This is a genomic window from Mesorhizobium sp. M5C.F.Cr.IN.023.01.1.1, from assembly GCF_003997585.1.
Lineage (GTDB): Bacteria > Pseudomonadota > Alphaproteobacteria > Rhizobiales > Rhizobiaceae > Mesorhizobium > Mesorhizobium wenxiniae.
The window spans coordinates 1-54,829 of sequence record NZ_RZSU01000034.1 but is presented as its reverse complement, the minus strand read 5'-3'; the positions used below and the strand labels follow the sequence as shown (position 1 = coordinate 54,829).

Genomic DNA, 54,829 nt, shown 5'->3' with positions numbered 1-54,829 from the left:
GTGTCAACATCGATCCCGCCAGCTTGAAGGCGGCAGAGGCAATGAGCGGAGAATCCAATGCGGTTCAGTAGTTCGACACGGCTCATGGCCGCAGCTTCGGCGTTGCCGGCCCTTGGGTTGGCCTTGGGGCTGGTCCTGGGTTTGGGGACGGCGCCGGCTCTGGCGCAGTCCAAGGCCACCAGCCAGCTGTCGGGCCTCAAACTGTCCGGCGACAAGCCCATCCAGATCGAAAGCGATAAGCTCGAGGTCCGCCAGGCGGATAGCGTCGCGGTGTTCACAGGCAATGTAAGCGTCGTCCAGGGTCCGACCTTGCTCAAGGCCGGCAAGATGACGGTCTATTACGTCAAGGACGCCGACGCTGACGCCAAGGATGCGCAGGCCGCAGGTGCCGCGATGACCGGCTCGGCCAACATCGACCGCCTGGAGGTCGCCAACAAGGTCTATATCAAATCGGACGACCAGGTCGCCACCGGCGACAGCGGCACCTTCGACATGAAGACGGAAGTGCTGGTGCTTTCAGGCAGCAAGGTCGTGCTTTCGCAAGGTGACAATGTGCTGGTCGGCTGTAAGCTCACCGTGCAGATGAAGAGTGGCCTGGCTCAGGTCGACGCCTGCGGGGGCCGCGTGATGATGTCGATCACGCCGCCGGCGAAGTCGGGAGCGGCGAACCCCTGATGGTCGACGTAGCATCGCTGATGGCGCTTCTTCCAGGACGCGTCGCCAGCAAACTTGCGGCACCGGCCACGGTCAGCGTCGACCAGGTAAAGTTCAAGGGAACCTTGATCGCCAAGGGCCTGACCAAGAGCTACAAGGGCCGCAAAGTTGTCAGCGGCGTGACGATCGGCGTGCGCGCCGGTGAGGCGGTCGGACTGCTCGGTCCCAACGGCGCCGGCAAGACGACCTGTTTCTACATGGTCACCGGCCTTGTGCCGGTCGACGAAGGCACAATCGAAATCGATGGCTTCGATGTCACCTCGATGCCGATGTACCGCCGCGCCCGCCTCGGCATCGGCTATCTTCCTCAGGAAGCGTCGATCTTTCGCGGCTTGAGCGTCGAGCAAAACATCCGTGCCGTGCTCGAAGTGGTCGAAAAGAACCGCGAAAAGCGCGAACACAGTCTCGACGAACTGCTCGATGAGTTTCACATCAGCCATCTGCGCAAAGCCCCGTCGCTGTCGCTTTCCGGCGGCGAGCGGCGGCGCCTTGAAATCGCGCGCGCACTGGCGACCCGCCCCGCATACATGCTGCTCGACGAACCTTTCGCTGGCATAGATCCGATCGCCGTCGCCGATATCCAGCAACTCGTGCGCCATCTGACGGCGCGGGGCATCGGCGTGCTCATCACCGATCACAATGTCCGCGAGACGCTCGGCCTGATCGATCGCGCCTACATTATCCATGCCGGCCAGGTGCTGACCCATGGCCGGGCCGATGAAGTGGTCGCAAACCCGGATGTGCGGCGGCTTTATCTCGGTGAGGGATTTACACTCTAAGCGGGAAAGTTCCCCTCCAAACGCAATTTTTCGCGCGAGACGAGCCTTTTTCTCCGATTTCTCGTCCAGATAAAGCACCGACAGGCGAGTTTTGATCGCCGTCGCCTTGACAAGCAAAAGCCGGGCCAGTTTCTATGCCCGACTCCTTCCGGCAGTCCGGATGCGCAGACAGGGCGTTAGAAACCGAACCATGGCGTTGGCGGCAAAACTACAACTACGACAGTCCCAGTCGCTGGTGATGACGCCGCAACTCATGCAGTCGATACGGCTGCTGCAGTTCACCCACATCGAACTGGAACGCTTCATTGACGACGAGATCGAGCGCAATCCTCTGCTCGATCGCGCCGAGCCGCAGGACGATGCCGTCAACGACCAGGCGATCCAGAAGATCGATGCCGCGCCGGAAACGGCTACCGACGGCGACTGGTTCGAGAAGGAAACGGCGTGGAGCGCCGAGGCGATCTCGGAAAAGCTCGATACTTCGCTGGAAAACCTGTTTCCCGACGACCCCGGCGCCAGCGAGCGGCTCGGTCCCGACCTGACGGCTCAATGGAAGTCGGCCTCCGGCAACGGTTCCGCGTCCTCTTCCGACGGCTTCGACGTCGGAGACATGGCGGCCGCCGCCATCACGCTGCGCGAGCATGTCGGCGAACAGGTTGCGCTTGCCTTCGCCGACCCGGCAGCACGCCTGATCGCCAGCGAACTGGCCGATGGTCTCGACGAGGCCGGCTATATGCGCGCCGACATGGCCGAGATCGCCGCCCGTCTCGGCACCGACCGGGCGGCGGTGGCGAATGCGCTCGCGGTCTGTCAGACATTCGAGCCCGCCGGCATCTTTGCCCGCGACCTCGCCGAATGCCTGTCGCTGCAGCTTGCCGTCCGCGACCGGCTAGACCCGGCGATGAAGGCTTTGATCGCCAATCTCGAACTCTTGGCGCGGCGCGATTTCCAGACCCTGAAACGGATTTGTGGGGTCGACGAGGAGGATCTGCTCGACATGCTGGCCGAGATACGTGCGCTCGATCCGCGCCCGGGCATGGCGTTTTCGGGGGGCGCCAGCGACGCGATCATCGCCGATGTCGAAGTGCGGGCGGCTAATGACGGAAGCTGGGTAATCGAACTCAACCCCGAAACGCTGCCGCGCGTGCTGGTCGACCATATCTATTTCGCCCAGGTTTCACCGCATGCGAAAAACCAGACGGAAAAGGATTTCCTGGCGGAATGCCTGCAAAACGCCAACTGGTTGACGCGCAGCCTCGACCAGCGGGCAAAGACCATTCTTAGGGTTGCCTCAGAAATCGTGCGCCAGCAGGACGCCTTCCTCGTCCATGGCGTGCGTCACCTGAAGCCGCTCAACCTGCGCACGGTGGCCGACGCCATCGGCATGCACGAATCGACCGTCAGCCGGGTCACCGCCAACAAATACATGCTGACCCCGCGCGGCGTGTTCGAACTGCGCTATTTCTTCACCGCCTCGATCGCTTCGTCGGGTGGCGGCGATGCGCATTCGTCTGAAGCGGTGCGCGACCGCATCAAGCAGTTGATCGATGAGGAGAAACCTGCCGACGTGCTTTCCGACGACGCGATTGTGGATATGTTGCGGGAAAGTGGCGTCGATATCGCCAGGCGCACGGTCGCCAAGTATCGGGAGGGCATGAATATTCCCTCGTCGGTGCAGCGGCGGCGTGAAAAACGCGCTTTGGCCAGCGCCGGACGTTGATCTCCGACGGAATTTCCACAACTTTCGCGCTTCATTGACAAGCCGCAATGAAGTGGCTAGAAGCCCGCCCGCATGGGACGGGCTACTGCCCGCATGCGGATGGTCCGTCACGACTTTGGCCACGGGACGGTCAAGAAGGCGGCTTGTGATCAACCGGAAAGTTCGGATTTAAAATCGGCGCAAGTGACGCCGCAAAGCTTGTGCGCACAGACCACGGGTATAAACTCGGGACAGTTTGAAGCCTGAGCAAGGAAGGTCAGTTTTCAGATGACACTGCGCATATCAGGAAAACACATGGACATCGGCGATGCGTTCCGTACGCGCATCAACGACCGTGTCGGAGAAGTGATCGGGAAATATTTCGATCGGGGCTTTTCAGGGCAAATTGTAGTCGTCAAATCGGGGTCGCGCTACACGGCCGATTGCATGATCCGGCTGGATTCCGGCGCTTCGCTGCAGGCGACCGGTGAAGCCCAGGACCCGACGCTCGCTTTCGAGGCGGCGGCGGATCGCCTCGAAACCCGCCTTCGGCGCTACAAGCGTCGGCTGAAGTCACATAATTCAGGCAATGCCAACGGCGAGCTCACCGACATCGCCTATACGGTGATGGCGCCGCTTGCCGACGACGACGAGGAAATACCGGAGAATTTCGCGCCAGCCATCGTCGCCGAATCAACCATGACGCTGCGGACCATGTCGGTGGCGTCAGCGGTGATCGAGCTCGACACCAAGGACAGCCCGGTTCTCGTCTTCCGCAATGCCGGAACCGAGCATCTCAATATCGTCTATCGCCGGCCGGACGGAAATATCGGCTGGATCGACCCGTCTACGACCAAGGTCGCGCAGGGATGACGGCCAAGGCCGCACTGGGATAAGGCACCGAGCCGCACGCGAGAGTGAGGGCTGGCGACGGTAGGCGAACAAGGGATTTCAAGTATGGATCTGAGCGATCTCATCAACGTTCCGGCAATCTTGCCGGCGTTGAAGGCGAACTCCAAGAAGCAATTGCTGCAAATGCTGTCCGAAAGGGCCGCGGCGATTGCCGGCATTCCGGAACGGGAGGTGTTCGACACCATCCTGCAGCGTGAACGGCTGGGCTCGACCGGTGTCGGCAACGGCATTGCCATTCCGCATGGCAAGCTGGCGGGGGTGAAGCGGATCGCCGGGGTTTTCGCCCGGCTGGAGACGCCGGTTGATTTCGAGGCGCTGGACGACCAGCCAGTCGATCTGGTGTTCCTGCTTTTGGCGCCCGAAGGCGCCGGCGCCGACCACCTCAAGGCGCTGTCGCGCATCGCGCGGGTGCTGCGCGACGCCGACACGGTGGCCAAGATAAGGGGCACCCGCGACGCCGCAGCGATCCACGCGCTTTTGTCGGACACGCAGGCCTCGCATGCAGCCTGAGCTTTTTTGATCAGATCCGTTGAAGGGCCGCCGTGAGCGGCCCTGTCCGTTTCCAACCAGATCGCTGCGCCGTTAGTGGATGGCGACGGGGGTCAGGTCGTTTTCCAGGGCGCCAGCCAGCGCTCTTTCACGAGCGTCTGAAAGCAGGATCGGCTGGCCATTGGCGGCAAACAGGGCCCACAGTTCCAGGCCGGGCGCGATTTCGCCGAGGCCCGGGAAACGGCCACGGAGATCGTCGCTCGACACTTTCCTGAGATAGGCGACCGAGCCCTCGCCGAGATGGGCGAATTCACCGCTGGTCATGATAAGGTTTTCGTCAGTTCTGGTCATTTAAGCCTCCTTGCCGCGAGGACGCCGTTCAAGGCCGCCTCGCATGAGAGCCATTAGAGCGCCGTGTGTCCAACTGGACGCTCTAACACTTCAATTTGCTGCATCGTGCTTTGGGAAAATCGACTCCGATTTTCCGGCCGATGCAGTGGTAAAGATCAGTCTTTCACCGATATGTTTATTTTTCGTACCAGCCGTTCGGACTCAGGCCGATCGAGATCGATCGACAAAAGGCCGTTCTTCAGTTCCGCCGCGATCACCCGCATGCCGTCGGCCAGCACGAAACAGCGCTGGAACTGGCGCGCGGCAATGCCGCGATGAAGAAATTCGCGCTCGGTATCGTCGTTCTGACGGCCGCGCACCACCAACTGGTTCTCCTCCGTGGTCACATCGAGATCGATTTCCGCGAAACCGGCGACAGCGAGCGTGATACGCAGCCTTTCTGCCTTGCCGTCGGCACCGCTGAGGCGCTCGATGTTATAGGGAGGGTAGCTGTCACCCGACTTCGCCAGGCGTTCCAGAGTCTTTTCCATGGCGTCGAAACCCAGGAGCAGCGGGCTGGAAAAAGGCGTCATTCGGCTCATGTTACACTGTCCTCTCAAGAGCGACATAAAGTGGAAAAACCCAGATGGCATTTTTCCCGATGGTCTTGATATGGTCCGCCCCGCGGTCAAGTTCAAGCCGTCAAAAGCCCCGCCCAAAAAGACTCCCCAAACAAGGAATTGAAATGCCCCAATCCCGCAAGATCATCATCGACACGGATCCCGGCCAGGATGATGCCGTCGCCATATTGCTGGCACTCGGCAGCGCCGAGCTGGAGATCGTCGGTATGACCGCCGTTGCCGGCAACGTGCCGCTGAGGCTCACCGAAAAGAACGCACGCAAGATCTGCGAACTGGCCGGCAGGCCAGACATCAAAGTCTATGCCGGCGCCATCCGCCCGCTGGCACGTGAACTGGTCACCGCCGAGGAGGTGCATGGCGAGACCGGCCTCAATGGACCGCAATTGCCCGAACCGACAATGAAGCTGCAGGACCAGTACGCCGTCGATTTCATAGTCGAGACACTGATGAACGAAGAGAGCGGCACGATCACGCTCTGCGCGCTCGGACCGCTCACCAACATAGCGCTGGCGCTGATCCGCGAGCCGAAGATCGCGCCGCGCATCAAGGAAATCGTGCTGATGGGCGGCGGCTTCTTCGAAGGCGGCAATGTCACCCCGACCGCCGAATTCAACATCTATGTCGACCCGCATGCCGCCGATGTCGTGTTCAAATCCGGCATTCCGATCGTCATGATGCCGCTCGACGTCACCCACAAGGCGCTGACCACGGCCAAGCGTACCCAGGCCTTCCGCAAGCTCGGCACCAGGGTTGGCACGGCCACTACAGAGATGCTGGAATTCTTCGAGCGCTTCGACGAGGAGAAATACGGCACCGATGGCGGACCGCTGCACGACCCTTGCGTCATCGCCTATCTGTTGAAACCGGAGCTGTTCAGCGGCCGCAACTGCAACGTCACCGTGGAAATCGCCTCGGAGCTCACCATGGGCATGACCGTGATCGACTGGTGGGGCGTGACCAAGCGACCGAACAACGCCATGGTGATGCGCGACATCGACCACGATGCGTTTTTCGCGCTGCTGCTGGAAAGGCTGGGGCGGCTGTGAAAGCTCCCTTCTCCCCGTTCACGGGAAAAGGTCCCGGCAGGGGGATGAGGGGCGGGTCATCCGCAGACATTGGCTTGCAACCCCAGAGCCGCCCCTCACCCGGCGCGCTGCGCGACCACCCTCTCCCCGTAAACGGAGCGAGGGAAAAGGTGCCAGCCGCCGCTCATTCTGGAAACCGGTAAAAGATCGAGCCATTGTCGCGCGTGACGCGCTCTATGGTTGCACGCGCGCCTATCAGATGCGGGCGTTTGTCCTTGATGAGAACAGACGGACCGTTCTCGATAGAGACCAGGTAGATGGCGACGCGGTCCCACTGGACACTTCTGACCGTTGCGTCGACCGTCTCGACCGATCGGACAGGGCTTGCGTCATTCGCCCACTCGTTCTGAGCCAAGCCAACCATTACCGCCAACGAAGAGCCGGCGACGATCGCGCCAAGCGCCTTCCTTTTCAAATCAGCGTAAGTCCATGACATAGACATGGATCCCCAGCCCGGATTCAGGTGGTGGCCACAAGGCTGACTTTCAATCAGCCATCATGTTCGAAGCGAGGGTGCTTCGTATCTCGCTGATGCTCGGGGCTGCAGCCTCACTTCGCCTTTGAGAACGCCAGCCACAGGCCGCCGCCGATCAGGAAACTGCCGCTGATTCTGGACATGAGCTTGATGTGGCCGGCCGAGAGCAGGCGTCCGGCGCGGCCGGCGGCCAGCGCGAAGGTCGAATCCGACACGGCGGCGAAGATCAGTGCGGTGAGACCCATGACGACGATCTGCAACGCGTAGTTACCTTCAGGGGCGACGAACTGCGGAAAGAAGGCGCCGAAGAACACCAGCGTCTTGGGATTGCTGATCGCCACCAGCAGGCCTTGCAGGAAGAAGCCGCCGCGCGGTGTCTTCGCCGATCCGTCGGCGTTCAGCTTGCCCTTGGAGCGGAACATCTGCACACCCATCCAGATCAGATAGGCAGCGCCGATCAGCCTGACCCATTCGAACCAATGGCCCATGCCCGCGATCAGCGAAGTCAATCCGATGCCGACAATGGCAATCATGATGGCCAGCCCGGCCTGCGTGCCGGCGACGTTGGCGAGGCCGGCGCGGGAGCCATGGCGGATGCTGTTGGCGATGATCAGCGTGACCGTCGGTCCAGGCACCAGGACAATGACGAGGCAGGCGACGAGATAGGTGGCGTAGAGTTCCAGCGACATGGGTCTTCCTCGGCTGCTCGATTGGCTGAACAACTATCATTGAATTGTCGTCTAGCTCGCATATTGACGCTGTCGGTCGCAATGTCCACCGGCTTCAGCGACCAGGCGCATCTGACCCGGATCTTCAAGGCGCGCGTCGGTGTGCCTCCGGGCGCCTATCGCGCGGTCTTCGCCGCCTGACAACCACTGCGGCGCTTCAGGCCGCAACGAAGGAGCACGTCATGACCAAACGCATCCCTGAACCCTTCCGTATCAAAATGGTCGAGCCGATCCGCATGACCGACCGCTTCTTCCGGGAGAAGGCGCTGGCCGAGGCAGGGCTCAATCCGTTCCTGCTCAGGAGCGAGGATGTGTATATCGACCTCTTGAGCGACAGTGGCACCGGCGCGATGAGCGACCGACAATGGGCGGGCCTGCTGCTCGGCGATGAGGCCTATGCGGGTAGCCGCAACTTCTATCGTCTGGCCGAAACGGTCGAGCGGCTGTTTGGCTATCCCTATACGATCCCTACTCATCAGGGGCGTGGTGCGGAACAGATCGTTTTCCCCGAACTGGTGAAGCGATGCGGCTCCAGTGCGCCGGTATTTCTGTCCAACTATCATTTCGACACGACCAAGGCGCATGTCGAGATTGCCGGCGCCAAGGCAATCAACGTGCTCACAAAAGCTGCTCAAGACACCGCCCGCCATGACGATTGGAAGGGCAATTTCGATCTCGATGCGCTGGCCGCCGCGATCGAGACGCACGGTCCGGCCAATGTCGCGGGCATCGTGGCGACGGTGACTTGCAACAGCGCCGGCGGCCAGCCGGTATCCATGGCCAATCTCAGAGCCGCTTCCGAACTGGCGCGCGACAATGGCATCCCGGTGGTGATCGATGCCGCGCGTTTTGCAGAGAATGCGTGGTTCGTGCAGCAGCGCGAGGACGGTTACGCCGAACGGTCCATTCGCGACATCGTTCGCGAGATGATGTGCTACGGTGATCTGCTGACGCTTTCGGCCAATAAAGACGGGCTGGTCAACATTGGCGGGTTGTGCGCCTTCCGCCAGGATGCCGACCTGTTCAGGGCGGTGCAGGTGCGCTGCGTGCCGATGGAAGGGTTCATCACTTATGGCGGGCTTACCGGACGCGACATGGAGGCAATCGCCATCGGCCTCGAGGAGGTGGTTGAAACCGACCACCTTGCATACCGCATCGGCCAGGTCGCTTATCTCGGCGAAAGGTTGCGGCACGCCGGCGTGCCGATCCAGTATCCGACCGGCGGCCATGCCGTGTTCGTCGACGCCGCGGCCATGCTGCCCGATATTCCTGCCGACCGCTTTCCGGCCCACGCGCTGGCCTGCGAGCTTTATCTCGAGGCCGGCGTTCGCGCGGTGGAGATCGGATCGTTGATGCTGGGCCGGGATCCCGCCACTGGAAAGCAAGAGAAATCGCCACTTGAACTCTTGCGGCTTACCATTCCGCGCCGGGTCTATATCAACGACCACATGGACTATATCGCCGACGCGCTGATAGCCGTGGCGAAGCGGGCAACCAGCATCCGGGGTCTTGACTTCGTCTATGAGCCGCCGATCCTCAGGCACTTCACGGCGCGGTTCCGCTGGGCCGAAAAAGCGACGACGGTGCATTTGGCGGAGATGGCGGACGCATGAGCCCTTCGGTCAAGCGGTTCCTGGAGGAACGCGGTGCACGATACATGGTCGAGACGCATGCGCCGCTCATCTCCTTCGAGGATGCCAAGAGCATCCTGTCGCAGGACCCCGCAAAAATGGTCAAGGGCCTGACATTCGCGAGGCCGGGCGGCTTCGCGATTGTCGCGCTGCGCGCCGCGGATCGGGCAGACTACAAGAAGATCGCCGACGCGCTTGGTCTGCGCAGGGCCGACCTGCGACTTGCCGATGCGGATCATGTGCGCGGCGAACTGGACATGGAACAAGGCGGCATCGTGCCGTTGCCCATCGGCAGCGCCCGCGTCCTGATCGATCGCGCGGTGCTGGAGCTTGACGAGATTGTCTGCGGGACGGGCCGCAACACGGCGACGCTCATAATCGATCGGGACGTCTGGCTCGGCATCGCCGATAGCGAAGTCGGAGAGTTCGCCAAGGCCGCCCCAGTCGCCGAGTGATGCCGCCGAGTGATGCCTCAGCTTGCTCCGGCCTGCCATGGCAGCGTCGCCTCATAGGCCGCCGCCGCCCTCAGCACGGCCATGTCGCCGCGCGGCCGTCCGATCAATTGCATGCCCATCGGCCTGCCTCCGGCATCGAAGCCCGCCGGTACGTTGACCGCAGGGCAGCCGCCCAGCGTGGCGAACGCTGAAACCTGCATCCAGCGGTGATAGCTGTCCATGGCACGCCCGGCCACTTGCGTCGGCCAGTGGGTGGAGACCTCGAAGGGGAAGATCTGCGCAGTCGGCAATGCGACGAGGTCGAAGCGGTCGAAGAGCGATAGTAGGGTTTTGTGCCAGGACGAGCGCCTCACCGTGGCGGCGTGGATCTGCGGCGCCGTGAGCTGAAGCGCGTGTTCCACCTCCCACACGGCCTCCGGCTTCAGAAGACTGCGTTTGAAGGGATCGTCGTAATGCGCCTTGAGCGCACAACCGCTGCTCGCCTGGCGCAGCGTCACAAAGGCCTGCCACAGCGCTTCGTAGTCGAAATCCGGTACCAGCGCTTCGGTCTGAAAGGATACGTCGGCGAACCGGCCGAGAGCGGCCTCGCAAAGATCAAGGATGCCGGGTTCGACCGGCAGATGACCACCGAGATCGCCGAACCAGGCGATGCGGCCGCCGGGCGCTGCCGTTTGCAGGCCTTCGAGGAACGAACCGTGCTTGTGATGTGAGAGCGGCGCGCGAGGGTCGTAGCCAGCCTGCTCGTCGAGCAGCAGCGCCATGTCGCGCACGCTGCGGCCCATTGGCCCTTCGACGCCCATCTGTGCGTGAAAGACGTCGAGGTCAGGGCCGGCAGGGACAAGTCCCTGGGAGGGACGGAAGCCATAGACATTGTTGTAGGCGGCCGGATTGCGCAGCGAGCCGCCAAAGTCGCTGCCGTCGGCCAGGGGAAGCATGTCGAGCGCAAGTGCGACCGCCGCGCCGCCGCTCGAACCGCCGGCGGTCAGGGCCGGATCGAAAGCGTTGAGCGTCGGACCGAACACGGTGTTGTAGGTGTTGGAGCCAAGCCCGAATTCGGGAACGTTGGTCTTGCCGATGATGATGGCGCCGGCCTTGCGGATGCGCTCGACGAAGAAGTCGTCCTCCTCAGGCACGAAATCGGCGAAGATCGGCGAGCCGAAGCTGGTTCTGAGGCCCTTCGTCTGCGCGAGATCCTTGATGGCGATCGGCAGGCCGAACAGGGACCCGGCATGTTCTGCACGCGCCAGATGGGTGTCTGCCTTGTCGGCCTCTTGCAGGGTGTCGGCACGGTCGCGCAGCGAGACGATGGCGTTGACCAGCGGGTTCACTGCGTCGATCCGGTCGAGGAATGCCGTCATCACCTCGCGCACCGACAACTGCCGGCGCCTGATCGCGTCGGCAAGATCCACGGCGGACAGGCGGCAGATATCGCCGGCGGGCGGCACGGCATGTTTTGTGGCCGGACGCATGGCTCTCACCTAGCCGGCGGATTTTTGCAGCGCCGCGTCGACTTCCTTCGCCAGCGGGATCGCCGGCTGGGCGCCGGGCTTCAGGCAAGCGAGCGAGCCAGCGGCTGCAGCACGGGTGAGCGCCTGATCGAGCGGCAGGCCGGATGAAAGCCCGGCGGCGAAATAGCCGCAAAACGTGTCGCCGGCACCGACCGTATCGACAGGGGTGATCTTCAGCGCCGGAAGCATCAGAAGGTCGGCTGGTGTGGCAGCCAGAACGCCGTCACCGCCCAGCGTGACGACAATTGTACGGCCAGTCTTCCCGGCGTAATCGCGCATCCGCGCCGGGCGATCGCGGCCGCTCAGCGACAGCGCCTCGCCATAGAGGTCGAATTCGGTTTCGTTGGCGACGACATAGTCGGCCTTGCCGAGGAGGGCGGCCGCCTCGCCGCGGAACGGTGCGGTGTTGAGCACGGTAACCGCGCCTGCCGCCCGTGCCGCGTCCAGTGCTGCATCGACGGTCTGCAGCGGGATCTCCTGCTGCAGGAGCACGACATCGCCCTTCTTCATGAAAGCCTTGGAGAGGTCGCCGGTCACGACCGAATCGTTGGCGCCCGGCACCACGGCAATGACGTTCTCGCCGTCGTCGGCGACCATGATCAATGCCGTGCCGGTCGAGGCGAAGGTTTCACCGACACCGGACAGGTCGATCTTGCCCTCTCTTAACAGGGCCAGCGCTTCCGCCGCGAAGTTGTCCTTGCCGACCGCGCCGACCATGTGCACCTTGGCGCCGGCGCGCGCGGCGGCCAGCGCCTGGTTGGCGCCCTTGCCGCCGGGAGCGGTGGTGAAGCCGGAGCCCCGAACCGTCTCGCCCGGTGCCGGCAGGCGGTCGACATTGGCGATAAGATCGAGGTTGATCGAGCCGATAACGATGATCAAGTGGTGCCTCCCTGCTGACGCATCGTGCTTTCCGAAATCGGAATCGGTTTTCGGAAAGCACGATGCGTAGAATTAAAGTGTTAGAGCGTACTTTGTGCGTCCGAATGGACGCACGTCGCTCTAATTGCGCGGGAAGCTACTCCGTTAGGCCGCTGCTTGCCAGACCGGCGCGACATGAAACCCGCGCGCTGCTGGCCCGAACCTTTGGGCGCATCATCAAGACCCGACCTGTCCCGCTTCCCAGCCAAGGATGGCGCGCTTGCGGGTCAGGCCCCAGTGGTAGCCGGTGAGCGCGCCGGACTTGCCGAGAGCCCGGTGGCACGGCACCACGAAGGACATCGGATTGGCGCCGACCGCGGCGCCCACCGCCCGGCTGGCGCTCGGTGCGCCGATGCGGGCGGCGATCGAGGAATAGGTGCAGGCCTTGCCCATCGGAATGCGCAGCAGAGCCTCCCAGACGCGGACCTGAAAGTCGGTGCCGATCAAGACGACGCGCAGCGGCTGGTCGGCGCGCCACAATGCCGGGTCGAAGATGCGCGCGGCATAGGGCGCCGTCGCGGCCATGTCCTCGAAATAGTTTGCGTTCGGCCAGCGGCCGGACATGTCGGCGAAGGCCGCCCGCTCGTCGCCGGCATCGCTGAAGGCGAGGCCGGCAAGCCCGCGGTCGGTGACCATTATCAGGGCGATGCCGAAAGGCGAGATGTGGTAGCCATAGCGGATCGTCAGCCCGGCGCCGCGCGTCTTGTAGTCGCCCGGCGACATCGCCTCGTGGGTGACGAAAAGGTCGTGCAACCGGCCAGGGCCTGACATGCCAACCTCGAAAGAAGCCTCGAGCAGCGGCATGCCGGAATCGAGCAGTTTGCGCGCATGGTCGAGCGTGACGGCCTGGAGGAAGGCCTTGGGCGACAGGCCGGCCCAGCGGGTGAAGAGCTTCTGCAGGCCGGTCGGCGTCTCGCCAACTTCCTCGGCCAGGACCTCCAGCGAGGGCTGGTCGCGGTAGTCGAGGCTGATCTTCTCGATGGCGTGACGGACGATTTCGTAGTCGCCGCCTTCGGGCGTGATGTCTTTTTCCAGAATAGCTGTCTGTGCGTTCATAGGACTATCTCCTTGAGCATGAATATCGTCCTTCATGGCTCCGATCACCACCCGAAACTTGCCTTCTCGCCTTGTGCACCCAGATAGATTTGGCTTCGAGGAGGGAGCCGACGATGGCTGGCGAAAAGGTGCATCTCACCAAGGAGAAGGAGACGCTGCTGATTACCGTTTATGGCAAGGCACTGGAGAGCCGGCTGCCTAATCGCTACTGAAAATCATTTCGCGGACGAGGTGGTTCGCTCGCATTCAGCGCGCTTTCGCGGTCGCCAGGGCACGCGAAAAGGCTGACGCAAAACTCTCGCGGTCGTCGGGATTGAGGAAGCCGCCGATCGGCACATTCTGGCCTTGCGCTTCCACCGCCATTCTGGTGATGCCGATCTCGGCGTGACGGGCGACCGAAAAACGCGCCCAGAACGGATTGAAGCGATGCGCTTCCGATTTGCCTGACGGCGCGGTCTTGCGGATGTCGAGGCTGGTGCGCGAGACCGACACTTCCTCGCGGGCGCGGGCGGCACGATAATTGGCGCGAAAGGCGATGTAGACGGCAATCACATCGAGGCCGAAGAAGCCGAATACCGGCCAGGCGCCGCGCGACAGGAAAAACGATCCGGTCACCAACGAGCCGAACAGCAGAGCGCCCATCAGGATGGCAAAGCCGGTTTTGCCCAGCGACCGATGCGGTATCAGCAACGCCTGGAAGAATGGCTCGTCGGCCTGAAATGAGGCGTTTGTGTCGCTCATGACGGGATATTATAGGAAGGGGATGACGAGCCCCAAGCCCAAAAATTCCTCTACACCCAAAAATGAACCGCCCCCCGGCCGACGCGACGGAGCGAACGTCAAACCGCGTGCCCGGCGGGTGCGGTCTCCCTACAGCCCGGCCGAGGTGCACGAGATTTTCCGACGCTTTTCCGTTCAGCGGCCCGAGCCGAAGGGCGAGCTCGAACATGTCAACGCCTTCACGCTGCTGGTGGCGGTGGTGCTTTCGGCACAGGCGACCGACGTCGGCGTCAACAAAGCAACGCGGGCGCTGTTCAAGGTCGCCGACACGCCGCAAAAGATGCTGGCGCTCGGCGAGGCCAAGGTCGGCGAGTATATCCGCACCGTCGGGCTTTGGCGCAACAAGGCCAAGAACGTCATTGCGCTGTCGGAAGCGCTGATCCGCGACCATGGCGGCGAGGTTCCTGATGACCGCGACCAGCTGGTCAAGCTGCCGGGCGTCGGGCGCAAGACCGCCAATGTCGTGCTCAACATGGCCTTCGGCCAGCACACGATGGCGGTCGACACGCATATCTTCCGCATCGGCAATCGGCTGGGACTGGCGCCCGGCAAAACGCCGGAGCAGGTCGAGCAGGGGCTGTTGAGGATCATTCCGGACGAATATATGCGCCATGCGCATCACTGGCTGATTCTGCATGGGCGCTATGTCTGCAAGGCGCGCAAACCGGATTGCCCGCTCTGTGTCATCGCCGACATCTGCAAGGCCGAGGAGAAGACGAATAATGTTCCGGCGCCGCTGGTCGAAATTGCGCCGCTCGAACCCGTAGGCGAAATTCAGTAGCCGTAGCCGCGCGCCATTGCCGCGGCGAAGACCGGGATCAGCAGGAAGATGAAAGCTTCGGCGCGGACATAAGTTCGAACGGATGCAAGTTGCGCCGCCGGCACTTGAAAACCGGGGCTGGCCGAGGCCTGCCTGTTCCAGGAAACAAAGCGGACCGTCGGGATAATCGACAACAGGCCGACGTTGACGAAGGCCGCCATCTTTGCCCAGAACACCCAGTTGTAGACGTAGAAATCCCAGCCCTTCAGGCCGTAGATGACGCGGCCAATGCCGACGACGATGATCAGTATGGCGATGATGCCATAATGGCGATCGATGCCGACAAGCCGCCGGAGCGTCGCGGCGGGCAGAGCGCCGCGGATCAGGACAAATTCGGCGCCGATGATGCCCGCCAGCGAAAACACCAGCAGATGATGAAAGATGGCAAGCAGAAGATCGGTGGTATCCATCCTTTTCCCTCCGTCGGACGGCACAGCGGACGCTGAATCAGTTGCTGGTAAAAGTAGCACCGCTGGGCAGGATTCACATTGGGCTGGAAGATGATCTGCACAGGCTTTGGCTCTTGTCTGGTGCAGGCAATTTGGATCTGTGTCGCATATCGTTTTCCCCAAAACCGCCGAGCATCCTCGGTCAAGCCCAAGAGCAGGCTTCCTGGGCGACATGCACTAAGCACAGGCAAACGCAACCGAGGCATGACACATGATCGATCCACAGGCGCTCCTTGCTCCCGTCATTGAAACGCCGCGGACCGTGCTGCGACCACACCAGCTCGATGATTTTGATGCCTATGTCGCCATGTGGGCCGATCCGGCCGTCACTCGCTTCATCGGCGGCAAGCCGCGCACTCGGGAGGAAAGCTGGATGCGCTTCCTGCGACATGCCGGCCTGTGGTCGCTGCTGGGCTACGGCTTTTGGGCGATCGAGGACAAGGCATCCGGCCGCTTCATCGGCGAGGCCGGCTTTCACGATCTGAAGCGCGACATGGTACCGTCGATCGAAGGCGTTCCGGAAGCCGGTTGGGCACTGGCCCCGAGCGCACATGGCAAAGGGTTCGCCAGCGAAGTCGTCGGACGGGTTCTCGCCTGGGGCGACGACGCATTCGGGCGCGCAAGGACCGTCTGCATCATCGATCCGGAAAACACCGCGTCATTGAACGTCGCGGCAAAATGCGGCTACAGGGAGGTGCTGCGGACCACCTATCACGACGATGCGACGATCCTGCTGGAACGGCAGGCTTGAGGATGCTGCCTGTGATCTTATAGTTCTGGTCAGGCCGAATCGAGGCTTTTTACGCCTTCCGTTTCGGCACCGGCTTTGCGGGCCGCCTGTTCGAGCATCGAGGCGTCTTCGCCGAAAGCGCGGGTGGCGCGTGCGGCTGCCTCGATCAGCGGGTTTTTCATGCGCTGGAGAAAGGCCGCGTCGACACGCGTGCTCGGGCCGGACAGCGTCAATGCCCCGAGCAAGGTAGGCCCCGGCCCGAACACCGGTGCCGACACGCCCGCCGTCTCGGGGTCGCGGTCGCCGACCGACAAACAATGGTAGGTTTTGCGGATCGTCTCGTAAGGCTCGCCCTGCTGACCGGAAAACGCCGCAAGCACGCGGCCGCCCGAACCGGCCAGCAACGGCAGCACGTCACCTTCCCGTATGGTGTAGCGGATGGGATGCTTGGACTCGACGCGGTAGAGACAGGTGCGCACGTCGCCCGAACGGACATAGAAAGCGACGCTTTCCCAGCTTCGCTCGGCCAGATCGCGCATGATCGGCAGCAGAATGTCGATCGCCACAACCGAACGCTGGTATAGGGCACCCAGCCGAAAGGTGGCAGGGCCGACTCGGTAGCGGCCATCGTCGAGACGCTCCAGCAACTGCCCGCGCAGCAACGAGTTGGCCAGCCTCAGGATCGTGCTCTTGTAGAGGCCGGTCCGCGCCGCGATTTCGGCCAGGCTGAGCGACCGGTCGGCGGTAGCGAAAGCATCGAGGATGGCAATCGCACGATCGAGCGCGGCAACGCCGTTGGTCGACGCGGGCTTGGATTGTGTTACGGTTATCTGCTTGACCACGTCGTTCCGTTCCCAGTTGGACAGAAGGGCCGATCGGAACAATTGTGTCGCATGCAAATGGTTCTGTCCAGTAGAATGCCATTCCGGTTGACAGAACGAGGCAAAGACTGCATGAATTTTTGTCGAGCGGGTCTGAATTCAGGCTACGTTGCTGGCAGGCACCAGAGGAGGTGTCGTGATTGGAGGAATCCCATGCTGAACAGACGCAGATTTTTAATGAGCACGGCTGCCGCCGGCGCCGCCGGTTTCGCAGCGTTGCATCTATCGCCCGCTTTTGCGCAGGATGCACCGCAGATCCAGATCTTCGTGCCGGCAGCGCCCGGCGGCGGCTGGGATCAGACGGCGCGCACGATGGACCAGGTGCTACGCAGTGAGAAGCTGATCTCCGGTTCGCAGATCACCAATGTCGGCGGCGCCGGCGGCACAGTCGGCCTGCCGCAATTCATCAGCCAGTGGAACGGCAAGGGCAATTCGCTGATGGTTGCCGGCATGGTCATGGTTGGCGCCATCATCGCCAACAAATCCGCCAACAATCTCACCGAAGTCACGCCGATCGCCCGCCTCACCGGCGAATTCGAGGCGCTTGTGGTGCCGGCGGCCTCGCCGTTCAAGACAGCAGCGGATTTCGTCGCCGCCCTCAAGGCCGATCCGACCAAGGTTCCAGTGGCTGGCGGTTCGGCCGGCGGCTCGGACCACATATTGTTCGGCCTTATCGCGAAGACGGCCGGTGTCCCGGCAGCCAACCTCTCCTACGTGCCGTTCGCCGGCGGCGGCGAGGCACTGTCGGCGCTTCTCGGCAACCAAGTCGCGGCCGGCATCTCCGGCTATGGCGAGTTCTCCGAACAGGTCAAGGCAGGCGCGCTTCGGCTGCTCGCCATTTCCGCGGACAAGCGCCAGGAAGGCATCGACGCACCGACGCTCAAGGAAGCCGGCATCGATGTCGAATTGTTCAACTGGCGCGGCGTCTTCGCACCGCCGGGCGTTTCCGACGCCGACAAGGCGGCGATGATCACGCTGGTCGAGACCATGGCCAAAAGCGATGCCTGGGCCACCGAATGCAAAAACCGCAACTGGACGCAGATCCTGCTCACCGGCGACGACTATGCGAAATTCCTCGCCGAAGACACGACCCGGATCGCAGCCATCCTCAAGGACCTCGGCCTTGCCTGATTTTCTCGGAGAGGGGCGGTCTGCACTGCCCCTTTCCGAAGTTCGACCAGCCGCATGGACATGCGATCCAGCGCGAGTGAAACTGCGGTAAGGTCGGCTGTGGGAGACCGGCCTATCCAGGGAGAACGATCATGAGCACCAGCGACCAGCAGGCGGCGCGGCCGCGCCTTGCTGTGCCCGAATTGCTGATCGGCATCGGGCTTCTCGCCTGCGCCGGCGCGGTAGCCTGGCAGACGCTGTCGATTCCGGTGTCGCCGCTCTACTCCAAGGTCGGCCCGACCGTCTTCCCCTATATCACCATGGTCGGCATGACGATCCTTTCCCTCCTGCTGATCGTCGCCGCCCTGCGGGGCGGCTGGCAACCGGAAGAAGAAAAGGAAACGCCGACCGACTGGAAGGCGATGGGCATCGTCGCTGTCGGACTGGTCGCGAACCTTGTTCTGATCCAGCCGCTTGGCTTCACCGCAGCCTCGGTGATCATGTTCGTTCTCATCTGCCACGGGTTCGGCAGCAGACATCCGCTGCGTGACGTGCTGCTCGGCCTGATCCTGGCGCTTGCCGCCTATTTCGGCTTCGCCAGGGCGCTCGGCGTCAACATCGGCGCCGGCTTCATCGAGAATCAGCTGAACGCAGTTCTCGATTCGATTATCGGTATGTTTAGAGGCTGAAGCCATGGAAACGCTCAGCCATCTCGCGCACGGATTTTCGGTCGCTTTTACGCCGGTCAATCTCATGTGGTGCCTGCTCGGCACGACATTGGGGACAGCGATCGGCGTGCTGCCCGGCCTCGGACCGGCGCTGACCATCGCGCTGCTTTTGCCGATCACCTACCAGGTGGCGCCGGAAGCGTCCTTCATCCTGTTTGCCGGTATCTATTACGGCGCCATGTATGGTGGTTCCACGACATCGATCCTGCTCAACACGCCGGGCGAAAGTGCGACCATCGTCACTGCGCTGGAAGGCAACAGGATGGCTCGTTCCGGCCGCGGCGGCGCGGCACTTGCCACCTCGGCGATCGGCTCCTTCGTCGCCGGCACACTCGGCACGCTCGGCGTCGCTTTCCTGGCCCCGGTCGTTGTCAAGTTCGCGCTGTCTTTCGGCCCGGCCGAATATTTTTCGCTGATGGTGCTGGCATTCATCACGGTTTCGGCGGTGCTCGGCTCGTCGTCGGTGCGTGGCCTGACCAGCCTGTTCGTCGGCTTCGTCATCGGCATGATCGGCGTCGACCTGCAGACCGGGCAGCCGCGCTTCACCTTCGGCATGAGCCAACTGCTCGACGGCGTCGACGTGATCGTCGTCGCCGTCGGCCTCTTTGCGGTCGGCGAGACGTTCTACATGGCCTCGCGCCGCTATGCCGGCAAGGACGAGATCGTGCCGCTGAAGGGCTCGCTCTACATGACGGCGGCCGAATGGGCACGCTCGTGGAAGGCTTGGCTGCGCGGCGCCCTGCTCGGCTTCCCGATCGGCGCCCTGCCGGCCGGCGGCGCCGAAATCCCGACGTTCCTGTCCTATGCGATGGAGAAGAAGCTCTCCAAACACAAGGAGGAGTTCGGCACGACCGGCGCCATCGAAGGTGTTGCCGGCCCGGAGGCCGCCAACAACGCATCGGCTGCCGGCGTGCTGGTGCCGATGCTGACGCTCGGCCTACCGACCTCGGCGACGGCCGCGATCATGCTGTCGGCCTTCCAGAGCTATGGCATCAATCCCGGGCCGATGCTGTTCATGACGCAGGCCAATCTGGTCTGGGGGCTGATCGCCAGCCTGTTCATTGCCAATGTCATCCTCGTCATCCTCAACCTGCCGCTGATCGGGTTATGGGTGCGGCTGCTGAAAATCCCGGCGCCGCAGCTCTATGCCGGCATCCTGGTGTTCGCCACGGTCGGCACTTACGGTATTTCGCAGTCGCCGACCGACCTCGTCATCCTCTATCTGCTCGGCGGGGCCGGATTCCTGATGCGGCGCTTCGATTTCCCGACGGCGCCAGTCATCATCGGCATGATCCTGTGGCCACTCGCCGAGACCCAGTTCCGCCGGGCAATGACCATCTCGAACGGCGACTGGTCGGTGTTCTACACGCATCCGCTGTCGCTGACGCTGCTGACGCTTGCGTTCATCGGGCTGATCGGGCCGCATATCTGGGCCTACATCGAGCACAGGCGCAGGCGTGGACCCGAGCATGTGCCGGGCGATGCCTGACCTGTCTGGAACATCATGACCGATCTGCTGTCCGGTATCCGCGTCCTCGACCTGACCAATGTTCTGGCTGGCCCCTACTGCGCCTATCAGCTGGCGCTGCTCGGGGCCGACGTGATCAAGGTCGAGGCGCCGCAGGGCGGCGACCTGGCGCGCCAGCTCGGCGGCTCGCCGGAACTCAACAGTGCCGGAATGGGCGCTTCGTTCCTGGCGCAGAACGCCGGCAAACGATCGGTGGTGCTCGATCTCAAGCAAAAGGCCGATCGCGAACGCTTTCTCGATCTGGTCGGCTCAGCCGACGCGCTGGTCGAGAATTTCCGCCCCGGCGTGATGGACCGGCTGGGGCTTGGCTTTGCGAGGCTGAAAGAGGTCCGCCCCAGCCTTATCTATTGCGCGATTTCGGGCTTCGGCCAGACCGGGCCGATGCGCGACAATCCTGCCTATGACCAGATCATCCAGGGCCTTTCAGGCATCATGAGCATCACCGGCACACCGGAGACCGCGCCGCTGCGTGTCGGTTATCCCGTCGCCGACACGCTGGGCGGGCTGGTCGGGGCGTTCGCCATCGCGGCAGCACTCGTGAAGCAGAAGACGACAGGCGAGGGCGCTTTCCTCGACGTGTCGATGCTCGAATGCACGCTTTCCGCGCTGGGCTGGCCGGTCTCCAACTATCTGACGGCTGACGTCGAGCCGCAGCCCATGGGCAACGAGAACATGACGGCGGCACCTTCCGGGACGTTTCGCACCGGCGACGGTCTGCTCAACATCGCCGCCAACAAGCAGGAGCAGTTCGTGGCGCTCTGCCGGCTCGTCGGGCTGCCGGAGCTGGCGTCGGACCCGCGCTTTGCCGAGCGCGAGACGCGCAAGCGCAATCGCATTGCCTTGAAGGCGCTGATCGAGGACGCCCTGGCGAACGGCTCGGCCGCGGCCTGGGAGGAGACGCTCAATCGCGCAGGCGTGCCGGCGGGCAGGGTGCTGACGATCCCGCAGGTGCTGGCCGAGCAGCAAGTGATCGAGCGCGAGATGACCACCCGTTTCGATGGCATGCCGAATATCGAACGGCCGCTGACCGTCGTGCGCGGCGGGTTCATGGTCGATGGTGAGGCACCCTTGCCAACCAAGCCGCCGCCGGCGCTGGGCGAGCATATGGACGAGGTGTTTGCCAGCCTGCCGCCGCGCGTCAAGAAAAGGGCGCAGGCATGAGCGACGCGAGAACATGAGCAACGTTGGGAAAAAAACCGGCCGCGAGCGCGGCGAGGAATGGTGGCAGACCGATATCATCGAAATGCGCCCTGGCGTGATCCGGTTGCGCGGCTATGAGATCCAGGACCTGATCGGCCGCGTCAGCTTTCCGGCGATGATCTGGCTGATGCTGCGCGGCGAACTGCCTGGTGAGGAGCAGGCGGCGCTGCTCGGCATCGCGCTCGGTGCCGCCGTCGATCATGGGCCGCAGGCGCCGTCGATCGCCATTGCCCGCATGGCGGCTACCTGCGGCGTCGGCATCAACAGCGCCATGGCCTCAGCCATCAATGTGCTTGGCGACGTGCATGGCGGCGCCGGCGAGCAGGCGCTTGCCTTCTACGGCGACATCGCCGCGGCGCTGGACGCAGGAGTGACGCTTGCCGATGCCGTCGCGGCGCGGCTCGATCGTTTCTTCGCCGAGGAAAAATCGTATGTGCCGGGGCTCGGGCACCGCTTCCACCCGGTCGATCCGCGGGCGCCGCGCCTCATCGAGCTGACCCGCGATTTTGCCGCGCGCGGCATCATCAGTGGACGTTTCGCCGACATCGCCGAGGCTGTTGAGGCCGAGGTCACGCGGCGCAAGGGCAAGAAGATCCCGCTCAACATCGACGGCGCCACCGCCGTTATCTATGGCGAGCTCGGCTTTCCGCCGCCGCTGACACGCGGCCTTTTCGTGCTCTCGCGCTCGGTCGGCATATTAGCGCATGCGTGGGAACAGTCGCAACAGAGCGGCCGCAACAAGGGACCGCTGCCACGGGAATGGTTGTGGGCTTATACCGGCACGCCGGTGCGGCCTTTTCCTCAGGGAGATGGCGACTCCAAATGAGGCCTTGGTTCTAGTTCGCCAGCGGGCGCTGGTTGGGGAATTTTCAAGTCCTTCAGCAGCGTTGAAAGGTCGGGCTCGTCGATGAGCACTGCTGCGTCTGCCGGCGTCAGCCATGCTCGCTGCCGCCTTTTGGCTTCCTGCCAATTGGCCAGCTCCTCCGTCACCGCCAGCAGGTAGACGATGACGTCGACGCGGACGAAGCGGTTTGTCAGCCGCTTCCAGTAGGAATAGGTGCCGGCCGGCTGCTTCAGCGTCTTGCCGAGGACGCCGGCTTCCTCCTGCGCTTCGATGGTGGCTGCCTTGCGCCCACTCTTGCCCTTCATCGGCCAGCCCTTGGGCACGATAAAGCGCCTTGTCGATATCGAGGTGACCAGCATCACCTCGACGTTGCCATGTTCGCTCAGCCGAAAAGGAATCGCCGCGACCTGACGGATCCGCCCGCCCTTCCTCGCCTTGCGTACAACCTTCTTCTTGGTGGCTGCCATTCCCGACGATCCAATCAGGGCAGTGCCCAAGCACAAAGGCACGTTGCGAAAATCAAAACCGCCTTTGATGCTACTTCAAGTAGAGCGGTGTTCAAGGCTATAAGCCGGCTAATAAATAAAAAAGCGCCGGCTCATCAGCGGCAGGTGCTGATAAAGCGGCTGCCCGACCGCCGCAACTGGCACGTAGGCCTCATCTGCTGAACATCAGGCCGTTGCGGCACGACCTCGCGATCCTGGGCACGGAACTGCTGTTGCTGCTGCTGATATCGCTGCCGCCGCAGCCTGTTCTCCAGCATCTGCAATTCGTTTTGCAGGACCAGCGCGTTGCGGTTGGCGGGAGTGACGATCTGCGCAGAGACAGCCACGTCCGACAGCATCGCTGTTGCCAGCATTGCCGACATGAAGATCGTCGATGGGCGAAGCGGCGACATCCATTCATTCCCGCACCAAACTGAGCCTCCAATCATATAGGGCATTTGCCCGGTGATGCCATGGCTAAAGCCTCGCGGGGCGGAATTGGCGGGTTGAGTTACCGGAACTCAAAGCCGGTCGACCCATGTGTGCCGGGCAAGGGGATCGATTTCGAGATCGGCGACAAAAGCTGGAGGGCATCCTGCAGTTCAGCACCTGTGAGACCGCCGGTTGCCCGGTGCCGGTGGCATTCGACGCGAAAATCACACTGTTGCTTAAGGCCGCCGCCATTTTTGAAATCATGTGGTTGCGGTCGATACAGGCCAGCCGATCAGCTTTCCCCTCTCATTGACCGGCTTCAGCGGCGCGATTGCCCGCACCGCGGAACTCTCGGCCGATTGAGCGTTTCCACCCAGGATTACATTCAATCCACTTCGCGCAGGCGGTATCCGACACCGGTTTCGGTGGTGATGTAGCGCGGCTGGTCGGGCGTCTTCTCGATCTTCTGCCTGAGCTGCCGCACATAGACCCTGAGATACTGCACGTCGGTCGAATCGCCCCAGACCTGCCTCAAAAGAAACTGGTGGGTGAGAACCTTGCCGGCGTGCTGCACGAGGATGCGCAGGATGTCGTACTCCTTCGGCGAGAGCTTTATCTCCCCGCCCTCGATCGTGACGATGCGCTTCACCAGATCGACCGTGAGATCGCCGGTGTGGAAGACCGGCTTCTCACCCTGCTGCTGGAACTTGTGGCGGAGCGCCACGCGGATGCGCGCGACAAGCTCGTTCATGCCGAACGGCTTGATGACATAGTCGTCGGCGCCGTGCTCAAGCGCCGAGACGATGCCGGCCTCGTCGGTCCGGCTGGAAAGGATGACGACGGGAACATCCAGGCCGTCGTCCCGCCATTTGCGCAGCAGATCGTGGCCGCCCATGCCGGGCAGGCCGAGATCCAGCAGGATCAGGTCCGGCCTTTCCGTCTCCATGAGTTCGATCGCCGCCTTGGCGTTCGGCGCCTCGCTGATTGCATAGCCCTGGCTGCCAAGGCCGACGCGGAGCAGCTTGCGGATCGGCGGTTCGTCATCGACGACCAATATCCTGACGTCCAGGTTCGTCATGGCAGGTCATCCAAGTCGGGGTCGTTCACATGTTGGTCTGCCGGCACCGGCATCCTGATGGTGAAAACCGCACCCGAGCGGTCAGTCCTGTTGGCCGCCGAAATCGTGCCGCCCATCGCCTCGATGAAGCCGCGGCAGATCGAGAGCCCGAGCCCGGTGCCGGCACGAACCTGATCGCCCTTGCGCACCCGGTGGAATGTGTCGAAAATGCGCTCCAGGTCCGCTGGCGGAATGCCTGGCCCCTCGTCCATAACCTGCACGATGACGGAACCATTGTCGGCCCAGCCCTGCAGGCGGATCGTCGAAGCTGGCGGCGCGTATTTAGCGGCATTGTCGAGGAGGTTGAACAGCGCCTGCTCGAACAGGACGGGATCGACCCTCAACATCGGCAGATCCGTGGGAATGTCCATTTCAGTCTTGTGTTCGCCGATGATTTTCCTGGCTCGATGCAAGGCGGTGCCGACAATATCGCCGACATAGTGGAATGCGTAATTCGGCTCCATCGCACCGGATTCGATCTTGGTCATGTCGAGCAAATTGGCGATGAAGCGGTTCAGCCGTTCCGATTCGTCGAGCACGGTCGACAGCAGGTCCGCCCGGTCCGCTTCGGGAAGCGCCGGCGCAAATTCCCGCAAGGTACCGGCGGCGCCCATGATCGCGGCCAGCGGCGTTTTCAGATCATGGGAAATCGAGGTCAGCAGCGCCGAGCGCAGGCGGTCCGCCTCCGCCTCGAGCTTGGCCCGGTCGACGTCGGCAACAAGCTGGATGCGTTCGATGGCGACTGCCGCCTGATCGGCGAGGGCGTCGAGGAGGCGCTTCTGTTCGGGAGTCAGCAGCGGGCCTTGCTTGTCGTTGTCGAGGCCGACGACGCCGACAGCGGTGCGCCCGGTCCGCAGCGGAAGATATAGGCGTTTTGCCCCGGGAAGCGTATCGGCGCCACGGCCCGCAGCGCGATCGTGCTCCCAGGCCCAAAGGGCGGCTGCGATGTCTGCCTCGGCCAGCGTGTCGTCAGGCGGATAGCCGGCCTTGACGGTGATCGAACCATTCTCCGGCAAAAGCAGCACCACGCGCAGCTTCAGCATCGAGGCAATCTGGAAGGCTGTGGCCCACAGTACGTCGTCCAGCGTGCCGGCGCCGGCGAGCTTCTTTGAGAAGAGATAGATATCTTCCGTGGCACGTGCCCGTGAGCGGGCGGCGACCGCCTGCCGCTGCACACGCGCCGTCAGATTGCTGGCAATGACCGCAACAACCAGGAAGACAGCCAGCGCTACGATGCTCTCCGGATCCTGGATCGTCAGCGTGTAGCGTGGTTCCAGGAAGAAAAAGTTGAAGGCAATGGCGCTGATGAGGCAGGCATACAAAGCCGGCCAGAGACCGCCGGTCACCGCCGACGTCAGGACCCCGATGAGAAAGATGATCGCCAGATTGCGGACGTCGAGAAACTGGTGGAGAAGGAGGGCGAAGGCGAGCGAGCCAACAACATAGGCCGTGGCCTTGAGATAGGGCCAGATCTCGAATTGCCACTGCTCGTCCGCCGCCTTGACGGCCCTCGACGTCGCCTCGGCGTTGCGTTCGCTTCCCGAAATGACATGGACGCTGATGTCGCCGGCATTGCGGATGAGATCATAAGTGAGCGAGCCTTCGATCAATTCCCGCCAGCGCGATCGGGTCGGCCTGCCGATCACGATATGGGTGAAGTTGTTCGCGGTCGCATGGCGAACGATGTCCTGCGCGACGTTCTGACCTGGAATGGTCGTTACCTCGGCGCCGAGCTGCTCGGCTAGGCGCAGCAGCGTCGCCAGCCGATCCTTGTCCTCCTCCGACATCGCGGCTGAACGAGGTGTATCGACATGAAGCGCCGTCCAGGGGGCGCGGAGCCGGTCGGCCAACCTCCGCGCATAGCGGACACGGGCCGCCCCGCCCGGACGCGCGTCGACGCAGACGAGGACCCTTTCCCCCGCCGCCCAGGGTCCGGGTATGGCGTGGGCCTGCATGTGGATCAGCAACTGCTCGTCGACGCGCTGGGCGGTGCGGCGGAGCGCCAGTTCCCTTAGCGCCGTCAAATTGCCCGGCGAGAAATAGTTCTCGATGGCGCGCTGGGCGGTGCTGGGGATATAAACCTTGCCCTCCTCGAGCCGCTTGATCAGGTCGTCGGGAGTGAGATCGATGATCTCGATGTCGTCGGCTTGGTCGATGACGGAGTCTGGAACCGTCTCGCGCACTCTGACGCGCGTGATCTGCGCCACGACATCGTTCAGGCTTTCGACATGCTGGATGTTGAGCGTCGTGTAGACGTCGATACCGTGCGTCAGGATTTCCTGAACGTCGAGATAGCGCTTGGGGTGGCGGCTGCCCGGAGCGTTGGTATGGGCGAGCTCGTCGACGAGGACCAGCGCCGGGCGCCGGGCGAGGATGGCGTCAATATCCATCTCATCCAGCATGCGCCCCTTATACTCAACCCTGCGGCGCGGGATGACCTCATAGCCGTCGACCAGCACCTGGGTTTCCTGGCGGCCGTGCGTTTCGACGACGCCGATCACCACGTCCATCCCGTCGGCCAATCTTGCACGGCCCGACATCAGCATTTCATAGGTCTTGCCGACACCGGGCGCTGCGCCCAGGAATATTCGCAGGCGACCGCGCGCCTCCCGCTCCGCACGATCAAGCAGCGCGTCGGGTGAGGGCCTGGTTTCAGTGTTGCGACTGTCGTCCGGCATCAGGTCCGATCATGATCGGCGCCGGGGATCGTGTCGATCCCCGGCGCTTACCATTCATTGCTTCGTGGCATCGTCCAGTGCAAGGTTGAGGGCTAGCACGTTGACAATGGGTTCGCCCATGAAGCCGAGTTCGCGGTCCTCGATGTGGCTGTCGACAAGCGACTTGATGCTGGCTTCATCAACGCTCCTGGCATTGGCCACCCGGGCGACCTGGAAATAGGCGGCTTCGGGGCTGATATGCGGATCGAGGCCGCTGCCTGAGGTCGTGACCAGATCCATCGGCACCGGTTGGCTTGGATTTTCCGCCTTCAGCTTTTCGGCATCGCCCTTGATGCGATCGATCAGCTTGGCGTTGGTCGGCCCTAGATTGGAGCCGCTCGATGCGGCGGCGTTGGAGCCGTCGCCGGCAGCCGATGGGCGGCCATGGAAATAGCGGTCGCTGGCGAAGGCCTGACCGATCAGTTCGGAGCCGATGACCTTGCCATCCTTCTCAATCAGACTGCCATTGGCCTGGCGCGGGAACACAGCTTGAGCAATGCCGGTCATGCCGATCGGATAGATCAGGCCGGTGAGGATGGTGAAGAAAACGATCATTACGATCGCGGGTCTGATTTGCTTGAGCATGGAGGTAATTCCTTATGCGAGACCGAGGGCGGTGATGGCCAGGTCGATCGCCTTGATGCCGACGAACGGGACAATGATGCCACCGAGGCCGTAGACAAGGAGGTTGCGGCTGAGCAGCGCGCCCGCGCCGATCGCGCGATATTTGACGCCTCTCAGCGACAGCGGGATCAACGCGATGATGATCAGCGCGTTGAAGATGATGGCCGAGAGAATGGCGCTCTGCGGCGTTGCCAGATGCATGATGTTGAGCGCCTGCAGCGGGCCGGCGGTTTGCCCGGGCGCGATGTAGAAGACGGCGAATATGGCCGGGATGATAGCGAAATACTTGGCCACGTCGTTGGCGATCGAGAAGGTTGTCAGCGAACCGCGCGTCATCAGCAGCGCCTTGCCGATTTCGACGATCTCGATCAGCTTGGTCGGATCGCTGTCGAGGTCGACCATGTTGCCGGCTTCGCGCGCGGCGACCGTGCCGGTGTTCATGGCGACGCCGACATCGGCCTGCGCAAGGGCCGGCGCATCATTGGTGCCGTCGCCGCACATGGCGACCAGCTTGCCCTTGGCCTGTTCGTCGCGGATCAGCTTCAGCTTGTCCTCGGGCGTCGCCTGGGCCAGGAAGTCGTCGACGCCGGCTTCCGCCGCGATCGCCGCCGCCGTCATCGGGTTGTCGCCGGTGATCATTACGGTGCGGATCCCCATCTTGCGCAGTTCGGCGAAGCGTTCCCTGATGCCGCCTTTGACGATGTCCTTGAGATGGACGATGCCGAGAAGACGTCCGTCGCGCTCGACCGCCAGCGGCGTGCCGCCGGATTTGGCGATGTCGTCGGCGATCGCCTGAAGGTCGCGGACGGTGTCGCTGCTGGGGCGCGTACCATGCGTGGCGACGGTCGACCGACTGACGTGGGCGAGCACCGAATCGACCGCGCCCTTGCGAACCGACGAGCCATCGATGTCGACGCCGCTCATGCGGGTTTGCGCGGTGAAGGGCACGAAAGCGGCATGCAGTGTTGCCATGTCCCGGGCACGGAGGGCGTATTTCTCCTTCGCCAGCACGACGATCGAGCGGCCTTCCGGCGTCTCGTCGGCAAGCGAGGCAAGCTGCGCCGCGTCGGCCAGCTCCTGCTCGGTGACGCCCTTGACCGGGCGGAATGCCGTCGCCTGGCGGTTGCCGAGCGTGATCGTTCCGGTCTTGTCGAGCAGCAGCGTGTCGACGTCGCCCGCCGCCTCGACGGCGCGGCCCGACATGGCCAGCACGTTAAACCGCACCAGGCGATCCATGCCGGCAATGCCGATGGCCGACAGCAGGGCGCCGATCGTCGTCGGGATCAGGGTTACGAACAGGGCGACCAGCACGGTGACCGAGATATAGCCGCCCGAATAGGAGGCGAAGCTCGGGATCGTCGCGGTGGCCAGCACGAAGATCAGCGTCATGCCAACGAGCAGGATGTTGAGCGCGATCTCGTTGGGTGTCTTCTGGCGCTCGGCGCCTTCGACCAGCGAGATCATGCGGTCGAGGAACGTATGGCCGGAGGCCGCGGTGATGCGCACGCGGATCCAGTCGGACAGAACCTGCGTGCCCCCGGTTACCGCAGAACGGTCGCCGCCGGATTCACGAATGACCGGCGCGGATTCGCCGGTGATCGCCGCCTCGTTGACCGAAGCGACGCCTTCGATCACCTCGCCGTCCGACGGAATGATGTCGCCGGCCTCGACGAGGACGGCGTCGCCGACCTTCAGGCTGGTGCCGGGCACCAGCTTGAATTTGGTGCGGTCGTCGCCGGTCAACAGCTTGGCCTGGGTCTCGGTGCGCGCCTTGCGCAGCGAATCGGCCTGCGCCTTGCCTCGGCCTTCGGCGACCGCTTCAGCGAAGTTGGCGAACAGCACGGTGAACCACAGCCAGATGATGATCTGCAGGGAGAAGCCAAGATTGCCGCCGCCGGTGACAAGATCCTTGACAAACAGGACTGACGTGAGCGCCGAGACGACAGCGACGACGAACATCACCGGATTTCGCATCAAGGTGCGCGGGTTCAGTTTCCTGAAGGCGCCGCCGATGGCAGGCAGCAGGATGCGGGCATCCATGATAACAGCGGATTTGGACTGGCTCATTTAGTGGCTCCAGTGTCGATGTTGTTGGATGGCGCCGATCGATCGGATGCCGAAAGTAGATGCGGAAGCGCGGAGGCCAGCAACCAGATCACGATCATGACTGCCGCGATGCCAAGGAAGGTGGACATGGTCGGGAAAGGAGGAGGGGTTGCCCGCTTCTGATCGGCTCGATGTCGAATCTTGCGGCGTATGGTTTCGAACCAGGCCATGACATTGATCCAAAGTGGGGCGGTTTCAGAATGTCTGCCCGTGGACGCCAGCCAGGTGCTCGACGATCGGTCCGACCGCCAGCGCCGGGAAGAAGGTGAGGCCGCCGACGATCAGAATGACGCCGACCAGCAGCCCGACGAACAGCGGCCCGTCGGTCGGGAAGGTGCCGGCGGAGGCGGGCACTGTCTTCTTGGCGACCAGCGAACCGGCGATCGCCAGAGCCGGGATGATGACCAGGAAGCGGCCCATGAGCATGCCGATTCCGAGCGTGACATTGTACCAGGGCGTGTTGCCGGTCAGGCCGCCAAAGGCCGAGCCGTTGTTGGCGGCAGCCGAGGTGTAGGCATAGAGAACCTCGGAGAAGCCGTGCGGGCCGTCATTGGCCATCGAAGCGACGCCTGTCGGCAGCACCACCGCGATGGCGGTGAAGATCAACATCGCCAGCGGCAGGCAGAGAATGGCCAGCATTGCCATCTTGATCTCCTTGGCCTCGATCTTCTTGCCGAGATATTCGGGCGTGCGTCCGACCATCAGTCCGGCGACGAACACGGCGATCACGATGTACATCAGGATGCCGTAGAGGCCGGCGCCGACACCGCCGACAATGACCTCGCCGAGCTGCATGTTGATGATCGGGATCATGCCGCCAAGCGCGGTGAAGCTGTCATGCATCGCGTTGACGGCGCCGCAGGACGCGGCCGTGGTGATGACCGCAAACAGGGCCGACAAAGCGATGCCGAAGCGCGTTTCCTTGCCTTCCATGTTACCGCCGTCGATGCCCAGCGCATGAACCAGCGGATTGCCTGACGCCTCCGCCCAGTAGCAGACGGCGACGCCAGCGATGAACAGGAGGCCCATCGCGGTCAAGATCGCCCAACCCTGGCGCTGGTTGCCGTTCATGCGGCCGAAGACGTTGGTCAGCGCCGCACCGATGGCGAAGATCGAAACCATCTGGATGAGGTTCGAGATCGCGTCGGGATTTTCGAAAGGATGCGCGGCATTGGCGTTGAAGAAGCCGCCGCCATTGGTGCCGAGCATTTTGATGGCGATCTGGGAGGCGGCTGGCCCGACCGCGATCGTCTGCCGCGCGCCCTCCAATGTTGTAGCGTCGAGATAGGCGCTGAGCGTCTGCGGTATGCCGAGATAGACATAGACCAGCGTCAGCACGATGCAGAGCGGCAACAGCAGGTAAAGGGTGCACCGGGTCATATCGACCCAGAAATTGCCGATCGATTTGCCGGAAGCCTTGGTGAAGCCGCGGATCAGCGCGATTGCGATGGCGATGCCGGTCGCCGCGGACAGGAAGTTCTGCACGGTGAGGCCGGCCATCTGCACGAGATAGGACATCATGCTTTCGCCGCCGTAGTTCTGCCAGTTGGTGTTGGTCATGAAACTGGCGGCGGTGTTGAAGGCGAGCCCGGGTTCGACGGCGGTCATACCGGCGGGGTTGTAAGGGAGGCTGCCTTGCAGCCGCTGCAGGACGTAGAGCACCAGGAAACCGGCCAGGTTGAAGAACAGCAGGGCCGCCGCATAGGTGGTCCAGTGCTGCTCCTCACGCTCGCTGGTTCCCGAGATGCGATAAAGGCGTCGCTCGACAGGACCCAAAATCGGCGACAGGAATGTGCGGTCGCCGCTGAAAACGCGATACATGTAGCCGCCGAGCGGCTTCACGAGCAAAAAAACGATCCCGCAATAGACGAGGATCTGTATCCATCCGTTGAAAGTCATAGGTGTAGCTTTCCGTGCCTTCGCACAGTTGCCGTTAGAAACGTTCTGGGCGAACGAGGGCGTATGTCAGGTAGGCGAGAAGGAACAAGATCACAGCGCCACCGAGGATATAGTCGACAAGCATGTTGCGATTCTTCCGCCTAAAGACTGTCGCAGGCTCTGATGAAGGCGAAGAACAGGGTAAAAAACAAAAACCCTATTCCGAGAACGATGATGTCCATCGCGCGTGTTCCTTATTTTTCGCTTTATTCTCGCTTCACCTGCAGACGGCAGGTCCGAAATCATACGGAGCACCCCGCCACAACGGCAGAGTGACCGAGATGTATGTTTCAGGTGGAATATGGCTCGAAACACCATAAAGGTTCGAGACGTGGCGAAGAGGAAAGAAATAAAAATTCTATAGGGATTTTCCCGCCGGGATCTCGGCGCACGGCGTTTAAAGACAAGTCGTGCGCCGGCGCGAAGCTGCCGAAATCAGCGATCGCGCGTATAGATCACGGCATAGTCGTCGGCATACGCGCGCTTCCAGCCCAGTTCATCGAAGAATGGAATGCGGCTGTCGTCCGGCGTCAGCAAGGCCCAGTCTATCGCATGCTTCTTTAGCTGGGCTTCGAGGACAGGCTTTCCACCGCTGCGTCCTGTCTCGGCATCTGTCTTCATAAAGCCGTTGAGAAAGAGCTGATCTGTCCGGCCGTCGATGAATGTTTTGATTCCATGGAAGATCAAGCTGCCGCCGAAGTTGTAGGAATTCAGGACATTGCCTGACAAATGATTATTTTCGACAAATGCGAGCGCATCCTTGGCCGAAGTCTTCTGGCTCGGCTCGACCTGATAGGCGCTCGTGAGCATTGCGGTTGCCCCCACCAGCAAAACGCCTGCCACGCCGCAGATCCGGTAAAATCGCTCTGCAAAAAACCGTTCCAGCCCGTCGCGTCTGTCGGACACCCATTTCGCCAGGGAAAGCGCGGGATATTGCTCGGCAATCTCGGCCGCAAGCACGATCGGGACCAGCAGAAAGAACAGGTACATGAAGCGCAGATGGGTGAGATAGATATGCAAGGCAAAGACGATGAACAGCGCCTTTGCCCAGCCGACGCGAAGTCTCGACACAAGCAGCGCGAAAAAGAACAGTAGGATACCCACTTCCTGGAACGGTTGATCCGAGGCGTCGAACGGTTTCCACTCGATAATCAAGGGAACCGCCTCATTGCCATAGGCTACTGTGAAAGTGGCAAGGATGGCCTTGATGCCGTAGGGATTGATCAAGCTGACCACCGGGCAGAGCAGTCCGAAGGCAACCCATTTGCGAAGGAGTACGGGGTTGGACAGGCGGGTTCGCACAAGAAGATCGAGGCCGGCGAAAGCCGCGATGACGAAGCCAAGGGTAAAGGTCGCGTGGAGGTTGGCCCACAAGACAAGCAGGGCAAGCAGCCACAGAGGCGGTCCCTGCTCATTGCGCGCTGCGCGGAAAAGCATTGCGGTCCAGATCACGATGATGGGCAGGGTAAAGATGTGCGGACGCGCGGTGTAGATCGGGGAGATCAAGGCCGCCGCGAACAAGGCCAGTCCCACTGCCGCCATCGGTCTCAACCAGGTGCTGAGACACCATGAGAGCAGCGCGCCCGTCAGGGCGATGGTTGAGATGATCAGCAGCGCCACGCCGTTCCAGCCGCCTGTCGTGTAGGCGAGCGCGAGGAGAACCTGTCCAAGCCATTCCTTGGCGATCCACGGCTGGCCGGCGAAAGTATGAGAATAGCTGTCGACGAGCGGGAACGTACGATTTGCCAGCAGATCGAGCCCCACCTTGACCTGCCACCAACAGTCGGGGTCCTGCAGGATGGCTTGGGCGTGGGCGGAAAGCGCGAATGCCACGAGAGGTGCGACGAGCAGGCAGAACATCGCCCTGGCCCGCTGCGCGTCGTCGACCGACGACGCGGTCGCAACGGTCGCCTGAATCCCGTTCATATCATAGCTCCAAGCCGCTCTGCGGCAGATCGATTGGCGGTTTCAGCTTGTCGCTCATCCGAGGGCAGGGCGTCCGCTCAAACGGCAGGCTTGACCGCATGCACGAAATATTGGGCTCCCATAGGCATCCTGGTCAGGAAGCGCTCCAAGGGTCGCAATTTTGCGAGCACGCGTGGGAAAAAGATCCGGTAGACGACATCGGATTTGGAGAAGCCGGCCGCAGCCATTCGCTTGCGCAAATCGCGGCTGTTGATCAGAATTGCGTTCTCGTCGAAAGCACAGTTTCGCACCGCGTGCGTCGTCAGCGGATTCCAGGGATTGTGCTCGAATAAAAAGAAGCTGCCACCACCGGTCAGCACTCTCTCGATCTCCTTGATCAGGCCGACATGGAGGTCTTCAGGGATGTGATGGAACACGCATGCGGCGAAGGCGAGATCGAAACTTGCGTCGTTATAAGGGATCGTTTCGCCGTCGAAGTGCCTGAAATCGGCTTGGCCGGGAAAGCGCTTGCGGGCGATGTCGAGCGACTGGGAGGAGGGATCGAGCAAGGTGATTTCGCTGTCGGGAAATGCGGCGCGCATGGGCCCCAGCGAATTGCCGACGCCCGCGCCGAAGTCGAGTATCCGCCGCGGCTTCACGTTGGAGTGAGCCAGCCTTGCGGCGACGTCGTCGATCTTGTACTGCGCGAAGAAATCCGGGGTTTCGCCGCTCAGCCGGATACTTGCGGCATGCTGCTGCTGATATTCCAGCGCGAACTGATCAAACTCGGCCTGAAGCACGCGCGGCTCCCTTCGCCAGTTCATGGGCCATTTCCTGAAGACGATGGACGGGCAGTTTCCCGGCGGCAGGATCATGGGCAGCAATCTCGTTTATGAGGTAAAGCGGCCGCCGCTTGGTCTCCATATACATGCGCCCGAGATATTCCCCGAAAATCCCAAGGACCAGAAGCTGAACGCTGCCGAGGATCAGGACGATTGCCGCCAGGCTGGTCCAGCCGGGCAACACGCTGCCGGCAAACCATGAGAAGAGCGTGTAGCCGAGCGCAGCAAGCCCGAGAAAGCCGAAGATCAAGCCGAGATGCGAGGCGAACCGCAAGGGCACGATGGAGAAGCTCGTCATCGCATCCATTGCCAGAAGCACCATCTTCTTCAACGGGTAATGCGTGGTGCCTGCGAAACGCTGGTGCCGCTCATAGGCAAATGCCACCTGCTTCAGGCCGATCCAGCTCACCATGCCGCGAATGAAGCGGTAACGCTCGGGCATCGCATTGAGATGATCAAGCGCGCGGCGGCTCATAAGTCGAAAATCCCCGGAATCGAGCGCCATGTCGACGTCCACCATCTTGCGCAGCAGACGGTAGAACAATGCGGCGGTTGCGCGCTTGAACCAGCCTTCGCCCTGGCGCTTCACCCGCTGGCCATAGACGACGTCGAACCCCTCATCCATCTTTGCCATCATGGCCTTGAGCAATTCCGGCGGGTCCTGGAGGTCGGCATCGAGAATGAGAATGCGCTGGCCGCGGCAGAACTCCAGGCCCGCGCTGAGCGCAATCTGGTGGCCGTAATTTCGGGCGAGGTCTATGCCGACGACGTGGCTGTCCTGTTCGGCGAGTTCGAATATGGCCTCGCGGGTGCCGTCGGTGGCTCCGTCGATGACCAGCACGATCTCGTAGGAATGCCCCGCTTGTTCATGGCAAACGGCTGTGACGCGCCGGTAAAGTTCGGCGACCCCACCGATTTCATTATAGCACGGCACGACAACCGACAGCGCGACGGCGCGTCGCGCCGCGATTTTCTCTGTTTGCGCCAAAAGCCCAGCTCCCATGGTTAGAACGGGAATAGGCCGAATTTGTTAGAAAATTGATAAGCCGCTTGGCATTGCCGGCCGTCACGCCAGCGTAGGACCCTGGTGCGGGCATGGCAACGCTCCGCCAAATCGGCGGCTCAGCCTTCGGCCTTGAAGTTCTTCGCTTCCTTCTCGACCTTGGCGCTGTCCTTGCCGTGCTTGCGCATCAAATCCTTGGCTTGGTTGGGCGAAACGTCGGTCGTCTCGGCCAAGCGCAGGGCTTCCTCGTCGTCCGGTTCGCGTTTCTTCCGATCGGCCATTGCGTTTCGTTTTTCAGCCATCACAACGCCTTTATGCTCTTGGCGATTTCGTTCAGCACCTTGCGATCGGTGCCGTGGCGCTTAATCAGCGTGCGCGCCTGGTCGGGAGTGATGCCGGCTTCCTCGGCGAAATGCCTCACCTCATAGTCTTCGTCACCGGCTACTTGCGAGCGATCGCGATCGTCGGTCTTGGTCTTGTCGTCGGGCATGGCAGTTCTCCTCGTTGACCTAGAGCATAACGATGGAGATTTCGTGAGGTTCCTTAAAGCGCGTCGCGTGTGAACGCATTCATGCGACGCGCTTTAAGGCGTTGTTTCTGTGCATGTCGTTCTCGCAAAACCGCTGCACACGTTTGCGCGACATGCACTAGTGCCGGCCTTCGCGCACAAACACATGGGCTTCCTTGGCGGCGGCCGTGAACGCCCGCCGCGCACTGCCAACCGCCCGCCGCTGCTCCATTGCATCCATCATGGCTTTCAAGGCCGCGCGATATTTCGGCCCGCGCTTTTCGTCTGGCCATTTGTCGACCAGAAGCGAGGCCGCCTGGACCGTCCTCGTCACAGAGAGGGGGCGGCCGATCCGTCCGCTCTCGATCGTCACCGGAACGTCGAATTGTTCATCACGCATCACCGCCACTCCTTGACTCGAAGGACTGCAACGGCGCAGCGGGGTTATACGTTCCGATGACGAATGGCGTGATCCATCCCGATCACAATTTATGGTTACTGAAGGGCTTACGTCGCCAGTAGTTCAGACAGTGCACAAGCTGGGCGGCATGCACTAACGGGACCGATGGTCGAACACGACCCCCATGGTCCTACCAATTGCGGTCATCACGACGAGCTCGACCAGATGGTCGTCGCTGTCCTCAAAAGCCGGGGCTGCCCGGCGGATGGCGTCTAATGCGGCTCTGGTCGATATAGTGTCGCCGGCGCGAAATCTTGAAAGCGCAGATGAAACAAGTTCCTGGGCCGTCACGTCAACGACAGGCACTCTCGAAACGATGTTCATTGGCCTCCTCCGCCATGAACCCTGCCCCGCGAGAATGATACGCCGAATGGCGGTTTCCGCCAGTGAAATAGTGGTCCGACCAGAGGCCAATCGGACCGGGGACAGCAAGCCGTGGAGAATGTGGTTCGGTAGGCAAGGTGAGCCCCTATTTTTTGGCTTCGCACCAAATGACATATGGTGCAGCGATAACGATTTTTTGTCGAGATTCGACGAACGTCACTACTTCTCCCGATACAAGATCATACCTGCGTGATGCAGCACGCCGTCAATGAACGTTCCGTCAGCGGTAAAGCCGGTGTCGTCCCAGTAGTCGATGTGATTTCCTCGGATCTCATAGCGCCCTTGGTACGCGCTCTCACGGTTTCCGCGCGCTTCGTCATAGCGACCGTTTGGAAGCAAGTCGTGGCGGATATGGCCATCGGCCGTGACCCACATCCCGACATAGGGATGGCTTCCCGAAGGTTGGGTAACCGTATTTTGCTCGACATTCATCTGGGCGAGACCTTTCTGTACGGGTAAAACGGCGGCGCCGGCAAGAAGCACGGCAGCGGCAAGGGTCGAAATCTGGTTCATGCGACAGTTCCTCAGGGTTGTTTGCCGGGAGCGGCGCGACGCTCCGTGAACAGCTCGGAGAGCGTTTGCGATGCTGCGATCGCGCGACGAGGTGTGAAAACGAAAACCCATTTCTGCCTCCCTACTTGCTGGCTGTCGGCCGGATGACGATCTCGTTCACGTCGACATCGTCCGGCTGTTCGATGGCAAAGCGCACGGTATGGGCGATCGCGTCGGGCTGCAGCGCAATGGCGCGATAGGTCTTCATCGCTTCCACCGCGACCGGATCGGTGATCGTGTCGGCGAGCTCGCTATCGACCACGCCGGGATGGATGCAGGTGATGCGGATGTTGTCGTGCTCTTGCCGCAAGCCATCGGAGATGGCGCGCACCGCGTATTTGGTCGCGCAATAGACCGCGGCTGTCGGCGACACCGAAAGCGCGCCGATGGAGGCGATGTTGACGACATGGCCGGAACCTCGGGCCGTCATCTCCGGCAGCACCGCGGCGATGCCGTAGAGCACGCCCTTGATGTTGACGTCGACCATCCGGTCCCATTCATCGACCTTCATCGAGGCCATCAGCGACAACGGCATGACGCCGGCATTATTGACGATCACGTCGACGCGTCCCCAGACCTGGCGCGCCGTCTCGGCAAAGGCGGCGACATCGGCGCGGTCGGTTACGTCCAGGCGGCGTGTCATTGCATCTCCGCCCTTTGCCCTGATCTCTTCTGCGAGTGCGTCCAGCCGATCGGTGCGGCGCGCACCGAGCATGACCTTTGCTCCGGCAGCGCCGAGCTCCCGGCCGATGGCGGCGCCAATGCCGCTCGAAGCCCCGGTAATGAGCACAACTTTGTTGAGGGACATGTTTCGTCTCCGTCTGGTTGATCCTGCCGCCATGCACGCGGTTGCCACGAAGATGGATTTGTTTCACTGTTGCGATAAGACGACCATTTGTTCACAGCGTGGAAAGCATAGCTAACCAATGCAGCCGGATCTCAATGCGCTTGCGGTGTTCGCCCTTGTGGCCGAAAAGCGGAGCTTTCGTGCGGCCGCGGACCGCATGGGCGTCACCCGCTCGGCTGTGAGTCAGACGATGAAGCGGCTGGAAGAGACGCTCGGTATCGCGCTTGTCCAGCGCACGACGCGAAGCGTCAGCCTGACCGAGGCTGGCGAACGCCTCCACGCCGGGATAGCGCCCGCCATTGCCGACATGCGCGCGGCAATGGAGACCACCGGGGATATGCGCGGGCGTGCGCGCGGGCAGTTGCGGCTCGCGGTCTCGTCGATCGCCGAGCGCTTTCTTTCAGGGCCGTTCCTGGCGACCTTTGCCGAAGCCAATCCCGAGGTTCAGATCGACATCACGGTGACGGACGAGGAGTTCGACATCGTCGCCGGGGGATACGATGCCGGCGTCAGGCTCGGCGAGGTGATCGAGCAGGACATGATCGCGGTGTCTGTCGCCGGTGACGAGCGGCAGCTGGCCGTCTGCGCGCCGGCCTATCGCGATCGGTTCGGGGCGCCTTCGCATCCGAGGGAGCTCGCCGGCCATCGCTGCATTGGCTGGCGCCGCGCGCCGAAGGTCGCGCCCTACCGTTGGGAATTTGCAGAAAGCGGCAAGGAGTTCAGCGTCGCCGTTGCGCCGGAGATCACGACCAACGACATGGCGTTGATGATAAAGCTCGCCATCGCCGGCGCCGGCATCACCTTCGGCATGGAGGAGAGCTTTCGCCCGTGGATCGATCGGGGCGAACTGGTGCCAGTTCTCGAGGAGTATTGCCCGCGCTTTCCCGGCTTCTACCTCTATTTTCCGAGCCGTCGCAACGTAGCGCCGAAGCTGCGCGCCCTTGTCGATCACCTGCGGCGTCTTGGCTAGCGTTTTTCGCGCGGGCGATCGCGCCATTGCAGTCCTTTTCAAATAGCGGGAGCGAACCGAATTTGCTTTCCGCTCCCGGCGATTCTGTCTCGCACTGGACGCGACATGCTGCACATCGCAAGCGACTTCCTTTCACCGTCCGCCAACCAGCCCACCACCTTTTTTGGGATGAGAGTCCAGATCGTCAACCTCGCTGCGCACCGGCATCTCGATGTTGCAGTTACATTGGTGTAGGGCGGTTCGGATCTTGAGGCGGTGATGGCCAATCGAGCCCAAACGAAAACCCCGGCCGCTGGGCCGGGGTTTTCCTTGCGTCCCAAAGGATCAGAACTTGTAGCTGACGCCGACCCTCACCGCGTGCGTGGTTAGGTCAACCGGCATATCGACATCCGGGAATCCCGGAGCTAAGTTGCCTGAGGCTTCTCCGAAGTCTGTATACCGATACGCCAGTCGCGCGGTCCAATGTTCGTTGAAGGCCCACTCGCCGCCGGCACCGATTGTCCAGCCGTTGAGCGTATCCGAATAGCCCCCACTGGCAGGAAGCGGGAACGGGCCGCCACCGAAGTCGAAATCGCCAATCGCCCAGCCGCCAGTAACGTAGAGAAGTGCGTTGTCGTATGCGTAGCCGAGCCTTGCGCGGATCGAGCCCTGCCAGTTCAATTCGCTGGTTCCAACAGAAGTCGCTCCGGTAGCATTTTCGAAGCTGCCCTCCACGTCACCGCCTTCGAAATCGCCCTCGACACCGTAAACAAAAGCGCCGGACTGCCAGTTGTACCCGACATGGACGCCACCAATGAAGCCATCGGGATCGGAATCGTCACTTGGCGCACCGTTGGAGTAGCTGTGTTCTGCTTGCCCCCAGAGATAGCCGCCCTGAAGACCGACATAAAAGCCGCTCCAGTCGTAAGCAACAGCGACGGGCGCCGTGGGCTCGTAAACAACTGCATCGGCCGCGAAGGCCGGAGCCGCAAGCAAGGCCGCACCGCTGAAACCGAGCAGGAGCGTAGTGGCAAATGCGATTTTCTTCATGGACTGATGCCTGTGTTGAAAGGAAGTCACCAAAAGTTGAATAACACACAGGTTGAGGCTGAACTGTAACTGCGGCGCAACACACGGAAGCAAAATGCACGGTTCAGTTGTGGCGGTGATCCTGGTTCCTGTTTTGCTCGCATGACTCTTGCCGGCGTCCTGGCCGCCGAGGAGTCGCCGTACGTGAATTGCAGCAGCGCGTGTGCTTGCTCGAAGTGCGGCGGGAAGGAGGCAGGCGTTATCTGCACTTCAGACGCCGAGCAGTACGGTGGCGATCCGTACCTGAAAGCGAAAGGCCGGTTAGTCCGACTTTAGAGAAACGCGATCGCTGGGTTGCCGGCTTTGACGATCTAAATTGATAGGCCTACCGAGTCGGCGGGAATTACGGGAATTACGGTGACAGTGCACCATCTCTATCCCCGCCTGCCGCGTCTTTCCGATTTCACGGCTGTCCGGTTTGCCGGGCCCAGAATTACTTCGCTGCCAGTCGGCTGCGCAGATGCCGAAATCGGCGGCGCGGCAATGCAAGTCGAGCCATACGGTCAATCTACAGCGACAGCCGAGCGAACAGCCAAACAGTGCACTGTCGCCGTAATTCCACTGTCTGGAGTCGGCGGTGCGAAGGAGATCATCGTCTTCACGGGATGACCCGCCAACCAGCCTTTGGGACAGGAGTCGAGATCGTCAACCTCGCTGTGCGCACCGGCATCTCGATGTTGCAATTACATTAGCGTGAGCGCATGTTTTCGTCAGCCGGCGCAAGCCGGTTAGGCCCGGTGGCTGGCCGGTCACCCCCATAGGCTGCCGGGCCGCCAGCAACGGCTTGGGGAGGACATGACATGCCGAAATCTCGGATCTCTTTTTCAAGGCAGCGATCGTCTTCCTTAGCCAGCCTGCAGATGGCAATTTCAGGCAATCACGGTGCCACGCGCACATCAACCTTCTTGGGATGGGTGACAAGTGCAATATTCGGTGGGTACTACGCTCTGAACCCGACAAAAGCCGCCCGCAGGATTGCGATGGTCCCGGCGTCTACAATCTTGGCCTGGTCGTGATGGCTCTTTACGTGATGCTGCATGGAAATCCAGCCCTTGAGCCGATCGTCGCCACCGGCTCCATGATCGTCGCTGTCAGCGTGCTCATCTTTGCCTTCGTGGTTTTCTCCGCCGAAATCGGCGCGCTCAGTCTCGGGAACACCTGCGGTTCCACGCTAGACGGCGTCGAGATGTGCTGAGCCACCAAAAGGCTCGCGCCTCCGAGAGTTTGGTCATCATTGTGCCGGCAATGCCTTCGCGGCGGCGGTCAGGGTCGCCCGATCGTTGCCGTGCTTGCGGATCAGCTCGCGCACCTGCTCTGGCGTGATGTTGTTCTGCAGAGCGAAAAAGTTCACCTCATAATCGTCGTTCGCCGATATCTTGTTGCGGTCGCGAAAGTCGCGTTTGCTTTTGTCGTCTGCCATATCGCACGTCCTTTTGGAATTTCGTCATATTCACTATGGCTAATATACGCCGGTGACCTAGACTAGGTTCCATGCGTAGGCAGGCAGTGGCCGGCACCGGCCGGCTAGAGTTCATCCTCCCGATGGAGCCCAAGCTGGTGGCCAAGCCGCCCGAGGGTGACGACTGGATTCATGAGATCAAGCTCGACGGCTATCGTGCCCAGATCATCATCAACGGCCCCGAGGATATCCGCGTCTATGCCGAAACCGGTAAGGACTGGACGCGTAAATATCTGGGCATCGTGGAAGCGGCGACGGAGCTTGAGGTCAAGAACGCCATCATCGACGGCGAGGCGGTCGTCACCGACAAGGCCGGTATGCCCGACTTCAGCGCGCTCCAGAACGCCGTCCACAACAATCCCTATGGCATGTACCTCTGCGCATTCGACATTCTGCACCTGGATGGCCATGATTTGCGCGACATCGGCTGCAAGGCGCGCCGCGAAATTCTCTGCGGCATCATCAAGCCGAACAGCCGGATCCAGTTCAGCGAGGCCATGCCTGGTGAGGCCAAGTCGATCTTCTATCTCGTCGAGCAGGTCGAGCTTGAGGGAATTGTCTCGAAGCGCGCCGACAGCAAATACCGCAGCGGCCCGACCTCGAACTGGCTGAAGACCAAGAGCTTCACGGTCGACGAATTCGAACTGCTGGGCATCGAGCGCGAGCCTGGCAAGGCAGCCTTCGCCCTTTTGGCACAGCCAGGAACTGGGAAATATCTCGGTACCGCTTTCATCACCTTGGGCCAGGACATGAAGGAGCGGCTGTTGAAACGGGTTCGAGAGCATGCCGGGCCGCCGCCAGAGGCCATGAAGAAACGGCCGGCGACCCAATGGGTCAGGCCTGGTGTAAGGCTGCGCGTCAAGCATCTCCGTGGCGACCACACCCACATACGCCAGGCGTCGCTGCTGGGTTTCAGTGACGAGAGCTAGTGCGCCTTGTCTGCGCTCTTTGAGCGTCGACGAGACCTGACTTCCTCGAGCAGCTCGCGCTCGTTGGTAGTTACGTTCCGAAAGATTGCGACAATCGTCACCGCTAAGGCTTCAGCATCCCGGCCAAAAGGGTCGATGAGTTCATCTGCGCAAACCTGATCAAAGACGCGTTCACAAATAGCCAAATCGTGAGGGCTGAGGCAGGTGCGAGTGAAACGCCGGCGCGGCATTTGCGAACCTTCGAGGCCCGCTGTCCATGCAAAAGATAGTGGGCCTTCACAGCCAGACCAAGGGAACGAGAGTCCGGCCTCGCGCAAGAAACGCGAGTCGTTGACCGTTTGTTCCCGGCTACCAAAATTGGTTAATTCCGTACAAGTGAGCGGGCGGTGTAGATAGATGCTCAACCGGTGTCAAAGCCGCCTCCGGCCATCGGGATGATGTATCAGACCTTCAGCTTCCCGATGGCGCTCGTGGACAAGTTGAACCGTATTCGCCGTTAGGCTTGCTTGATCATCAGCGCCTCACCGATGGGCGGTCCAGTATGCGGCGGCATGTTTCCCGATTTCGCGGCTTTTCCGGTGCTCGGCAATCCGGTCCAGAAGTGCTTCGCTGCCCACCGGCCGCCCAGATGCCGACATCGGCTGCGGCAATGCAAGTCGAGGCATGCTTTCAATCTACACACAGCCGAGCAAACATGGCAAAAAGTGCACTATCACCGTAATTTATGTCACCGTAATTTAATTCCAGCTTTGGCCGGCTGATTTTTCTGCGTACTGGATCTTCCGATTGACTCGGATGCTCCCACAGTCCTTCTCCCCTCCTGGGCATAGGCGTCATCCCGTTGGCCCGATGCGTTGGTCGTGGAATGCCCGCGCGCTCCACCAGAGGCGCGCGTCTTTCATCTGTTCGGCCGATGCGCCGCTCCGTTGGAGGGTAGAGATTGAGAATCTGCCTTAGCTCTGGACCACCTCGTGCTGGCCGTGACCTCTGGACTTCGGATGAAGGGGCTGACCTATATTGTTGCGCGCAGGTTCATATCCGATCGCGGCAAGGGTTGCTTTCCTTGTCGCGTTGGCCGGCGTTCTCCTGCTCGCCCTTTTTCCGGAGTGGCTCCTGCAGAATTTGGGAGTGACCTTCACGCATCATGGCAAGCTCATCCACGTCGCCGCATTCACCGTTTTGGCGGCCTTGGGAAGTCTCGGCTGGACGGAACACAAGACAAAGCTGATTGTTCTCCTCGCATTTTCGGGCGTGGCGATTGAAGTTGTTCAGGGCGCGCAACTGATAGGGCGCGGTCCGGATGTATTCGACTGGATTGCCGACTGTGCTGGCATGGCCTGCGGGATCACAATCGCAAGCTGGACAAAGTGGCTCGCTGGAGGGCTGCCATAGGTCGCCCGTTGGCCCAGGTTAGTGGTGTGGCCAAATAAACCAAATACGGCGCTAAACACTTGTTTTCGTTATAATAATGGCGGAGAGAGCGGGATTCGAACCCGCGTTACGGTTTCCCGTAAACACACTTTCCAGGCGTGCGCCTTCAACCACTCGGCCACCTCTCCGTCTTAGCATTTTCGCCGCGGCCGGTTTCGCCGCGCGGGTTGGGGAGATGCGTCTCCCTTCGGGGATTCCGGTCCGCAACTCCGCACCGTGGGCGCCGTCAACCAGCGGACACCCTTTCCCCGCACCTGAGCCGTCAAAGCAACAGGCGCGGGGCTCATCTAGTCGATCCGGTGCCGAATGCCAAGACATAACGGCGCTCTATTCGCTTTGTCGGACGGGGATGCTCTGTCCATGCCATCAGTGCTGCCTTGGTAACCGATCGCCGCGATCGGCGGCGGTGTCTTTGCCGACTGGCGCCTCAGCGGCGCAAACCGGCGGCGTGGGTTCAACTTCGCTTGTCGCGATTGCGGATAAAGCGGGCAGATCCTATATATCAGGCCGATACAGACATTTCTGATAAGCTTCCGGGGAGGTAAGGTCTGGATGTTCCGCTTCGTCTTCCGTCTCGCGGCACTGGTTGCGCTTTCGGTTTCCGTCATCATGGCGGTGATCGACGCGACACGCTCGGTGGCGGCCTCCGCGCTGGTCATGACCCCGCTCAACACGAGCTGGCTGGCCGTCTCGCCGGATACGCGAAGCACCTTCGAAAGCTTCGTCCGCGACAAGGCCAGTCCGCTGCTATGGGACGGCGCCATCGCCTGGGTGCTCAACCAGCCCGGCTTCGCCGTGTTCGCGGTGCTTGCCTTCGTTCTCTATATGATCGGCTACAGGCGGGAGCGGCCGAGCGGGCGGTTTGCCTAGACTTGATAACTTTCCAGCGTCCCCAAACAAAGAGAAAGGGAGACCGCACATGTTTCTCAGCGACATGCTGAACAAGAAGCTCAATCTGCCGAAGCCTGCCGAGGCGCTGCCGGGCCGCGCCAAGCCCATCCCGACGGCATCCAAGCACTTCGTCTCGAAGCGGCCGCTCAAGGGGCCGTATCCCGAGGGGCTGGAGACGGCGATGTTCGGGCTGGGCTGCTTCTGGGGCGCAGAACGCCTGTTCTGGCAGGTCGAGGGTGTCTGGGTCACGGCCGTCGGCTATGCGGGTGGCGTCACCCCCAACCCGACCTATCAGGAAACCTGCACCGGCCTTACGGGCCATGCCGAAGTCGTGCTCGTCGTCTACGACCCGAGGATCGTCTCCTATGCACAGCTTCTGAAGCTGTTCTGGGAAAGCCACGACCCGACGCAGGGCATGCGCCAGGGCAACGATGTCGGCACCACCTACCGCTCGGCGATCTACACGTTCGGTGATGCGCAATACCAGGCGGCGATCGCGTCGCGCGACGCCTACGAGGCCTCGTTGCACGGCGCCGGCCGCGGCAGGATCACCACCGAGATCGCGCCGGCACCGGAGTTCTATTTCGCCGAGGAGGACCACCAGCAATATCTGGCGAAGAATCCCTACGGCTATTGCAATCTGCAGGGCACCGGCGTCACCTGCGCCATCCCGGCGGCCGCCTCCGCTTGAGGCCTTTGGCGAGACGATGATCCGTGGCGCCGCATCCCGGCGCCACGCTTTTCCAAAGGTCAAAATTCCGCGTGAATTTTGTTTCGGGCCGTGCCAGATTGCCCGGAAGCGGGAGGACGACACTCCTGTCTGACGTCGCATGCCTGCCGGAGAACCGGTTTGGCAGGCGGTGCATAACGGAAAAAATAACCGACAGGGTGTGGATCATATGAAACGTATCGTTCTCGGCCTCCTGGCCGCAACTGCAATGGTTCTTCCGGCCTTCGCCGCGGACATTCAGCCAGCACTTCTCTACGATCTCGGCGGCAAGTTCGACAAGTCGTTCAACGAGGCGTCCTACAATGGCGCCGAAAAGTTCACGGCCGAAACCGGCATTGCCTATGTGGAATTCGAGGTCAGCAACGCAACCCAGCGCGAGCAGGCGCTGCGCCGTTTCGCCGAGGACGGCCGTAATCCGATCGCCATGGCGGGCTTCTCCTGGGCAGATGCGCTGGAGAAGATCGCCGTCGAGTTTCCAGAGACCAAATTCGCCATCATCGACATGGTCGTCGACAAGCCCAATGTCCGCTCCGTCGTCTACAAGGAGCAGGAAGGCTCCTACCTCGTCGGCGTGATGGCCGCGATGGCCTCGAAGACCAAAAAGGTCGGCTTCGTCGGCGGCATGGACATTCCGCTAATCCGCAGATTCGGCTGCGGCTATGTCGGCGGGGCCAAGGCGGCCGGCGCGACCGATGTCATCCAAAACATGACCGGCGACACGCCGGCAGCCTGGAACGATCCGGCCAAAGGCGGCGAGATCGCCAAGACGCAGATCGACCAGGGCGCCGACGTGATCTACGCGGCGGCAGGCGGCACCGGTGTCGGCGTGCTGCAGGCGGCGGCCGACGCCGGCAAGCTCGGCATCGGCGTCGATTCCAACCAGAACGGCCTGCAGCCCGGCAAGGTGCTGACCTCCATGGTCAAGCGCGTCGACGTCGCCGTCTACAATACCTTCATGGACGCCAAGAACGACAAGTTCACCGGCGGCATCAACGATCTCGGCCTGAAGGAGGGCGGCGTCGACTATGCCATGGACGACAACAACAAGGCGCTTGTCGACGACGCGATGAAGGCGGCGGTCGAAAAAGCCAAGGCCGACATCATCGCCGGTACCATCAAGGTGCACGATTACATGTCGGACAATGCCTGCCCCTATTGATCGTGAGATTGCCGATCTGATCGAAACCGCCGGGTGAAAGCCCGGCGGTTTTGCTTTTCTCAGTAGGTTCACCAATGCGGCGGCTTGGTCACCGGCACGTCGGGTGCGGCCTGATCCTCCAGCGCCAGGAAGCGGTCGGTCAGCGCATCGAGCTTGCGCTGCATGCGCTCGATCACCTTCCACTGCTCGGCGATCTGGCCGGACAGTTCCTCGATGGTCTTCTCCTGCTCGGCGGCGCGGATTTCCAGCGTCGTCAGCCGGTCGGCGGGCATGGTCATCTGAAAAACCTCGGTTTCTTGCTGCGCAACTCTCAAGAGATGCGAATTTCGGGATTCGCGACATTAGAGCGACATGCGTCCAATTGGACGCCGAAAATACGCTCTAAGCCTTACAATCTTCGCGTCGTGCTGCTGAAAATCCAACGCAATTTTCAGGCTGATGCGATAGCGATGTGAAGGCCGCGGCCACGTTCGAAATTGACAAGCGCGCGGTGATTTGTCGAGAGTGAACGCTGCTCCGGCCAATTGGCACAGACGGGGCGTCATGCTAGGCGTTTTGACCAAGCGATAAAAAAATCAGAGTGGGACAGGCTGCATGGCGCAAGCCGCAATCGAGTTGATCGGCATCAACAAGAGTTTTGGCGCCGTGCGCGCCAACCGCGACATCAATCTGGAGATCGTGCGCGGCACCATCCACGGCATTGTCGGTGAGAACGGCGCCGGCAAGTCGACGCTGATGTCGATCCTCTATGGCTTCTACCAGGCCGACAGCGGCGAGATCCGCGTCGGCGGCCAGCCGGCGTCGATCAAGTCGCCCAACGACGCCATCGCGCTCGGCATCGGCATGGTGCATCAGCATTTCATGCTGGTCGACAATTTCACGGTGCTGGAAAACGTCATTCTCGGCGCCGAAAGCGATGCACTGCTGAAGAAAAGCATCGCCAAGGCGCGATCCGAACTGGAACGCCTCGAGCGCGAATACGGGCTGGAGGTCGATCCCGACGCGATCATCGAGGAGTTGCCGGTCGGCCTGCAGCAGCGTGTCGAAATCCTCAAGGCGCTGTATCGCGGCGCCGAGATCCTGATCCTCGACGAGCCGACGGGCGTGCTGACGCCCGCAGAAGCTGACCATCTGTTCCGCATCCTGAGGCAGTTGAAGGAGCAGGGTAAAACGATCGTGCTGATCACCCACAAGCTGCGCGAGATCATGGCGATCACCGACACGGTCTCGGTCATGCGCCAAGGCACGATGGTGGCGACCAGGGAAACCACGAAGACCACGGTCGGGGAACTGGCCGAGCTGATGGTCGGGCGCCGCGTGTTGCTCAGGGTCGAGAAGGGCGAGGCGGAAGCCGGCGGGGTCAAGCTCGCGGTGAAGAACCTGACAGTAAAGGATTCCCGCGGCGTCACCATGGTCGACGACATCTCCTTCGATGTGCGCGCCGGCGAGATCGTCGGCATCGCGGGCGTCGCCGGTAACGGGCAATCCGAAATGCTCGAGGCGATTTCCGGCATCAGGCGCGCCGTCTCGGGCTCCGTCATGCTTGACGGCAAGCCGATCGATCTCACCGGGGCCGCCGATCCCGGCGAGCTGCGCGACCGCGGTCTCGCCCATGTGCCGGAAAACCGTCATCATGTCGGGCTGGTGCTGGCCTTCGAGGAGAACGAGAATTCGATCCTCGGCTATCACGACGACGAACGATATCTGAAGGGGCCGTTCCTCCACATCGACGCGATCCGCAACGACGCCAGGGACAAGATTACCAAATACGACATCCGTCCGGCGGATTGCCGGCTCAAGACCGCCAATTTCTCCGGCGGCAATCAGCAAAAAATCGTGCTGGCCCGGGAGATGGAGCAGGATCCGGGCGTGCTGATCGTCGGTCAGCCGACGCGCGGCGTCGATGTCGGCGCCATCGAATTCATCCATAAGCGGCTCATCGCCATGCGCGACCAGGGCAAGGCGGTGCTGGTGGTGTCGGTCGAGCTCGACGAGATCCGCTCGCTGTCCGACCGCATCCTGGTGATGTTTGCCGGCCGCATCGTCGGCGAGCGCGGACCGGAGGCGACCGAAGGCGAGCTCGGCCTGCTGATGGCCGGCGTCGAGCGCCAGGAGGCGGCGGAATGAGCACGCCTTACGCCAAGCTGCCGGCCTGGGCCGATTTCGGGCTGATCCCGGTGATCAATCTCGCCGTTGCCTTCGTCGTTGCCGGCTTCGTCGTGCTTCTGGTTGGCGAAAATCCGTTCCGCGCTGCCGCCGTCCTGGTCGAGGGCGCCTTCGGCCGTGGGCAAGGCATTGCGTTTACGCTTTTCTACGCCACCACCTTCATCTTCAGCGGGCTGTCGGTGGCGGTTGCGGCGCATTGCGGCCTGTTCAACATCGGTGGCGAGGGCCAGGGTTATATCGCCGGTCTCGGCATCGGCATCGTCTGTCTGGGCTTCGACAGCGTGCTGCCCTGGTGGCTCACCTTCCCGCTGGCGATCATCGCCGCCGCGGCGATGGGGGCGCTGTGGGCGCTGATCCCGGCCTATCTGCAGGCCAAGCGCGGTTCGCACATCGTCATCACCACCATCATGTTCAATTTCATCGCTGCCAGCGTTATGGTCTACGCACTGGTCGGATTCTTGAAGCCGGCCAATTCGATGGCGCCGCAGACGCGTACCTTCCTAGAAGGCGCGCAACTGCCGAAGCTCAACTGGGTCATCGAATTGTTCGGCGCCAAGATCCGTTCGGCGCCGTTCAACATCAGCTTCCTGCTGGCGCTGGCCATGGCCTTTCTGGTCTGGGTGCTGATCTGGCGCACTAGGCTCGGCTACGAGATGCGCACCTACGGCCACAGCTCGAGAGCGGCGCGCTATGCCGGCATTTCGGAAACCCGCATCATCATCGTCGCGATGATGATCTCGGGCGCGCTCGCCGGCATGATGGCGCTCAATCCGACGATGGGCGATCAGCACAATGTCGCGCTTGAATTCGTCTCGGGTGCCGGTTTCGTCGGCATCGCGGTGGCGCTGATGGGGCGCCTGCACCCGGTCGGCATCGTGCTGGCGGCAATCCTGTTTGGCATGCTCTACCAGGGCGGCGCCGAACTCGCCTTCGAGATGCCGGCGATCAGCCGCGACATGATCGTCATCATCCAGGGCCTGGTCATCCTGTTCGCCGGCGCGCTCGAGCACATGTTCCGACCCTATGTCCAGGCACTGTTCGCCTCGCTCAGCCCGAGATCTGTCGGCATGGAAGCGATCAAGGGGAAGGGTGCCTGAGATGGACATGTTCAACGCCATCATCCAGGTTCTGGACTCGACCATCCGCCTGTCGGTGCCCTTGCTGCTCGCTTGCCTCGCCGGCCTCTATTCGGAGCGGGCCGGCATTTTCGACATCGGGCTCGAGGGCAAGATGCTGGTCGGCGCCTTCGCCGGTGCCGCCGCAGCCTCCGTCTTCCATTCCGCCTATATCGGCCTCGGCATGGCCATCCTCATCTCGGTCGCTTTCGCGCTGGTCCACGGCTTTGCCTCAATCACCCATCGCGGCAACCAGATCGTCTCCGGCGTGGCGATCAATTTCATCGCCGCCGGATCGACGATCATGCTCGGCCAGGCCTGGTTCCAGCAAGGAGGACGTACGCCGGCGCTTGCGCCCGGCGAGCGGTTCGGGGCGATCATCTGGCCCGGTGCGGATGCGCTCAGGGGGGTGCCGATCCTCGGCCCGATATATTCGGAACTCATCTCCGGCCATTCCGTGCTGGTCTATGTCGCGTTCCTCGCCGTGCCGTTCACCTGGTGGGTGCTGTTCCGTACCCGCTTCGGCTTGCGCATGCGCGCGGTCGGTGAGAACCCGGCCGCGGTCGACACCGCTGGCATCTCGGTCGCCTGGCTGCGCTACCGGGCGCTGATCTGCACCGGCGTGCTCACCGGCATTGCCGGCGCCTACCTGTCGATGGTGCAGAATGGCGGCTTCGTGAAGGATATGACCGCCGGCAAGGGTTACATCGCGCTTGCCGCGCTGATCTTCGCCAAATGGAAGCCGGTCAACGCCATGTTCGCCTGCCTGTTGTTCGGCTTCCTCGACGCGCTGTCGATCCGCCTGCAGGGCACGCCGCTGCCGCTGATCGGCAAGGTGCCGGTGCAGTTCATGCAGGCGCTGCCCTATATTCTCACCGTCATCCTGCTCGCCGGCTTCATCGGCAAGGCGATCCCGCCGCGCGCCGGCGGCGTGCCCTATGTCAAGGAACGCTGAGCATGGCCACGATAAGTGGAAGCCGGTTTTCGGACGGGATCATTCGAGGGAAAAACTAAATGTCGCATGATCTGTTCGAAGCGGCCAAGGCGGCCATGGCCAAGGCCTATGCGCCCTATTCGAAGTTTCCGGTCGGGGCGGCACTGCGCACCGAGGACGGCCGCGTCTTTACCGGCGCCAACATCGAGGTCGCGTCCTATCCGGAAGGCTGGTGCGCCGAAACCACCGCGCTCGGCCACTACATCATGGCCGGCGGCGGCAGGATAACGGAGATCGCGGTGATCGCCGAGCGCACGGCGAAATGCTCGCCCTGCGGCGGCTGCCGGCAGCGGCTGGCCGAATTTTGCCGGCCGGAAACCAAACTCTATCTCTGCGACAATGCCGGCGTGGTCGAGACCGTGACCATGGGCGACATGCTGCCCTACGGCTTTCAGGGCGACATGTTGAAATGAAGAGCTGGTTGAAATGAAGGAAGCGCTTGATCGTCTCGTCGAAAGGCTGGACGGGCTGGCGCCCGCCACCGCGCTGGTGCTGGGTTCGGGCCTTGGCGGGCTTGTCGACCAGGTCGATGATCCTGTCCGCATTTCCTATGCCGAATTGCCGGGCTTCCCCAGAAGCGGCGTCACCGGCCATGCCGGCGAGGTGGTGGCGGGACATTTCGCCGGCACACCAGTGTTGATGCTGTCCGGCCGCGCCCACTACTACGAGCACGGCAACGCGGCCGCGATGCGGCCGGCGCTGGAGGTGCTCGCCGGCCTCGGCATCTCGAACCTGATACTCACCAATGCTGCCGGCTCGGTCGATCCGGACATGGGGCCGGGCTCGGTAATGCTGATCACCGACCACATCAATTTCTCCGGCTCCAACCCGCTGATCGGCGAGCCAAGCGACCGCCGCTTCGTCGGCCTGACCGAAGCCTATGATGCCGGCCTTCGCGCGGCGATCGAGACGGCGGCGAAGGCGACGGCTACCGCCCTGCACAAGGGCGTCTATATGTGGTTTTCCGGGCCATGCTTCGAGACACCCGCCGAGATCCGCATGGCGCGCGTCATGGGCGCCAACGCCGTCGGCATGTCGACCGTGCCGGAGGTCATTCTCGCCCGCTTCCTCGGCTTGCGGGTCGCCGCCTGCTCGGTCATCACCAACCTTGCAGCAGGGATGACCGGGGCGGAGCTTTCGCACGAGGAGACCAAGGACATGGCGCCGGTCGGCGGCGCGCGTCTGGCGACGATCCTCCAGCGTGTGTTCCACGATGGCTTGCCGGAGCGTAAGGTCCCGGCCTGATGCTTCCCCAGGAAATCATCCGCAGCAAGCGCGACGGCCACAAGCTGTCGACGCAGGAGATCGCCAGCTTCATCGAAGGCGTGACCGCAGGCGCCGTCTCGGACGGGCAGGTCGGGGCCTTCGCCATGGCGGTGTTCTTCAACGGCATGAGCCGCGACGAGGCGGTGGCGCTGACGCTGGCCATGCGCGACTCCGGCGACGTGCTCGATTGGTCGAACCTGCCGGGCCCAGTCACCGACAAACATTCGACAGGCGGCGTCGGCGACAATGTCTCGCTGATGGTGGCGCCGATCGTCGCCGCCTGTGGCGCTTATGTGCCGATGATTTCCGGCCGCGGTCTCGGCCATACCGGCGGCACGCTGGACAAGATGGATGCCATCCCCGGCTATATCAGCCAGCCGGATGTTGCGGGGTTCCGCAAGGCGGTGCTCGTAGCCGGCTGCGCCATCATCGGCCAGACCGCCGATCTCGCGCCCGCCGACCGCCGGCTCTATGCGATCCGCGACGTGACGGGAACTGTCGAATCGGTGCCGCTGATCACCGCCTCGATCCTGTCGAAGAAGCTGGCCGCCGGCCTGCAGTCGCTGGTGCTCGACGTAAAGGTCGGCAACGGCGCCTTCATGGAAAAGTCACGCGACGCAACAACACTGGCGAACAGCCTGGTAGAAGTCGCCAATGGCGCAGGACTGAAGACCTCAGCACTGGTCACCGGCATGAACGAGCCGCTGGCGTCGGCAGCCGGCAACGCGGTCGAGGTGCGCAACGCCGTCGATTTTCTCACCGGCCGCTTCCGCGACCGGCGCCTGGAGGATGTGACGCTGGCACTGGCCGCAGACATGCTGCAGTCTGCCGGGCTGGTGTCGTCCAACCAGGACGGCATGCGGCGCGCCGCCGAGACGCTTGCCGGCGGCGGTGCCGCCGCCGTCTTCGCGCGCATGGTGGCGGCGCTGGGCGGCCCCGCAGATTTCGTCGAGAATCCGGAAAAATACCTGCCGAAGGCGGCGACTGAATTTGCGGTCAAGGCGACCGAACACGGCTTCGTCACCGGCATCGCGACCCGCGACATCGGGCTCGCCGTCGTCGGGCTTGGCGGCGGGCGCATACGGCCGGACGACAGGATCGACCATGCGGTCGGCATCACCCGGCTGTTGCCGGTCGGCGCGGAGGTGCGCCCCGGTGAGGCGCTGGCGCTGGTACATGCCCGCAATCCCGCGGATGCCGAAGCGGCCGCGGCCGCCGTGCTTTCGGCCTATGCGATCGGTGCTTCAAAGCCGCCCGCGGAAAAAACCGTCATCCGGCGGATACTGCCGCGCGGGTGATCCGGTCAGCAAGGCTCTACCTTCTTGTTGGACCATGATCGTTCCGAAAACCGGTTTCCACTTTTCCGGGATCATGGTTCACTGGACGAGCAGCAGCGCGCCGTTCTCGACCTGGTACTTTTCAAGCCGCTGGAGAAAGCTCAGACCGATCAGGTTGGTGCGCAGCGCCTTGTCGTCGAGCACCACCGCCTGGACGCCGTCGACCGTTATCTTGCCGATCTGCAGCCGATCGACGGTCACCAGGGCAGCCCTGATCGCGCCGTTGGCGGTGTTTACCTCGTGTTTGAAGTCGGCCGCGTTCAGCGAAAAGCCGATCCTGCGTGCCGTCGAACTGTTGATTGCGACGAGCGTCGCGCCGGTGTCGATCATGCCGTCGACCGTTCGACCATTGAGCTTGAACGCCGACGTGAAATGCCCGCGCACGTCAGCGGCGACCACGACCTTGCGGCCGAGCGGCTGCGGCGTCACCGGTTTGTCAGGAACCGTCGCAAGTTTCAGGTCCGTTTGCGTTTCGACTGCCGGCCTGGTCCCGACTGCCGATTTCAGCAGGCCATCGAACATCTGCGGATTCGACTGATAGAGCATCGGGAACGACGCCGATGTTACGGCGAGCACGCCGAGGATGAGAAGATTGCGCAGCATGGACCGGCCTTCGTGAAGGCCCATGCTTATAGCGACATGGTGTTTGCCGCTTTAACAGATGCGGAAAGCGGCCGTTTGCGTAAACGATCGGTAAACGAGTGGCACGGTCATTTGGTCCCGTACATGCGGTCTCCGGCGTCGCCGAGGCCCGGCATGATATAGCCTTTCTCGTTGAGCTTGCGGTCGATGGAAGCGGTGAAGACCGGAACATCGGGATGCGCCTTGATGAAGCGTTCGAGGCCCTCTGGCGCCGCCAGCAGGCAGAGGAAGCGGATGTTGGTGGCGCCGCGTCCTTTCAGCT

Annotated in this window: 61 protein-coding genes, 1 tRNA gene and 1 pseudogene (1 of these 63 cut by a window edge); 29 read left to right on the top strand and 34 right to left on the bottom strand. The window is 62.2% G+C overall.

Annotated elements, in window-relative coordinates; all coding sequences use genetic code 11:
- From lptC to ptsN, 6 genes are all read left to right on the top strand, one after another.
- Positions 1-71, top strand: the 3' portion of a protein-coding gene (gene lptC / locus EOA78_RS16000; RefSeq protein WP_065010138.1) for an LPS export ABC transporter periplasmic protein LptC. It extends 643 nt beyond the left edge of the window; 71 of the gene's 714 nt are visible here — the last part of the coding sequence; its start codon lies off the left edge, out of view; its stop codon occupies positions 69-71.
- Positions 58-675, top strand: coding sequence for an LptA/OstA family protein (locus EOA78_RS15995; RefSeq protein ID WP_127315953.1), 618 nt, complete (start codon positions 58-60; stop codon positions 673-675). The genes lptC and EOA78_RS15995 overlap by 14 nt, the downstream gene beginning before the upstream one ends.
- Positions 675-1,493 (top strand): LPS export ABC transporter ATP-binding protein, encoded by an 819-nt coding sequence (lptB, locus tag EOA78_RS15990; protein ID WP_127315952.1) that lies wholly within the window; start codon positions 675-677, stop codon positions 1,491-1,493. The genes EOA78_RS15995 and lptB overlap by 1 nt, the downstream gene beginning before the upstream one ends.
- Before the next feature lie 190 nt (positions 1,494-1,683).
- Positions 1,684-3,213, top strand: coding sequence for an RNA polymerase factor sigma-54 (rpoN, locus tag EOA78_RS15985; protein ID WP_127315951.1), 1,530 nt, complete (start codon positions 1,684-1,686; stop codon positions 3,211-3,213).
- A gap of 267 nt (positions 3,214-3,480) precedes the next feature.
- Positions 3,481-4,065 (top strand): ribosome-associated translation inhibitor RaiA, encoded by a 585-nt coding sequence (raiA, locus tag EOA78_RS15980; RefSeq protein WP_065010135.1) that lies wholly within the window; start codon positions 3,481-3,483, stop codon positions 4,063-4,065.
- An 84-nt stretch (positions 4,066-4,149) separates the two neighbouring features.
- Positions 4,150-4,614, top strand: coding sequence for a PTS IIA-like nitrogen regulatory protein PtsN (gene ptsN, locus EOA78_RS15975; protein ID WP_023797448.1), 465 nt, complete (start codon positions 4,150-4,152; stop codon positions 4,612-4,614).
- 72 nt (positions 4,615-4,686) lie between these two features.
- Here the strand turns inward: ptsN and EOA78_RS15970 are convergent, their stop codons facing one another.
- A complete protein-coding gene (locus EOA78_RS15970) occupies positions 4,687-4,944 on the bottom strand; it encodes a DUF1150 family protein (protein ID WP_127315950.1) in 258 nt (85 codons plus the stop codon).
- 155 nt (positions 4,945-5,099) lie between these two features.
- Entirely contained in the window at positions 5,100-5,525 is a 426-nt protein-coding gene (locus tag EOA78_RS15965) for an Hsp20 family protein (protein ID WP_127315949.1), read from the bottom strand.
- 143 nt (positions 5,526-5,668) lie between these two features.
- On the opposite strand from EOA78_RS15965, the gene EOA78_RS15960 reads away from it, so the two are divergent.
- On the top strand, positions 5,669-6,610 hold the full coding sequence (locus EOA78_RS15960; RefSeq protein ID WP_127315948.1) for a nucleoside hydrolase: 942 nt from the start codon (positions 5,669-5,671) through the stop codon (positions 6,608-6,610).
- A 163-nt stretch (positions 6,611-6,773) separates the two neighbouring features.
- On the opposite strand, the gene EOA78_RS15955 is transcribed toward EOA78_RS15960, so the two are convergent.
- The gene (locus tag EOA78_RS15955; protein ID WP_245477522.1) at positions 6,774-7,085 is read right to left on the bottom strand and encodes a hypothetical protein; all 312 of its coding nucleotides are present in this window, start codon (positions 7,083-7,085) and stop codon (positions 6,774-6,776) included.
- A gap of 113 nt (positions 7,086-7,198) precedes the next feature.
- Complete coding sequence (locus EOA78_RS15950; protein ID WP_127315946.1) at positions 7,199-7,813, bottom strand: LysE family translocator; 615 nt, start codon at positions 7,811-7,813, stop codon at positions 7,199-7,201.
- 221 nt (positions 7,814-8,034) lie between these two features.
- Here EOA78_RS15950 and EOA78_RS15940 point away from each other — a divergent pair, with 221 nt between their 5' ends.
- Together EOA78_RS15940 and EOA78_RS15935 are read left to right on the top strand one after the other, a co-directional pair.
- A complete protein-coding gene (locus EOA78_RS15940; RefSeq protein WP_127315945.1) occupies positions 8,035-9,465 on the top strand; it encodes a tryptophanase in 1,431 nt (476 codons plus the stop codon).
- Positions 9,462-9,938: a YbaK/EbsC family protein gene (locus tag EOA78_RS15935; protein ID WP_127315944.1), complete on the top strand. Its 477-nt coding sequence runs from the start codon at positions 9,462-9,464 to the stop codon at positions 9,936-9,938. The genes EOA78_RS15940 and EOA78_RS15935 overlap by 4 nt, the downstream gene beginning before the upstream one ends.
- A 17-nt stretch (positions 9,939-9,955) precedes the next feature.
- On the opposite strand, the gene EOA78_RS15930 is transcribed toward EOA78_RS15935, so the two are convergent.
- The 4 genes from EOA78_RS15930 to EOA78_RS15910 all read right to left on the bottom strand — a co-directional run bounded on the left by EOA78_RS15930 (position 9,956) and on the right by EOA78_RS15910 (position 14,161).
- Entirely contained in the window at positions 9,956-11,407 is a 1,452-nt protein-coding gene (locus tag EOA78_RS15930) for an amidase (protein ID WP_127315943.1), read from the bottom strand.
- Positions 11,408-11,416: 9 nt separating this feature from the next.
- Positions 11,417-12,325 carry a ribokinase gene (locus tag EOA78_RS15925; RefSeq protein ID WP_127315942.1) on the bottom strand — a complete coding sequence of 303 codons (909 nt, stop codon included), beginning with the start codon at positions 12,323-12,325 and terminating at the stop codon, positions 11,417-11,419.
- A 216-nt stretch (positions 12,326-12,541) separates the two neighbouring features.
- Entirely contained in the window at positions 12,542-13,420 is an 879-nt protein-coding gene (locus EOA78_RS15920; protein ID WP_127315941.1) for a methylated-DNA--[protein]-cysteine S-methyltransferase, read from the bottom strand.
- Between the two features lie 246 nt (positions 13,421-13,666).
- Positions 13,667-14,161: a DUF2244 domain-containing protein gene (locus EOA78_RS15910; RefSeq protein ID WP_127315940.1), complete on the bottom strand. Its 495-nt coding sequence runs from the start codon at positions 14,159-14,161 to the stop codon at positions 13,667-13,669.
- 22 nt (positions 14,162-14,183) lie between these two features.
- On the opposite strand from EOA78_RS15910, the gene nth reads away from it, so the two are divergent.
- A complete protein-coding gene (gene nth, locus EOA78_RS15905) occupies positions 14,184-14,981 on the top strand; it encodes an endonuclease III (protein ID WP_127315939.1) in 798 nt (265 codons plus the stop codon).
- Here nth and EOA78_RS15900 read toward each other — a convergent pair.
- Positions 14,975-15,430 carry a DUF2214 family protein gene (locus tag EOA78_RS15900; protein WP_127315938.1) on the bottom strand — a complete coding sequence of 152 codons (456 nt, stop codon included), beginning with the start codon at positions 15,428-15,430 and terminating at the stop codon, positions 14,975-14,977. The two genes, nth and EOA78_RS15900, sit on opposite strands and share 7 nt — an antisense overlap.
- A gap of 250 nt (positions 15,431-15,680) precedes the next feature.
- Between EOA78_RS15900 and EOA78_RS15895 the strand changes: the two genes are divergently transcribed.
- On the top strand, positions 15,681-16,220 hold the full coding sequence (locus EOA78_RS15895; RefSeq protein WP_127315937.1) for a GNAT family N-acetyltransferase: 540 nt from the start codon (positions 15,681-15,683) through the stop codon (positions 16,218-16,220).
- 29 nt (positions 16,221-16,249) lie between these two features.
- Here the strand turns inward: EOA78_RS15895 and EOA78_RS15890 are convergent, their stop codons facing one another.
- A complete protein-coding gene (locus EOA78_RS15890; protein WP_164783782.1) occupies positions 16,250-17,029 on the bottom strand; it encodes an IclR family transcriptional regulator in 780 nt (259 codons plus the stop codon).
- Between the two features lie 204 nt (positions 17,030-17,233).
- Here EOA78_RS15890 and EOA78_RS15885 point away from each other — a divergent pair, with 204 nt between their 5' ends.
- The 5 genes from EOA78_RS15885 to EOA78_RS15865 all read left to right on the top strand — a co-directional run bounded on the left by EOA78_RS15885 (position 17,234) and on the right by EOA78_RS15865 (position 22,472).
- Positions 17,234-18,211 (top strand): tripartite tricarboxylate transporter substrate-binding protein, encoded by a 978-nt coding sequence (locus EOA78_RS15885; RefSeq protein ID WP_095496841.1) that lies wholly within the window; start codon positions 17,234-17,236, stop codon positions 18,209-18,211.
- A gap of 131 nt (positions 18,212-18,342) precedes the next feature.
- Entirely contained in the window at positions 18,343-18,879 is a 537-nt protein-coding gene (locus tag EOA78_RS15880; RefSeq protein ID WP_127315935.1) for a tripartite tricarboxylate transporter TctB family protein, read from the top strand.
- Positions 18,880-18,883: 4 nt separating this feature from the next.
- A complete protein-coding gene (locus EOA78_RS15875) occupies positions 18,884-20,407 on the top strand; it encodes a tripartite tricarboxylate transporter permease (protein ID WP_127315934.1) in 1,524 nt (507 codons plus the stop codon).
- Positions 20,408-20,422: 15 nt separating this feature from the next.
- On the top strand, positions 20,423-21,607 hold the full coding sequence (locus EOA78_RS15870; RefSeq protein WP_127315933.1) for a CoA transferase: 1,185 nt from the start codon (positions 20,423-20,425) through the stop codon (positions 21,605-21,607).
- A gap of 13 nt (positions 21,608-21,620) precedes the next feature.
- Positions 21,621-22,472, top strand: coding sequence for a citryl-CoA lyase (locus tag EOA78_RS15865; protein WP_127315932.1), 852 nt, complete (start codon positions 21,621-21,623; stop codon positions 22,470-22,472).
- Here EOA78_RS15865 and EOA78_RS15860 read toward each other — a convergent pair.
- The 18 genes from EOA78_RS15860 to EOA78_RS15770 all read right to left on the bottom strand — a co-directional run bounded on the left by EOA78_RS15860 (position 22,448) and on the right by EOA78_RS15770 (position 38,371).
- Complete coding sequence (locus EOA78_RS15860; protein WP_127315931.1) at positions 22,448-22,957, bottom strand: NUDIX hydrolase; 510 nt, start codon at positions 22,955-22,957, stop codon at positions 22,448-22,450. The two genes, EOA78_RS15865 and EOA78_RS15860, sit on opposite strands and share 25 nt — an antisense overlap.
- A gap of 134 nt (positions 22,958-23,091) precedes the next feature.
- Complete coding sequence (locus EOA78_RS15855) at positions 23,092-23,358, bottom strand: hypothetical protein (RefSeq protein WP_245477521.1); 267 nt, start codon at positions 23,356-23,358, stop codon at positions 23,092-23,094.
- Positions 23,359-23,792: 434 nt separating this feature from the next.
- Entirely contained in the window at positions 23,793-24,485 is a 693-nt protein-coding gene (locus EOA78_RS15845) for a response regulator transcription factor (protein ID WP_127315929.1), read from the bottom strand.
- Positions 24,482-27,202: a sensor histidine kinase KdpD gene (locus tag EOA78_RS15840; protein ID WP_127315928.1), complete on the bottom strand. Its 2,721-nt coding sequence runs from the start codon at positions 27,200-27,202 to the stop codon at positions 24,482-24,484. The genes EOA78_RS15845 and EOA78_RS15840 overlap by 4 nt, the downstream gene beginning before the upstream one ends.
- Positions 27,203-27,256: 54 nt before the next feature.
- Positions 27,257-27,826: a potassium-transporting ATPase subunit KdpC gene (gene kdpC / locus EOA78_RS15835; RefSeq protein ID WP_127315927.1), complete on the bottom strand. Its 570-nt coding sequence runs from the start codon at positions 27,824-27,826 to the stop codon at positions 27,257-27,259.
- 12 nt (positions 27,827-27,838) lie between these two features.
- Positions 27,839-29,932, bottom strand: coding sequence for a potassium-transporting ATPase subunit KdpB (gene kdpB, locus EOA78_RS15830; protein ID WP_127315926.1), 2,094 nt, complete (start codon positions 29,930-29,932; stop codon positions 27,839-27,841).
- A complete protein-coding gene (locus tag EOA78_RS15825) occupies positions 29,929-30,141 on the bottom strand; it encodes a hypothetical protein (protein ID WP_127315925.1) in 213 nt (70 codons plus the stop codon). Before EOA78_RS15825 ends, kdpB begins: the two co-directional genes overlap by 4 nt.
- Positions 30,142-30,166: 25 nt before the next feature.
- A complete protein-coding gene (kdpA, locus tag EOA78_RS15820; protein ID WP_127315924.1) occupies positions 30,167-31,870 on the bottom strand; it encodes a potassium-transporting ATPase subunit KdpA in 1,704 nt (567 codons plus the stop codon).
- A gap of 34 nt (positions 31,871-31,904) precedes the next feature.
- Entirely contained in the window at positions 31,905-31,994 is a 90-nt protein-coding gene (gene kdpF / locus EOA78_RS15815) for a K(+)-transporting ATPase subunit F (protein ID WP_127315923.1), read from the bottom strand.
- A 350-nt stretch (positions 31,995-32,344) separates the two neighbouring features.
- Complete coding sequence (locus tag EOA78_RS15810) at positions 32,345-33,529, bottom strand: hypothetical protein (RefSeq protein ID WP_245477520.1); 1,185 nt, start codon at positions 33,527-33,529, stop codon at positions 32,345-32,347.
- Between the two features lie 383 nt (positions 33,530-33,912).
- A complete protein-coding gene (locus EOA78_RS15805) occupies positions 33,913-34,638 on the bottom strand; it encodes a class I SAM-dependent methyltransferase (protein WP_245477519.1) in 726 nt (241 codons plus the stop codon).
- Positions 34,595-35,644, bottom strand: coding sequence for a glycosyltransferase family 2 protein (locus EOA78_RS15800; protein ID WP_164783781.1), 1,050 nt, complete (start codon positions 35,642-35,644; stop codon positions 34,595-34,597). Before EOA78_RS15800 ends, EOA78_RS15805 begins: the two co-directional genes overlap by 44 nt.
- A gap of 134 nt (positions 35,645-35,778) precedes the next feature.
- Positions 35,779-35,961 (bottom strand): hypothetical protein, encoded by a 183-nt coding sequence (locus tag EOA78_RS15795; RefSeq protein ID WP_127315920.1) that lies wholly within the window; start codon positions 35,959-35,961, stop codon positions 35,779-35,781.
- The gene (locus EOA78_RS15790; protein ID WP_127315919.1) at positions 35,961-36,149 is read right to left on the bottom strand and encodes a DUF3606 domain-containing protein; all 189 of its coding nucleotides are present in this window, start codon (positions 36,147-36,149) and stop codon (positions 35,961-35,963) included. The genes EOA78_RS15795 and EOA78_RS15790 overlap by 1 nt, the downstream gene beginning before the upstream one ends.
- A gap of 157 nt (positions 36,150-36,306) precedes the next feature.
- Positions 36,307-36,567, bottom strand: a complete 261-nt coding sequence (locus EOA78_RS15785) for a DUF982 domain-containing protein (RefSeq protein WP_029348122.1) — start codon at positions 36,565-36,567, stop codon at positions 36,307-36,309.
- 153 nt (positions 36,568-36,720) lie between these two features.
- Positions 36,721-36,951: a hypothetical protein gene (locus EOA78_RS15780; RefSeq protein ID WP_127315918.1), complete on the bottom strand. Its 231-nt coding sequence runs from the start codon at positions 36,949-36,951 to the stop codon at positions 36,721-36,723.
- 219 nt (positions 36,952-37,170) lie between these two features.
- On the bottom strand, positions 37,171-37,524 hold the full coding sequence (locus tag EOA78_RS15775) for an Atu4866 domain-containing protein (protein ID WP_127315917.1): 354 nt from the start codon (positions 37,522-37,524) through the stop codon (positions 37,171-37,173).
- A 121-nt stretch (positions 37,525-37,645) separates the two neighbouring features.
- The gene (locus EOA78_RS15770; RefSeq protein WP_127315916.1) at positions 37,646-38,371 is read right to left on the bottom strand and encodes an SDR family oxidoreductase; all 726 of its coding nucleotides are present in this window, start codon (positions 38,369-38,371) and stop codon (positions 37,646-37,648) included.
- Between the two features lie 118 nt (positions 38,372-38,489).
- Here EOA78_RS15770 and EOA78_RS15765 point away from each other — a divergent pair, with 118 nt between their 5' ends.
- Positions 38,490-39,380, top strand: coding sequence for a LysR family transcriptional regulator (locus tag EOA78_RS15765; RefSeq protein WP_127315915.1), 891 nt, complete (start codon positions 38,490-38,492; stop codon positions 39,378-39,380).
- A gap of 324 nt (positions 39,381-39,704) precedes the next feature.
- Here EOA78_RS15765 and EOA78_RS15760 read toward each other — a convergent pair whose 3' ends face one another.
- Complete coding sequence (locus EOA78_RS15760; protein ID WP_127315914.1) at positions 39,705-40,409, bottom strand: outer membrane protein; 705 nt, start codon at positions 40,407-40,409, stop codon at positions 39,705-39,707.
- Between the two features lie 847 nt (positions 40,410-41,256).
- On the opposite strand from EOA78_RS15760, the pseudogene EOA78_RS15755 reads away from it, so the two are divergent.
- Positions 41,257-41,643: pseudogene (locus EOA78_RS15755) on the top strand (hypothetical protein).
- Positions 41,644-41,679: 36 nt separating this feature from the next.
- On the opposite strand, the gene EOA78_RS15750 reads toward EOA78_RS15755, so the two are convergent.
- The gene (locus EOA78_RS15750) at positions 41,680-41,868 is read right to left on the bottom strand and encodes a DUF3606 domain-containing protein (protein WP_127315913.1); all 189 of its coding nucleotides are present in this window, start codon (positions 41,866-41,868) and stop codon (positions 41,680-41,682) included.
- Positions 41,869-41,939: 71 nt separating this feature from the next.
- Between EOA78_RS15750 and EOA78_RS15745 the strand changes: the two genes are divergently transcribed.
- Both EOA78_RS15745 and EOA78_RS15740 read left to right on the top strand, forming a co-directional pair.
- Positions 41,940-42,836: an RNA ligase family protein gene (locus EOA78_RS15745; RefSeq protein ID WP_127315912.1), complete on the top strand. Its 897-nt coding sequence runs from the start codon at positions 41,940-41,942 to the stop codon at positions 42,834-42,836.
- A gap of 1,017 nt (positions 42,837-43,853) precedes the next feature.
- Complete coding sequence (locus tag EOA78_RS15740) at positions 43,854-44,228, top strand: VanZ family protein (RefSeq protein WP_127315911.1); 375 nt, start codon at positions 43,854-43,856, stop codon at positions 44,226-44,228.
- A gap of 77 nt (positions 44,229-44,305) precedes the next feature.
- Here the strand turns inward: EOA78_RS15740 and EOA78_RS15735 are convergent.
- Positions 44,306-44,395, bottom strand: a tRNA-Ser gene (locus EOA78_RS15735).
- A 424-nt stretch (positions 44,396-44,819) separates the two neighbouring features.
- Here EOA78_RS15735 and EOA78_RS15730 point away from each other — a divergent pair.
- The 3 genes from EOA78_RS15730 to EOA78_RS15720 all read left to right on the top strand — a co-directional run bounded on the left by EOA78_RS15730 (position 44,820) and on the right by EOA78_RS15720 (position 47,047).
- Positions 44,820-45,137, top strand: coding sequence for a hypothetical protein (locus EOA78_RS15730; RefSeq protein ID WP_127315910.1), 318 nt, complete (start codon positions 44,820-44,822; stop codon positions 45,135-45,137).
- A 49-nt stretch (positions 45,138-45,186) separates the two neighbouring features.
- Entirely contained in the window at positions 45,187-45,849 is a 663-nt protein-coding gene (msrA, locus tag EOA78_RS15725; protein ID WP_127315909.1) for a peptide-methionine (S)-S-oxide reductase MsrA, read from the top strand.
- 208 nt (positions 45,850-46,057) lie between these two features.
- Positions 46,058-47,047: a BMP family ABC transporter substrate-binding protein gene (locus tag EOA78_RS15720; protein ID WP_127315908.1), complete on the top strand. Its 990-nt coding sequence runs from the start codon at positions 46,058-46,060 to the stop codon at positions 47,045-47,047.
- Between the two features lie 68 nt (positions 47,048-47,115).
- On the opposite strand, the gene EOA78_RS15715 is transcribed toward EOA78_RS15720, so the two are convergent.
- Positions 47,116-47,325, bottom strand: coding sequence for a SlyX family protein (locus EOA78_RS15715; protein WP_127315907.1), 210 nt, complete (start codon positions 47,323-47,325; stop codon positions 47,116-47,118).
- Positions 47,326-47,641: 316 nt separating this feature from the next.
- Between EOA78_RS15715 and EOA78_RS15710 the strand changes: the two genes are divergently transcribed.
- The 6 genes from EOA78_RS15710 to deoA are packed head-to-tail and all read left to right on the top strand — an operon-like array spanning position 47,642 to position 53,886.
- Positions 47,642-49,174 carry an ABC transporter ATP-binding protein gene (locus EOA78_RS15710; protein WP_127315906.1) on the top strand — a complete coding sequence of 511 codons (1,533 nt, stop codon included), beginning with the start codon at positions 47,642-47,644 and terminating at the stop codon, positions 49,172-49,174.
- Entirely contained in the window at positions 49,171-50,310 is a 1,140-nt protein-coding gene (locus EOA78_RS15705; RefSeq protein ID WP_127315905.1) for an ABC transporter permease, read from the top strand. The genes EOA78_RS15710 and EOA78_RS15705 overlap by 4 nt, the downstream gene beginning before the upstream one ends.
- 1 nt (position 50,311) lies before the next feature.
- On the top strand, positions 50,312-51,283 hold the full coding sequence (locus EOA78_RS15700) for an ABC transporter permease (protein ID WP_127315904.1): 972 nt from the start codon (positions 50,312-50,314) through the stop codon (positions 51,281-51,283).
- A 59-nt stretch (positions 51,284-51,342) separates the two neighbouring features.
- Positions 51,343-51,735: a cytidine deaminase gene (cdd, locus tag EOA78_RS15695; protein ID WP_127315903.1), complete on the top strand. Its 393-nt coding sequence runs from the start codon at positions 51,343-51,345 to the stop codon at positions 51,733-51,735.
- Positions 51,736-51,748: 13 nt separating this feature from the next.
- Entirely contained in the window at positions 51,749-52,567 is an 819-nt protein-coding gene (locus tag EOA78_RS15690; RefSeq protein ID WP_127315902.1) for a purine-nucleoside phosphorylase, read from the top strand.
- Positions 52,567-53,886, top strand: a complete 1,320-nt coding sequence (deoA, locus tag EOA78_RS15685; RefSeq protein ID WP_127315901.1) for a thymidine phosphorylase — start codon at positions 52,567-52,569, stop codon at positions 53,884-53,886. Before EOA78_RS15690 ends, deoA begins: the two co-directional genes overlap by 1 nt.
- A 78-nt stretch (positions 53,887-53,964) precedes the next feature.
- Here the strand turns inward: deoA and EOA78_RS15680 are convergent, their stop codons facing one another.
- Positions 53,965-54,528: a TIGR02281 family clan AA aspartic protease gene (locus EOA78_RS15680; RefSeq protein WP_127315900.1), complete on the bottom strand. Its 564-nt coding sequence runs from the start codon at positions 54,526-54,528 to the stop codon at positions 53,965-53,967.
- A 107-nt stretch (positions 54,529-54,635) separates the two neighbouring features.
- The coding region (locus tag EOA78_RS15675; RefSeq protein WP_281034049.1) for a uracil phosphoribosyltransferase at positions 54,636-54,829 on the bottom strand (194 nt) is incomplete at its 5' end.

Bases quoted from the DNA above. Each gene is read 5' to 3' on its own strand.
- EOA78_RS15995 (WP_127315953.1), top strand. From the start codon at position 58: ATGCGGTTCAGTAGTTCGACACGGCTCATGGCCGCAGCTTCGGCGTTG.
- lptB (WP_127315952.1), top strand. From the start codon at position 675: ATGGTCGACGTAGCATCGCTGATGGCGCTTCTTCCAGGACGCGTCGCC.
- rpoN (WP_127315951.1), top strand. From the start codon at position 1,684: ATGGCGTTGGCGGCAAAACTACAACTACGACAGTCCCAGTCGCTGGTG.
- raiA (WP_065010135.1), top strand. From the start codon at position 3,481: ATGACACTGCGCATATCAGGAAAACACATGGACATCGGCGATGCGTTC.
- ptsN (WP_023797448.1), top strand. From the start codon at position 4,150: ATGGATCTGAGCGATCTCATCAACGTTCCGGCAATCTTGCCGGCGTTG.
- EOA78_RS15970 (WP_127315950.1), bottom strand. From the start codon at position 4,944: ATGACCAGAACTGACGAAAACCTTATCATGACCAGCGGTGAATTCGCC.
- EOA78_RS15965 (WP_127315949.1), bottom strand. From the start codon at position 5,525: ATGAGCCGAATGACGCCTTTTTCCAGCCCGCTGCTCCTGGGTTTCGAC.
- EOA78_RS15960 (WP_127315948.1), top strand. From the start codon at position 5,669: ATGCCCCAATCCCGCAAGATCATCATCGACACGGATCCCGGCCAGGAT.
- EOA78_RS15955 (WP_245477522.1), bottom strand. From the start codon at position 7,085: ATGTCATGGACTTACGCTGATTTGAAAAGGAAGGCGCTTGGCGCGATC.
- EOA78_RS15950 (WP_127315946.1), bottom strand. From the start codon at position 7,813: ATGTCGCTGGAACTCTACGCCACCTATCTCGTCGCCTGCCTCGTCATT.
- EOA78_RS15940 (WP_127315945.1), top strand. From the start codon at position 8,035: ATGACCAAACGCATCCCTGAACCCTTCCGTATCAAAATGGTCGAGCCG.
- EOA78_RS15935 (WP_127315944.1), top strand. From the start codon at position 9,462: ATGAGCCCTTCGGTCAAGCGGTTCCTGGAGGAACGCGGTGCACGATAC.
- EOA78_RS15930 (WP_127315943.1), bottom strand. From the start codon at position 11,407: ATGCGTCCGGCCACAAAACATGCCGTGCCGCCCGCCGGCGATATCTGC.
- EOA78_RS15920 (WP_127315941.1), bottom strand. From the start codon at position 13,420: ATGAACGCACAGACAGCTATTCTGGAAAAAGACATCACGCCCGAAGGC.
- EOA78_RS15910 (WP_127315940.1), bottom strand. From the start codon at position 14,161: ATGAGCGACACAAACGCCTCATTTCAGGCCGACGAGCCATTCTTCCAG.
- nth (WP_127315939.1), top strand. From the start codon at position 14,184: ATGACGAGCCCCAAGCCCAAAAATTCCTCTACACCCAAAAATGAACCG.
- EOA78_RS15900 (WP_127315938.1), bottom strand. From the start codon at position 15,430: ATGGATACCACCGATCTTCTGCTTGCCATCTTTCATCATCTGCTGGTG.
- EOA78_RS15895 (WP_127315937.1), top strand. From the start codon at position 15,681: ATGATCGATCCACAGGCGCTCCTTGCTCCCGTCATTGAAACGCCGCGG.
- EOA78_RS15885 (WP_095496841.1), top strand. From the start codon at position 17,234: ATGCTGAACAGACGCAGATTTTTAATGAGCACGGCTGCCGCCGGCGCC.
- EOA78_RS15880 (WP_127315935.1), top strand. From the start codon at position 18,343: ATGAGCACCAGCGACCAGCAGGCGGCGCGGCCGCGCCTTGCTGTGCCC.
- EOA78_RS15875 (WP_127315934.1), top strand. From the start codon at position 18,884: ATGGAAACGCTCAGCCATCTCGCGCACGGATTTTCGGTCGCTTTTACG.
- EOA78_RS15870 (WP_127315933.1), top strand. From the start codon at position 20,423: ATGACCGATCTGCTGTCCGGTATCCGCGTCCTCGACCTGACCAATGTT.
- EOA78_RS15865 (WP_127315932.1), top strand. From the start codon at position 21,621: ATGAGCAACGTTGGGAAAAAAACCGGCCGCGAGCGCGGCGAGGAATGG.
- EOA78_RS15860 (WP_127315931.1), bottom strand. From the start codon at position 22,957: ATGGCAGCCACCAAGAAGAAGGTTGTACGCAAGGCGAGGAAGGGCGGG.
- EOA78_RS15855 (WP_245477521.1), bottom strand. From the start codon at position 23,358: ATGTCGGCAATGCTGGCAACAGCGATGCTGTCGGACGTGGCTGTCTCT.
- EOA78_RS15845 (WP_127315929.1), bottom strand. From the start codon at position 24,485: ATGACGAACCTGGACGTCAGGATATTGGTCGTCGATGACGAACCGCCG.
- EOA78_RS15840 (WP_127315928.1), bottom strand. From the start codon at position 27,202: ATGCCGGACGACAGTCGCAACACTGAAACCAGGCCCTCACCCGACGCG.
- kdpC (WP_127315927.1), bottom strand. From the start codon at position 27,826: ATGCTCAAGCAAATCAGACCCGCGATCGTAATGATCGTTTTCTTCACC.
- kdpB (WP_127315926.1), bottom strand. From the start codon at position 29,932: ATGAGCCAGTCCAAATCCGCTGTTATCATGGATGCCCGCATCCTGCTG.
- EOA78_RS15825 (WP_127315925.1), bottom strand. From the start codon at position 30,141: ATGGCCTGGTTCGAAACCATACGCCGCAAGATTCGACATCGAGCCGAT.
- kdpA (WP_127315924.1), bottom strand. From the start codon at position 31,870: ATGACTTTCAACGGATGGATACAGATCCTCGTCTATTGCGGGATCGTT.
- kdpF (WP_127315923.1), bottom strand. From the start codon at position 31,994: ATGCTTGTCGACTATATCCTCGGTGGCGCTGTGATCTTGTTCCTTCTC.
- EOA78_RS15805 (WP_245477519.1), bottom strand. From the start codon at position 34,638: ATGAACTGGCGAAGGGAGCCGCGCGTGCTTCAGGCCGAGTTTGATCAG.
- EOA78_RS15795 (WP_127315920.1), bottom strand. From the start codon at position 35,961: ATGGCTGAAAAACGAAACGCAATGGCCGATCGGAAGAAACGCGAACCG.
- EOA78_RS15790 (WP_127315919.1), bottom strand. From the start codon at position 36,149: ATGCCCGACGACAAGACCAAGACCGACGATCGCGATCGCTCGCAAGTA.
- EOA78_RS15785 (WP_029348122.1), bottom strand. From the start codon at position 36,567: ATGCGTGATGAACAATTCGACGTTCCGGTGACGATCGAGAGCGGACGG.
- EOA78_RS15780 (WP_127315918.1), bottom strand. From the start codon at position 36,951: ATGAACATCGTTTCGAGAGTGCCTGTCGTTGACGTGACGGCCCAGGAA.
- EOA78_RS15775 (WP_127315917.1), bottom strand. From the start codon at position 37,524: ATGAACCAGATTTCGACCCTTGCCGCTGCCGTGCTTCTTGCCGGCGCC.
- EOA78_RS15770 (WP_127315916.1), bottom strand. From the start codon at position 38,371: ATGTCCCTCAACAAAGTTGTGCTCATTACCGGGGCTTCGAGCGGCATT.
- EOA78_RS15765 (WP_127315915.1), top strand. From the start codon at position 38,490: ATGCAGCCGGATCTCAATGCGCTTGCGGTGTTCGCCCTTGTGGCCGAA.
- EOA78_RS15760 (WP_127315914.1), bottom strand. From the start codon at position 40,409: ATGAAGAAAATCGCATTTGCCACTACGCTCCTGCTCGGTTTCAGCGGT.
- EOA78_RS15750 (WP_127315913.1), bottom strand. From the start codon at position 41,868: ATGGCAGACGACAAAAGCAAACGCGACTTTCGCGACCGCAACAAGATA.
- EOA78_RS15745 (WP_127315912.1), top strand. From the start codon at position 41,940: ATGCGTAGGCAGGCAGTGGCCGGCACCGGCCGGCTAGAGTTCATCCTC.
- EOA78_RS15730 (WP_127315910.1), top strand. From the start codon at position 44,820: ATGTTCCGCTTCGTCTTCCGTCTCGCGGCACTGGTTGCGCTTTCGGTT.
- msrA (WP_127315909.1), top strand. From the start codon at position 45,187: ATGTTTCTCAGCGACATGCTGAACAAGAAGCTCAATCTGCCGAAGCCT.
- EOA78_RS15720 (WP_127315908.1), top strand. From the start codon at position 46,058: ATGAAACGTATCGTTCTCGGCCTCCTGGCCGCAACTGCAATGGTTCTT.
- EOA78_RS15715 (WP_127315907.1), bottom strand. From the start codon at position 47,325: ATGACCATGCCCGCCGACCGGCTGACGACGCTGGAAATCCGCGCCGCC.
- EOA78_RS15710 (WP_127315906.1), top strand. From the start codon at position 47,642: ATGGCGCAAGCCGCAATCGAGTTGATCGGCATCAACAAGAGTTTTGGC.
- EOA78_RS15705 (WP_127315905.1), top strand. From the start codon at position 49,171: ATGAGCACGCCTTACGCCAAGCTGCCGGCCTGGGCCGATTTCGGGCTG.
- EOA78_RS15700 (WP_127315904.1), top strand. From the start codon at position 50,312: ATGGACATGTTCAACGCCATCATCCAGGTTCTGGACTCGACCATCCGC.
- cdd (WP_127315903.1), top strand. From the start codon at position 51,343: ATGTCGCATGATCTGTTCGAAGCGGCCAAGGCGGCCATGGCCAAGGCC.
- EOA78_RS15690 (WP_127315902.1), top strand. From the start codon at position 51,749: ATGAAGGAAGCGCTTGATCGTCTCGTCGAAAGGCTGGACGGGCTGGCG.
- deoA (WP_127315901.1), top strand. From the start codon at position 52,567: ATGCTTCCCCAGGAAATCATCCGCAGCAAGCGCGACGGCCACAAGCTG.
- EOA78_RS15680 (WP_127315900.1), bottom strand. From the start codon at position 54,528: ATGCTGCGCAATCTTCTCATCCTCGGCGTGCTCGCCGTAACATCGGCG.